Below are 57671 nucleotides of genomic sequence, written 5' to 3' on the forward strand. Positions count from 1 at the left end.
GCCGCCGGGGAGGCCGTCAGCGCAGCAGGTCTCGGGCCGCCTCGACGATGTGCTTCGCCGAGATGCCGGCGGCGTCGAGCAGCTCCTCGGGCGTGCCGGAACCGGGCAGCGAGCGCACCGCGAGGTGCCGGACGGACAGCGGCAGCCCGCTGTCGTCCAGCGCCCCGAGCACGGCGCTGGCCAGGCCGCCCTCCGGGTAGTGGTCCTCAGCGACGACGATGCGCCCGCCGGTGGCCCGGGCGGCGTCGAGCAGGGTCGCGGCGTCGACCGGCTTGACCGAGTACAGGTCGATCACCCGGGCGGCGACTCCCTCCGCGGCGAGCGTGTCGGCGGCGGCCAGGGCCTCGTGCAGGGTGACACCGGCACCGATGAGCGTGACGGTGTCGCCGTCCGAACGGCGCAGCACCTTGGAGCCCCCGGGGGCGAACGGCTCGTCCGGGCCGTAGAGCACCGGGTAGGCGCCCCGGGTGGTACGCAGGTAGCTCACCCCGGACAGGTCGGCCATCGCCGCGACGAGCTTGGCGGCGGACGTCGCGTCGCTCGGGTAGAGCACCGTCGACCCGCCGACGGCCCGCATCATCGCCAGGTCCTCCAGCGCCATCTGCGACGGACCGTCCGCGCCGATCTCCACCCCGGCGTGGCTGCCGGACAGCCGGATGTCGGCCTGGGAGATCGCCGCCATCCGGATGAAGTCGTAGGCGCGGGAGAAGAAGGCGGCGAAGGTGGAGGCGAACGGCACGTAGCCGCGCACCGACAGGCCGACCGCCGCCGCGACGAGCTGCTGCTCGGCGATGAAGATCTCGAAGAACCGGTCCGGGTACGCCTTGGCGAAGTCCTCGGAGTAGGTCGAGTTGCTCACCTCGGCGTCGAGGGCGACGACGTCGGTACGCGCCCCGAGAGCGGCCAGCGCCTGCCCGTAGGCCCGACGGGTCGCGACCTTGGCCCCGAGCTCGTAGCTGGGCAGGGTGATCGCCGGCCGGCTGATCGGCTCCGGGCGCGGGAAGTCCGGCCCCGGCACCGGGCCGCGGATGCGCAGGTTGCGCTCGCCGCCGAGCTCGGCGATGGCGCGCTCGGCCATGTCCGCCGGGAAGGGCTTGCCGTGCCAGCCTTCCTTGTCCGACGTCTCCGAGAAGCCGGCGCCCTTGTGGGTGCGGGCGAGGATGACGGTCGGCCGGGTCGCGTCCTCGGCCCCGGCGAGCGCCTCGTCGATCGCGGCGATGTCGTGGCCGTCGACGACGACCGCCCGCGCGCCGAACGACTCGACCCGCCTGGCGTAGGTGTCGAGATCCCAGCCGAGCTCGGTGGGGCCACGCTGGCCGAGCCGGTTGACGTCGACGATCGCGATCAGGTTCGACAGGTTGTAGTAGGAGGCCTTGTCCAGCGCCTCCCAGACCGACCCCTCCGCCATCTCGCTGTCACCGCAGATCACCCAGACGCGGTAGGGCACCTTGTCCAGGTACTTCCCGGCGAGCGCCACCCCCACGCCGTCGGGCAGGCCCTGCCCGAGCGAACCGGTGGCGACGTCGACCCAGGGCAGGATCGGGGTGGGGTGGCCCTGCAGCCGCTCGCCGAAGCGGCGGTAGCCGTTGATGAGCTCCTCGTCGCTGACGACCCCGACCGCCTTGAAGATCGAGTAGATCAGCGGGGAGGCGTGGCCCTTGGAGAAGATGAGGTGGTCGTTCGCCGGGTCCTCGGGGTTGTCCCAGTCATAGCGCAGGTGCCGGGCCACGAGGGCGGCCAGCACGTCCGCGGCGGACATGGAAGAGGTGGGGTGCCCGGAGCCGGCCGAGGTGCTGCTGCGCACCGAGTCGACCCGCAGCTGCTGCGCGAGTTCCCGGACTGTCTCCAGATCGGCCGTCCCGACCGCACTCTCGGATACGGGAGTTGCCACACCAGTCTCCTTAGGAAGTCGTTACACTCGCGGAAGGTGATTTCCGGGGTGTTGTCGCACGCGTCGGGTGGCCGCCTCCGCCGCCTTGCGTCACTGCCGCTTGTCGCACTACCCTCTCACCCGGCGATCCGAACCGTACCAGCGCGGGTGACCACCGAAGAGGGTCGAACGCGCTGCGGGTAGGTCACATCGGTGAATCGTCCGATTTGGCCCGGCCAGCTGCCGCGCGCCCCTGGCCGTCCCGCCGCTGCCCACCGCCGCCCGCCCGCGCGAGGCCACCGCGCCGGCGGCCGCCCACGCGCCGGAAGGTGCCGAGCCGGTCGGTGCCGGAGGCGGGCCTGTCCGCGCCCGAATCGACAACTCTCGCGACGGCCGCGCGGGAGCGGTCTCGGGGAGCACCCTGCCGCCCCGGCCGCCCCTGCGGCCCCTGCGCACCCCGGCTGCCGCTGCGCACCCCGGCCGCCCCTGCGCACCCCGGCCGCCCCTGCCCACCGCGGCGGCGGGCCGTCGCGGCCCGGGCTCAGACCGCCCGCGTGGTCGCCGAGGGCGGCGAGGCCCGGTGGAAGAGCTGATACCAGCGGTAGCCGATGCCCTCGCGAATGATGTAGCGGGCCTTGGTGTCGAAGCCGTGGACGGCCGGGCCGCGGGTCACCGGCGACGTGGTCGCGTCCAGCCCGAGGTCGCGCGCCATCGTCCGGGACCGCAGGCTGTGCGGGGGATCGGTGACCAGGACCGTCGACCGCCAGTGCCGGGTGTTCATGACCCCCGCGACCGCGGTCAGCGAGCCGAGGGTGTCCGAGCCCTCCGGGACGACGATCACCCGATCGGCCGGAACTCCCCGGCGGCGCAGGTACGCGGCGCCGGCCTCGGCCTCGGTGTAGCGATCGCCGGGCTGCTTGCCACCGATCGTGATCACGTTGGGTGCGACGCCCTGCCGGTAGAGCTCCAGCGCGTGGTCGAGGCGGGCGGCGAAGACCGCCGAGGGACGCCCGTCGTACTGCGAGGCTCCGAGGACGACCAGGGTGTCGGAGGCGGGCCGGTGATCCTCCCGGCCCACCCACCACACCTGAACGAACGTGACCACGGTGAGGATCACGACGGCGGCGACGACCGCGGCCACAGCCCGGATCGCCCACCGCCACCAGGGCACCTGGTACCAGGTCGCGCGGAACGGATGGACGGCGAGGCTAGGACGGGACAGACCCACGCGATGGAACAGTAGCCCCCCGTGGCGGGCTATCCGACACAGCGCGGCCTATGCGCCCGTTTGTCCTGGTTCTTTCGCGGGTGACCGGACGGCGGCCGGACCGTGCCCGCCGGACCGGCCGGTCACCCGGCCCGAGCAGCGCCGGTCCGGTCCTCGGCGCCGAGGTCAGTGCCCGGCGGGCAGCGAGCCGAGCGCCTCCCAGTCCAGGGTTCCCGCGGTGAGATCCCGGATCCGGGCGAGCAGTCCGAGCCGAGCCGCCCGGACCGCCGGATCGGGGTCCATCACCATCAGCGCGTCGAAGAACCCGTCGATCGCGGCCGGCAGCTCCCCCGCCGCAGCGACGAGCTCGCCGAGCGGGACGAACGCCGGGTACGCCGACGCCCTCGAGCCGGCCGGAACGTTTGCCACGACCGGACCGTCGGCCACGGCCGGAGCGGGCGAACCTGCTCGCGCGCCGAGGCGCTCCGTCAGTGCGGTGACCACGGTCAGAAGCCGGGCGGCGGCCGGCTCGGTGAGCCGCTCGCCGTCGAGGACGGCGGGGGCGTCAGCCGGAACGATGCGGCGCACCCGCTGCAGCGCAGCCGCCAGGGCGGCGAACACGGCCGGATCGGCCGTCGTCGCAGGCGTCGTCGTCGCAGGCGTCGTCGTGGCGGTGGCCGGTTCGCCGGCATTGGCCAGCGCCGCCCCGATGGGCACCGCGATCAGCCCGCGCAGCGTCGCCAGGGTGGTCGCCGCGCGCGCCGGGGTGCCGGTGAGCGGGGCGACCGCGCCGACCAGGCGGTGGTCGACCCCGCTGTCGAGGAGCTGCTGGGTGTAGCGGCCGCGGAGGAACGCCTCGGCCGCGGCGAGCGCCTGCCCGGACACCGGCACGGGGGTGAGCCGGGCGGCCCGGGCGAGGACGTCGGCGACGGCAAGGCCGGCGAGCTCGGGCCGGCTACCGAGGATCGCGGCGGCACCCAGCGCAGCCCGGCGCAGCCCGAACGGGTCGGAGCTGCCGGTCGGCGCGGCGTCCAGAGCGAACAGCCCGACGAGCAGGTCGAGCCGGTCGGCGAGGGCGAGCAGCGATCCGGAGACGGTGGCGGGCAGGTCGTCGCCCGCCCGGCGCGGCAGCTCCATCTCGTAGAGCGCGGTGGCGACGGCCTCGGGCTCACCGGCCCGACGGGCGTATTCCCGGGCCATCGTGCCGGCGAGGCTGGACAGCTCGACCACCATCTGGGTCGCCAGGTCGAACTTGGCGAGCGTGGCCGCCCGATCCAGGGTCGCCCGGTCGTCGGCGCCGAGGCCGATCTCGTCGCCGAGCGCGCGGGCCAGCGTCCCGATCCGGTCCGCCCGGTCGGCGACCGAACCGAGCCGCTGTTCGAAGGTGAGCTTCGCGAGCCCGGCGCGGAAGGTCTCCAACGGCACCTTGACGTCGGCGTCGTAGAAGAAGGCGGCGTCGGTGAACCGGGCCCGGATGACGTCCTCGTTGCCGGCGCGCACGAGCGCGTCGTCGATCTGCCCGTCGGCGACGGCGATGAAGGCCGGCAGCAGCCGCCCCGCGGCGTCACGCACGGGCAGGTACCGCTGGTGCTTGCGCATGACGGTGGTGAGGATCTCCGCGGGCAGCTCCAGGAACCGCGCCTCGAAGGCGCCCAGCAGCGGCCGCGGGAACTCGACGAGGTTCGTCACCTCGGCCAGGGTGTCGGCGTCGGCATCGGGATCGATGTGGCCGCCGGTGTCCGCGGTGAGCTTGGCGGCCTCCTCCACGACGAGGTCGCGACGCACCGCCGGGTCGAGCAGGATCGAGCGGGCGGCGAGCAGCTCCGGGTAGCCGTCGGCGCTGGCCACCTCGATCGGCGGCGATCCCGCCCGCCGGTGGCCCAGGGTGGTCCGCCCGGCGGCGAGGGTGGACACCGCGACCGGCACCACCGTCTCCCCGAACAGGGCGACCAGCCAGCGCACCGGGCGGCTGAAGGACAGCTCCGGGTCGTTCCAGCGCATGTTGCGCTCCGCGCGCAGCCCGGCGACGAGCTCGCCGAGGACGTCGGCCAGCACGTCGGTGGCGTCCCGGCCGGCCTCGGTGCGGACCAGGGCGACATGCTCGACGTCGCGGTGGGTGACGATCTGGAGATCCGCCGGGTCCGCGCCCTGCCCGCGGGCGAAACCGACCGCGGCCTTCGTCGGCGCACCGGCGCTGTCGTAGGCGGCCGCGACCCGCGGGCCGCGCACCACCCGCTCGACGTCCGGTTCGCGCGGGGCCACGTCCTCGACGATCGCGACGATCCGGCGGGGAGTGCCCTGCACGCGGATCTCGCCGTGGGTGAGCCGGGTGGCGGCCAGCCGGTCGAGCAGGCCGGCGCGCACCACCGCCACCGTGCGGGTCACCTCGGCCGCGGGCAGCTCCTCCGTGCCGATCTCGAACAGCAGGGTCGCCGGCTCGCGCACCGGGGTGGACACGGCGACCGGCACGGCCGCCGGGGGCGGGCTCGCCACGCCGAGCGGGTGGCCGAGCTCCTCGCGGCGGTCCCGCCACAGGGCGGCGACCTCGCGGGACAGCCCGCGCATCTGGGCGAAGGAGGTCGCCCGCTCGGTGGTCGACACGGCTCCGCGCGAGTCGAGGATGTTGAACGCGTGCGAGCACTTCAGGACGTAGGAGTGCGCCGGAACGGGCAGGCGGGCGTCGACGAGCCGCCGGGCCTCGGCGGCGTAGTCGGCGTAGAGGCGGCGCACGGTGTCGATGTCGGCGTCGTCGAGGTAGTACCGCGACATCTCGTACTCGGCCTGGCCGAACACCTCGCCGTAGGAGATGCCCGGCGCGTAGGCGAGCTCGCTGAAGTGGCGGACCCCCTGCAGCGCCATGAGGATGCGTTCCATGCCGTAGGTGATCTCGACGCTGATCGTGTCGAGCGTCTGGCCGCCGGCCTGCTGGAAATAGGTGAACTGGGTGATCTCCAGCCCGTCGAGCCATACCTCCCAGCCGAGCCCCCAGGCGCCGAGCGCGGGCGAGGCCCAGTTGTCCTCGACGAAGCGCACGTCGTGGGCGGCGGTGTCGACCCCGATCGCCGCCAGGCTGCCGAGGTAGAGCTCCTGGGCGTTGCCCGGATCGGGCTTGAGGATCACCTGGAACTGGGTGTGCGTCTGCAGCCGGTTGGGGTTCTGGCCGTAGCGGGAGTCGTCGGGACGGACCGACGGCTCCACGTAGGCCACCCGCCACGGCTCCGGACCGAGTACCCGCAGCACCGTCGCCGGGTTGAGCGTACCGGCGCCGACCTCGGTGTTGAACGGCTGCATGATCATGCAACCGCGGTCGGTCCAGTAGCGGGTCAGCGCCAGCAACGCGTCCTGCATGGTCAACATCGGGTGAGCCTCGGCTTTTCGCTGTCACGGTCACGAGCGGGGCGGGGCGCCCCATCCACGGTCCGGCCCCGGCCGCGCGCGGCGACCTACCGGACGAACCCTCCGACGATCGTGGATGGGAGTCCCGAAGATCTGGCCGGCCCGGTCGCCCTGGGTCCGATCTCCCCGAGATCCGACATCACGATGCGTCGGAACGCGGAGATCCATGGGTCGGTGATGCTGACTCGAGGCTACCGGTCGGCACCGACAATCCGCCGCCAGGCCAGACGCGGCCGGAGTCGCGCCGGCAGGCGGGCGCCACGGAACAGAACGGGCGCGGGCAGATCAGGACGGGCCGGGCGCGGCGGTGTCCGCGTCCGCGGCGCGGTCCGAGCAGTAGGTCCGGGCGAGGCGAGCGACGTCTCCGCCGGCCGCCTCGGCGGGATCGACGTCGAGCCGGTCGCCGCCGGCATCCCGCGCCACGGGTGGGTCCACGGCGGCGAGCACCTCGAAGGCTCCGGGCACGTCGACGGCATGGACGAGCAGCGGCGTGAGGGCATAGCGCACCTCGAACGCGGACAGGGCCCGGCGCCACGGGCCGGGGCCGTCCCACTCGCTGGTCAGCAGCCAGGACTCCGGCTCGTCGAGCGCTCGGGCAAGCCGGCCGGACCGGAAACCGGCAGCCCGGGCAAGCGCGTCGAGCGCGGCCCGCGCCGCCGTGGGAAAGCCGGCCGCGGCCGCCGCCGGCACCGCGAAGCGGATCTCGGCGACCACCGGCGCGCCGGAACCCGCCGCCGCCCAGCCCGCACCGGCGCCGGGCCACCCGGACTCGAGCCCGCCGCCCGCCGCCAAGCCGGACGGGGCCGCATCCGGGGGCCCGGGCGCTTCGGCTCCGGCTTCGGCTTCGGCTTCGGCTTCGGCTTCGGCTTCGGCCGGATGGTCAGGCACGATGCGCGACGATCCCGCCGTAGCGCCGGTCGCGGCGGGCGTACTCCTCACATGCCTGCCACAGGTCGCGGCGGTCGAAGTCGGGCCAGAGCGTTTCGACGAACGAGAACTCGGCGTACGCCGCCTGCCAGAGCAGGAAGTTGCTCAGCCGCTGCTCGCCGGACGTCCGGATGACCAGGTCGAGGTCGGGCATGTCGGGCTCGTCGAGGTAGCGGCTCACCGTGGCCTCGTCGATCCGGTCGGCCCGCAGCCGCCCATCGCGCACGTCCCGGGCGATCGCCGCAGCGGCGTCCGCGATCTCGGCCCGGCCGCCGTAGTTCACGCACATCACCAGCGTGAGCCGGTCGTTGTCGCGGGTTCGCTCCTCCGAGGACTCCAGACGCCGGATCACGTTCCCCCAGAGCCGGGGCCGTCGCCCCGCCCACCGCACCCGCACCCCGAGCGCATCCATGTCCGCGATCCGTCGGCCGAACACCCTGTCGGTGAAGCGCATCAGGAACGCCACCTCGTCCGGCGAACGCTTCCAGTTCTCCGTCGAGAAGGCGTACACCGACAGCCATCGCACGCCGAGCTCGATCGCCCCCTCGACGCAGTCGAACAGCGCGTCCTCCCCGGCCTCGTGCCCCTTCGTCCGGGCGAGCCCGCGCCGCTTGGCCCAGCGGCCGTTGCCGTCCATGACGATGCCCACGTGCCGCGGAACCAGGCTGCGCGGCAGCGCCGGGGGCCGGGCCCCCGAGGGATGGGGGTGCGGATCACGGAACCGCGTCCCCACGTCATTGCGCAAAGTCACTGCCTACCTCCCCAGAACCGGCCGGGGCAGCGCCGAGCCGTCATCCGTCGTACCGGTATCTGCCATCGCCGCACCGTCCCCCTGCCGACGCCGGATCGCGCCGGGAGCCCCCACCGCCGCTGTCCACCTCACCATGTCCGTCNTCATCCCCTCCCAGCGCGTCCCCGACCAGCGCGCTCCTCCCGACCAGCGCGCTCCTCCCGAGCAGCGCGCTCCTCCCGACCAACGCGTCCCGCGGCCCAAGGACCGATCGATGCGACGCCACCCCGGCGCGGTCGTCGAACAGCGGGTCCAGTGCCGGCCCGCTCACGGCCACTCATGCCCGTTCCAGGTGCGGCAGCGCGCGCAGCCCCCGTTCGAGATGCCACTGGAGATAGGCGGCGACGATGCCGCCGGCCTCCCGCCGGGCGCGGGCTTCGCTGGCCAGCGCGCCGTCCCAGTCGCCGCGCAACAGGTCGGTGAGGAGCCGTACCGCACCCGCCGAGACCGACGCCGCGCCGTGCGGACGACATTGCGGGCACACTACGCCGCCGCCGGCAACGGACAGCGACAGGTGCTGGCCCGGCTCTCCGCACCGGGCACAGTCGTCCAGGGCCATGCCGTATCCGGACACCGCCAGCGATCGGAGCAGAAACGCGTCCAGCACGAGCGGGGCCGGCCGCTTCCCCGCGGCGAGCGTGCGCAGACCGCCGACGAGCAGCAGAAACAACCGCAGCGCGGGCTGACGCTCCTCGCTGGTCAACCGCTCGGCGGTCTCGAGCATCACGGCCGCGGCGGTGTGCCGGGCGTAGTCGAGCGCGATCGTCGTCCCGTAGGGGGAGATGATGTCGGCCTGGGTGACGGTGTCCAACGACCGGCCGGAGTGCAGCATCAGGTCGACGTAGGTGCCCGGCTCCAGCCGGGAGCCGAACCGCGAGGACGTCTTGCGCACACCCTTGGCGACTGCCCGGACCCGACCGTTGCGCCGAGTGAGCACGGTGATGATGCGGTCAGCCTCGGCGAGAGGGGTCGTTCGCAGGACGACCCCTTCGTCGCGATACACCGGCACCCGCCCATGGTTGCACGACCCCGGGTCGGCGCGGTAAGGCGAGGTCATCCGGCAGATGGCCGCGACGAACCAGCCCCGTTTCGCAACCTCTCGTATACGAAAGAACACAAATGGACACTTTCGCCGGTGGAAGCCGGACTCCCCCTGCACGGGACGCCGCAGGTTGCGGATGATGGCTCGGTGCGGGTGGTACGGCGGACGGCGCGAGCGATCCTCATCGATGGCAACGGCCGACTGGTGCTCTTCCGGCGGACACTGCCGAAGCGCAAGCCCTACTGGTCCACCCCCGGCGGCGGGGTGGACCGCGAGGACGGCTCGGTGGAGGCGGCCCTGCACCGCGAACTCGCCGAGGAGCTCGGCGCCACGGTTGACCGCGTCCAACAGGTGTTCCTCACCAGCCCGCCGCGCGGCGACGGGATCGCGGTGTCGCACTTCTTCGTCTGCCGCCTGGTCTCCATGGACCTGAGCAAGCGCACCGGCGAGGAGTTCACGAACCCCGCCAAGGGCCGCTACGACGTCGAACGGATCGACCTGCGCGGCAAGAAGCTCAGTCGCTACGCCTTGCAACCCCCGGAGGCCAAGGCCTTCATCCTCGCCAACCGTCAGGCGCTGCTGATCGCCGCGCTCACCGACGACGCACCACCGCTGACCCTTGCCGACGACCCGGCCACTGCCACCGCCGTCCCGCCCGCGCGGTCCGAGGCGGCAACCGGCTCTGCTGCGGCACCGGCCGCCGACGAGACCTCGGCGACCGACCAGACCGCGGCGACCGACCAGACCGCGGCGACCGACCAGACCGCGGCATCCGGCGATGCCGGCGCAGCCAAGCCGGCCGTGTCATCCGGCCGGGCCTCGACATCCCCCGGGGACGGGACGTTCGGCGAGCCCCCGGCGTCCGCCGAGGCCGCCCGCCCCGACCAGAACACGACCATCGACCAGAACACGGCCATCGACCAGAACACCACGGCTACCGACCAGAACACCACGACCGACGAGACCGTGACCACCGAACAGGCCAGGATGTCCGAGCAGGCCACGGCCACCGACCAGCACGGTACGGCCAGCGACGCCACGGTGTCCCAGCGCGCCGGTTGCGGTGACGCCGGGACGCCGGCTGACGGATCCCCCGCCCCCGCGACCGTGGACTCCGGCAAGGCAGCGCAGCGGCGGCCGCGGCGGGCCATGCCACCGATCCTGGAGATCGTCGACGGTGCGGTCGTCAACGACGGATCCGACCCCCCGACCGTGGCGCTTCCACGCCCGCGTCGGTGGCCCCGATGGCCCCGGTGGCCCCGGTGACCGCTGCGCCGGTGGCCGCTGACCGGTCAGCGGTCACCGGTGGGACCCCGTCCCGGCCGCGGGGTCAGAAGCCCAGGCGGCGTAGCTGGCGGGGGTCTCGCTGCCAGTCCTTCGCGACTTTGACGTGCAGGTCCAGAAAGACCGGCGTCCCGAGCAGCGCCTCGATCTGCCCGCGGGCCCGGGTGCCGACCGCCTTGAGCCGGGAGCCGCCGGAGCCGATGACGATCGCCTTCTGGCTGGGCCGCTCGACGAAGACGTTGACCCGCACGTCCAGCAGCGGGTTCTGGGGCGATCGACCCTCCCGGGGGATCATCTCCTCGACGACCACCGCCAGCGAATGCGGCAGCTCGTCGCGGACCCCCTCCAGCGCCGCCTCCCGGACCAGCTCGGCGACCATGACCTGTTCGGGCTCGTCGGTCAGCTCGCCACCGGGGTAGAGCGCCGGGCCCGTCGGCAGCCGGGCGGCCAGCACGTCGGCGAGCACGTCCACCTGGTAGGAGCGGATCGCGCTGACCGGGACGATGTCGCTGAACTCGCCGAGGCCGGCCACGTCGAGCAGCCGCGCGCCGATCCGGTCGGCGTCGGCGACCTTGTCGGTCTTGGTCAGGATGGCCACCACCGGGGTCCGTTTGGGCAGGCGGGACAGCTCCTCGGCGATGAAGCGGTCGCCCCGTCCCACGGGTTCGTCGGCGGGCATGCAGAACCCGACGACGTCGACCTCGGACAGGGTGGCGCGCACGACGTCGTTGAGGCGCTGCCCGAGCAGCGTGCGCGGCCGGTGCAGCCCGGGCGTGTCGACGAGGACGAGCTGGGCGTCGGNGCGGTGCACGATGCCCCGGATGGCGTGCCGGGTCGTCTGCGGCCGACCGCTGGTGATGGCGACCTTGGTACCGACGAGGGCGTTCGTCAGCGTCGACTTGCCGGCGTTGGGCCGGCCGACGAGGCAGGCGAACCCGGACCGGAACTCCAGCGGGGTCGTGCCGCCGGGGGCGGGACTCGGAGTCGGCACGCTAGCTGGTCGTCCTGCTGCGAGCCACGCCGTCGGTGCCGCCGAGGAAGACGGGGACGCCGGCGCCGAACTCGGCGAGAGCGGCAAGATCATCCCTCGTAATCACATCACCCTCCGTGACGACGGCCGCAGCCTCGAAGCGGCGCGCCCCGCTGGAGACCGCCGCGGCCACGGCCGCCCGCAGCGCCGAGATCGCCAGCTCCGGCCGGCTCAGCCCGACGGTGGCGGCGGCGTAGGTGCGGCCGTCGGTGTCGCGCAGGGCCGCGCCCTCGGCGGCCCGGCCGTCGGGCACGTAGGCGCGCAGCCGCGCCGAGCGGGCCAGGACGAGCAGCTTCGCGTCCTCCGCGGCCAGGTCGAGGGCCGCCGCGGCGGACTCCGTCGCCTGCGGGGTCGGGTCAGCGGTCACGAGATCACCTTTCCGTGCTGGGGTGAGCGCCCGGCCGGCTCACCGCCGTCTGCGCCGCCCGGGGCCGGGTCGTCGGCGTCGGCCGGCGGGCGCGGCGGGCGGCTGACGACGATCGTGCCGATCTGGTTGCGCCGGCCGGCTGCCCGCTCCGCGGACAGCCGCAGGCCGCCGACCGTCACGGTGGCGCCCGGGATGGGCACCCGGCCCAGGGCCGTGGCCAGCAGGCCGCCGACGGTCACCGAGTCGTCCGCGCCGGGCAGCGCCTCGACGTCGAAGTCGAAGAGTTTGGCGAGGTCGTCCACGTCGAGCCGAGCGGTGACCCGAGCCGTGTCGGGATCGAGCCACTCCACCGGTGCCACCTCGCTGTCATACTCGTCGGTGATCTCGCCGACGATCTCCTCGAGAATGTCCTCGATGGTCACGAGCCCGGCGGTCCCACCGTACTCGTCGATGACGATCGCCATGTGGGTCCGCGAGGCCTGCATCTCCCGCAGCAGGTCGTCGGCGGGCTTGCTCTCCGGCACGAGCACGGGCGCGCGCATGATCTCGGCGACGGGGCCGTCCTCGTCGCCCTCGCGCTCGCGGCGGACCATGTCCTTGAGGAAGGCGATCCCCACGACGTCGTCGACGCTCTCGCCGATCACCGGGATCCGGGAGAAGCCGCTGCGCAGGGCGAGCGCGAGAGCCTGGCGGACGGTCTTCGTCGACTCGATGAACACCATGTCCGGCCGCGGCACCATCACCTCCCGGACGAGGGTGTCCCCCAGCTCGAACACCGACGCGATCATGTCGCGTTCCTCGCGCTCGATGACCTCGGTCTCCTCGGCGAGATCGACCAGATCACGCAGCTCCGCCTCGGAGGCGAAGGGCCCGTCCCGGAACCCGGGTCCCGGGGTGACGGCGTTGCCCAGCGCGATGAGCAACCGAGGCAGCGGCCCGAAGATCCGGGCGAGGCGGACGGTGAGCCCCGCGGTGGCGAGCGCGACCGCCGGCGCGTGCTGGCGGCCGAGCGTCCGGAACATCACCCCGACGAGGATGTAGGCGATCAGGGTGGCCACCAGGGTGCCCAGCCCGATCGCGGCGAAGCCCGTCCCGTAGGCGTGCGCGAACAGGATCGTCAGGCAGGCGGCGGCGAGCATCTCGCCGACCACCCGCAGGAGCAGCAGCAACGCGAGGTAGCGACCGGGGTCGGCGACGACGGTCGCGAGGTTCGCCGCGCCCGCGCGTCCCTGGCGCGCGAAGTTCTCGACCGACACCCGCGACACCCGGGTCAGGGCCGCGTCCACGCAGCCGAGACCCGCGGCGGCGAGGGACGCGACCACCGTGATGAAGACAAGCAGAAGATCGCCGGAGCTCATGGGCTCCCCCCGGCCGGGGTCAGCGCGCGGCGGTGGGGCCGGGCTCTCCAGCTCCGTCCGCACCGTCCGCACCGCCGGCGGGACGCTTCCCGCCGGCGGTCTTCACCGCGACGTCCCAGGACGCCAGCAGCTTGTTCTGGATCTTCCACATCTCGCGTTCCTCGTCCGGCTCGGCGTGGTCGTACCCGAGCAGGTGCAGGATGCCGTGGGTGCACAGCAGGTGCAGTTCGCGCTCGTAGGAGTGCCCCGCCTGCTCCGCCTGGCGGCGCGCGACGTCGGGGCAGAGCACGACATCGCCGAGCAGCGTTGTGGGGTCGTCGTCGACCGACTCCGACCAGGAGGCGTCAAACGCGTCGTCCTGCGCGAAGGAGAGCACGTCGGTCGGGCCCTCCTCGCCCATGTACCGCACGTGCAGGTCGGCCATGGCCTTCTCCTCGACCAGCATCACCGACAGCTCCGCGAGCGGGTTCACCTTCATCGCGTCGAGCACGAAGCGGGCGAGCGCCGTGAGCCGGACCTCGTCCACGTCGTTCGCGCCCGACTCGTTGGCGACGAACACGGCCATCAGCAGTCCTCTCCGAGCTCCGGCACGGTCACCGGCGCTCGCGGCGGCCCGGCCGGGCGGGTGCCGCGGCCGCGGCACCCGCATGGTCCCCGGCGGCGTCCCAGCGGGCGTACGCGTCGACGATCTCGCTCACCAGCCGGTGGCGAACGACGTCGGAGCTGGTCAGGGACGCGAAGTGCACGTCCTCGACGCCGTCGAGGATCTCCCGAACGACCCGCAGCCCGCTGCGGGTGCCGCTGGGCAGGTCGACCTGGGTGACGTCACCCGTCACCACGATCTTGGCTCCGAAGCCGAGCCGGGTGAGGAACATCTTCATCTGCTCGGGCGAGGTGTTCTGCGCCTCGTCGAGGATGATGAAGGCGTCGTTCAGGGTTCGGCCGCGCATGTAGGCCAGTGGGGCGACCTCGATCGTCCCGGCCTGCATCAGCCGCGGGATCGAGTCCGGGTCGATCATGTCGTGCAGCGCGTCGTAGAGCGGACGCAGGTACGGATCGATCTTCTCGTACAGAGTGCCCGGCAGGAAGCCGAGCCGCTCCCCCGCCTCGACCGCCGGCCGGGTCAGGATGATCCGGTTGACCTTCTTGGCCTGCAGGGCCTGAACCGCCTTCGCCATCGCCAGGTACGTCTTGCCGGTACCGGCGGGCCCGATCCCGAACACGATCGTGTGCTGGTCGATCGCGTCCACGTAACGCTTCTGGTTGAGCGTCTTGGGTCGGATCGTCCGGCCTCGGTTCGACAGGATGTTGAGGGTGAGGACCTCGGCGGGCCGCTCCTCCGAACCGGAGCGCAGCATCGCCAGCGAATGGTCGACGTGCTGCGGGCTGAGCTCGGTACCCGCGTCGAGCAGGGCGATGAGCTCCGCGAACAGCTTCGCGGCCAACTCGTTCTCCGCCGGCGGGCCGGTGATGGTGATCTCGTTGCCGCGCACGTGGATGTCCGAGGAGAAGGCCCGCTCGACGGTGCGCAGCAACTCGTCCTGGTGGCCCAGCAGGCTCACCATGCTGTGCGGGCCGGGGACGACGATGCGCGTCGTGGCCGGGGCGGTTGACGCGACAGGTGGCGTGACGGATTCGGGCATAGAGAGCGACCAGCTACGGCCGCGGCACCTCTCAGGATCGATGACCGTGGTGGGTGGTGCGGCGCGTGGAGGACGGGCATTCGGGTCAGCGCCCTGCCGGGGCAGGAGCCGCCCACCGAACGTCAGCCGCAGGCGCTACCCCGCCAGTCTATCCATCATCACGCCGAGCGTCCCAGCGGCCGAGATCCGCAAGGACGACCGAGGACGCGACCACGCCGGCGGTGGAGGTGCGCAGCACGGTCGGACCCAGGCGTGCGACCGCGGCGCCGGCCTGACGCAGCGCGTCCACCTCGGCGTCGGCGATGCCCCCCTCGGGCCCGACGACCAGCAGGATCTCCGCCGCCCCGTCGAGGGTCGCGGCGCGGCGGCGGGCCAGGCCCACCAGCGGGTCGCCGGCCTGCTCGTGCAGCACCACGGCGAGGGCGGCCGACGCCACCCGCCGGGTCAGCTCCGCCGTCCCGACGAGGTCGCCGACCACCGGCCAGTGCAGGCGGTGGGACTGCTTCGACGCCTCCGCCGCGGCCCGGACCCAGCGTTCCCGGGCCCGCCCGCCGCGCTCGCCCTCCCAGCGGACCACCGAACGCGCCGCCGACCACGGCACGATCTCGTCGACGCCGACCTCGGTCAGCATCTCCACCGCCCGCTCGCCGCGGTCGCCCTTGGCCAGCGCCTGCACGACGACGAGACGCGGATGCGGCGCCGTCGCGCCGACCCGCCGGCGCACCGCGCAGTCGATCTCGTCGCGCCGGACGGCGACGACGGCGCATTCCAACACCGCCCCGCGACCGTCGGTGACGTCCACTGGCTCGCCGGGGCGCAGCCGGCGCACCGTCGCCGCATGGTGCCCCTCCGGGCCGGACAGAGTGAACACGTCCGCGGTGGGTAGCGGGGACAGCCGAAACAACGCGCTGGTCAGTGGGGANCCTCTCGGCGGAGAACGAGCCGGACGGACCGGGGACCGGCCGTGCCGACGGGCTAGCGCCCGCGCCGCGACCCGCGACGGCGGAACAGCCCGCTCGCGCCGCCGCCGGTGGAACCGCCCACGACCGCGGGCGCCTCCTCGTCGCGGATCTTCGCCAGCTCCCGCAGCAACCGCTCCTGCTCCGCGTCCAGCTTCGTCGGCGTCTCCACGTTGATGTGGATGTGCAGGTGCCCCCGCCCGGCGGCCCGCAGGTGCGGGACGCCGCGGCCGGCGAGCTTGATGACCTCGCCCGGCTGGGTGCCCGGCTTCACCGCGATGGTCTCGGTGCCGTCGAGGGTCTCCAGGGTGGCGGAGGTGCCCAGCGCCGCCGAGGTCATCGGCAGCGGCAACTCACAGTGCAGGTCGTCGCCCTCACGGGTGAACACCGGATGCTGGCGTTCGGAGACCTCGACGTAGAGATCGCCGGGCGGCCCGCCGCCGGGACCGACCTCGCCCTCCCCGGACAGCCGGATGCGCATCCCGTCCTCGACTCCGGAAGGGATTTTCACCGTCAGGGTGCGACGCTTGCGGACCCGGCCGTCCCCGCCGCAGTCGCGGCAGGGGTGCTCGATCACCGTGCCGGTACCCGAGCAGCGCGGGCAGGGGCGAGAGGTGACCATCTGACCGAGGAAGGAGCGGGTGACCTGCTGGACCTCTCCCCGACCGCCGCAGGTGCCGCAGGTCGAGGGATGGGTGCCGGGAGCCGCCCCGGCGCCGGTGCAGGTCGAGCAGACGGCCGCCGTGTCCACGGTGATCTCGCGGGTGGCACCGAAGGCGGTCTCGGCCAGCTCCAGCTCGATCCGCAGCAGCGCGTCGTTGCCGCGCCGGACCCGGGAGCGGGGCCCACGGGTCGTCCCGCCGCCAAAGAAGGCGTCCATGATGTCGCCGAGGCCACCGAAGCCGGCGCCGAACGGCGAGCCGGCGCCCCCGCCGCCAGGCGCGAGCGGGTCGCCGCCCAGGTCGACGATCTGGCGCTTCTCCGGGTCGGAGAGCACCTCGTAGGCCGCGGTCACCCCGCGGAAGCGCTGCTGCGCCTCCGGGTCGGGGTTGACGTCAGGGTGCAGTTCCCGGGCGAGCTTGCGGTAGGCCCGTTTGATCTCGTCGTTCGACGCGTCTCGGCGTACGCCAAGAACTGCGTAGTAGTCCACGGCCATCAGTCGGCACCCAAGAGTTCACCCACGTATTTGGCGACGGCCCGGACGGCCGCCATCGTCCACGGATAGTCCATGCGCATCGGGCCGACCACTCCCATTCCGCCCAGGGCGAAAGGACCGCGGCCATAGCCGGTGGCCACCACTGCGGTCGTCCGCAGGGCGTCCACGTCCGTCTCTCGACCGATGCGTACCGTTACAGTACCGGTCTCGCGGGCCGAGCCGATGAGCTTCATCAGCACGACCTGCTCCTCGAGCGCCTCCAGTATCGACCGCAGCGAGTCGGCGAAGTCGACCGAGGCCCTGGTGAGGTTCGCCGTGCCGGCCATGGCGAGACGCTCCTCCGGGCGCTCCACCAGGGACTCCAGCACCGCCCCGGTCATCGTCGCCAGACACGGCCGCAGCTCGGGGCGGGCCTGGTCGGGCAGGGTGGCGACGACCTCGGGGGCGTCGGCCAGCCGCTGGCCGGCCAGCGCGCAGTTGAGGGTCGCCCGCAGCTCGCCCGCGATCTCGTCGTCCACCGGCGTCAGGCTGTCGATGATCCGCTGCTCCACCCGACCGGTATCGGTGATCATCACCATGAGCATGCGGCGCGGACCGAGGGTCACCACCTCGATGTGCCGGACGCTGCTGCTCGACAGCGACGGGTACTGCACCACCGCCACCTGGCGGGTGAGCTGAGCGAGCAGGCGGACCGAGCGGCGGACGACGTCGTCGAGGTCGACCGCGCCCTCCAGAAAGCTCTGGATGGCCCGACGCTCGGCCCGGGACAGCGGNTTGACCCCGGACAACCGATCGACGAACAACCGGTAGCCCTTGTCCGTCGGAATCCGCCCGGCGCTGGTGTGGGGCTGCGTGATGTAGCCCTCTTCCTCCAGCGCGGACATGTCGTTGCGGACAGTAGCCGGCGAGACACCGAGATTATGACGCTCTGCCAGCGCCTTGGAGCCCACCGGCTCGTTGCTCAGGACGAAGTCCTCCACGATCGCCCGAAGGACTTCGAGCCGCCGATCCTCTAGCACGCGGTCGCACCCCCTTCACCAAGCGGGACGTGGCCGGGCCACGGTGCGTGCACCTGCACCGACGGACACCAGGCCTGGCACTCGGCCGCAGTGAGTGCCAAGTGTAGCCGTCGGCCAGGCATGAAGCACACAACATGAGCCGCCCCACGAATGGCTGGTGAGGAGTCGGCGACATCCTTCCAACAGAACGGCCACCGGGGCACCCGGGTTCCGCGCCGCGGCGGCCCGCCCGATCGAGTAGGGCCGGTCGGCCGGGCAGAGCCGGTTGGGCAGGGGTCAGTCGGGCAGCAGAGCCCGGACCACCGTGTCGGTGAGCAGGCGACCGCGGCGAGTCAATCGCACCCGGCCGGACTCGAGCGCGCCCGGTTCGACCAGGCCAGAGCGAGCAAGATCCGCGCACGCCGCCAGCCCGGCCTCGTCGAGTTCGGCGACCCCGAGCCCCTCCGCGAGTCGCACGCCCAGCATCACCCGCTCGACCCGGCGGGTGGATGCGTCGAGCTCCTCGCGCGCCGCGGCCGGACTGCGCTGCGCGGCAAGGCGGGCGGCGTACTCCGCCGGGTGGCGCACGTTCCACCACCGCACGCCGCCGACGTGGCTGTGGGCGCCCGGGCCGAAGCCCCACCAGTGGTCGCCCCGCCAGTAGCCCAGATTGTGCCGGCAGCGGGTGGCCGAACCGCGTGACCAGTTGCTGACCTCGTAGTTGGTCAGCCCGGCGGCGGTGAGGATCTCGTCGGCGAGCAGGTACCGGTCGGCGAGCAGGTCGTCATCGGGCTCGAGCAGCTCTCCGCGGCGCACCCGGCGCGACAGCTTGGTGCCCTCCTCGACGGTCAGCGCGTAGGCGCTGACGTGGTCCGGCCCCAACTGCACCGCGGCCCGCAGGCTCGCCGCCCAGTCGGACTCGGACTCGCCCGGCGCCCCGTAGATCAGATCGAGGCTCACCTGCTCGAACCCGGCCTTGCGCGCCCAGCGCATCACCTCGGAGACCCGTCCGGGGGTGTGCCGCCGGTCCAGCGCCGCCAGCACGTGCGGCCGGTCGCTCTGCATGCCGAACGAGACCCGGGTGAAACCGGCTGCCCGCAACTGCTCGAGCTGGGCCGGGTCGACCGATTCCGGGTTCGCCTCGGTGGTGACCTCCGCGTCGGTGGCGAGTCCGAACTCGGTGTCCAGGGCGCGCAGCAGTCGGGCGAGGTCGTCCGCGGAGAGCAGGGTCGGCGTACCGCCGCCGACGAACACGGTGGAGATCGGCAGGTCGGTGTCGCCCAGCACCGCCCGGGCCAACCGGATCTCCTTCGTCGCGATGTCGACGAAGGTCGTCAGGCCCACCGAGGAGATCAGGGCGCCGCCCAGATCCGCCGCCGTGTAGGTGTTGAAGTCACAGTAGCCGCAGCGTGCCGCGCAGTAGGGCACGTGCACGTACGCCCCGAACGCGCGCTCGGTCAGCTCGGCCAGAGCGGCCGGCGGGAGAGCGCCGTCGTCGGGCGGAGGTGACCCGTCGGGAGGCTTTTGTGGCATGCCCCCAGTGTGCCCCCAACGGATGGGGTTACAGCAACGCCACGTTTGTCAAGCGCACGAGCGGGCCGAAGATGGCCACACCGGGACCACGCCGGGATAAGCACCGGAAACGGGGGTCCCCGTCGGCGCCGACGAGAGGTCGAGCACGTTTTGCCCCCGTTGTTGACGGAAGATCAGATATGGGCGGAGCATCGTCGACCGGTCGAGCCCGGTGCGAAAAGATCCGGCCATGGACGATGACGTCAGGGCCGTTCTCGAGGAGATCTCCGAACTGCTCCCGCCCCGAACCACCGTGTATCGTTCCAACGCCGCCGCGCCCGCCGGGGACCTCTCGCTCGCCGAACCGGCGACCGAACCGATCCGCCTGCCGGCGAGTCCGCTACCGACGAGCTGACGACGCGGGACCCCCCGGGGGGTGGCCGTGATCGGCGGTCTCCCCCCGGGTCAACCCGCCCGGTCTTCCCCGGCCGGGGGTGGGTCACTTGCTCGTCGCGGGCTTCCCGGTGTCGGTGGACAGCGCGGCGATGAACGCCTCCTGCGGGACCTCGACGCGTCCGATGGTCTTCATCCGCTTCTTGCCCTCCTTCTGCTTCTCCAGCAGCTTGCGCTTGCGGGTGATGTCACCGCCGTAGCACTTGGCCAGCACGTCCTTGCGGATCGCCCGGATGTTCTCCCGGGCGATGATCCGGCTGCCGATCGCCGCCTGGATCGGCACCTCGAACTGCTGGCGCGGGATCAGCTCGCGCAGCTTGGCCGTCATCGCCACGCCGTAGGAGTAGGCCTTCTCCTTGTGCACGATCGCCGAGAAGGCGTCGACCGTCTCGCCCTGCAGGAGGATGTCGACCTTGACCAGGTCGGCGAGCTGCTCGCCGGCCGGCTCGTAGTCGAGACTCGCGTACCCCCGGGTCCGGGACTTCAGCGCGTCGAAGAAGTCGAAGATGATCTCACCGAGTGGCAGGGTGTACTTGAGCTCGACCCGGTCGGTGGACAGGTAGTCCATCCCCTTGAGCACGCCGCGGCGCCCCTGGCAGAGCTCCATGACCGCGCCGACGAAGTCGGTGGGCAGCAGCAGCATCGCGTCGACGATCGGTTCGTACACCTCGGCGATCTTGCCGCCGGGCCAGTCGCTGGGGTTGGTCACGGTGACCTCGGAGGCGTCCTCCATCACCACCCGGTAGACGACGTTCGGCGCGGTGGAGATGAGGGTCAGGTTGAACTCGCGTTCCAGGCGCTCCCGAACGATCTCCAGGTGCAGCAGGCCGAGGAAGCCGCAGCGGAAGCCGAAGCCGAGCGCCGCCGATGTCTCCGGCTCGTAGGTCAGCGCGGCATCGTTGAGCTGGAGCTTGTCGAGCGCCTCGCGCAGCGCCGGGTACTCGCTGCCGTCGATCGGGTACAGCCCCGAATACACCATCGGCAGCGGGTCGCGGTAGCCGCCGAGCATCTCCGTGGCCGGATTGCGGGCGGTGGTNACGGTGTCACCCACGCGGGCCTGGCGGACGTCCTTGACCCCGGGGATGACGTAGCCGACCTCGCCGACCGACAGCGAGCCCGTCGGATGCGGATCCGGCGAGATCACCCCGACCTCGAGCGTCTCGTGGCTGGCACCCGTCGACATCATCAGGCAGCGGTCCCTGGTGGTCAGGGTGCCGTCGACGACCCGGACGTAGGTGATGACGCCGCGGTAGATGTCGTAGACACTGTCGAAGATCATTGCCCGGGCGGGTCCGGCGGGGTTGCCGACTGGCGCGGGCACCTGCCGGACGATCTCGTTGAGCAGCTCCGGCACGCCCTGGCCGGTCTTGCCCGACACGCGCAGTACGTCACCCGGGTCGCAGCCGATGATCGCCGCGATCTCCTCGGCGTACTTCTCCGGCTGGGCGGCCGGAAGGTCGATCTTGTTCAGGACGGGGACGATGGTCAGGTCGTTCTCGATCGCGAGGTAGAGGTTCGCCAGCGTCTGCGCCTCGATCCCCTGCGCGGCGTCGACCAGCAGGACCGCGCCCTCGCACGCGGCCAGCGACCGGCTCACCTCGTAGCTGAAGTCGACGTGGCCGGGCGTGTCGATGAGATGCAGGATGTAGTCCTGCCCGTCCTGCGCCCGCCAGGGCAGCCGCACGTTCTGGGCCTTGATGGTGATCCCACGCTCGCGCTCGATGTCCATCCGGTCGAGGTACTGAGCGCGCATGTTGCGCGCCTCCACGACTCCGGTCACACCGAGCATCCGGTCGGCAAGGGTCGACTTGCCGTGGTCGATGTGGGCGATGATGCAGAAGTTGCGAATCATCGCGGGGTCGGCGCCGGGCGCCAGGTGCGGGGCTGCGGACACGCGGAGAGTTCTCGTTTCGCTCGCGGTGGTCACGGGAGCCGTCCCGTGCCGGGATCTGGGTCGACCTCCCTTCATCGTGCCAGGAGCCGGCACGGAGGTTGCGCCGGTGCACCGGCCGGCAGCGGTTTGATATTCTGGGCGCCGCCTTGGTGGGCCGCGTCGCCAACCCGAGCGGTCCGGCCGCCTCCGACCCCGCGTGACACCGGGTTCGGCGCAGGTGGCCGGCCTCCGAGGCGCCGGTACTCCGAGCCCGCCGCGCGCGGCCGGCGTCCGTATGATGACGTGTCCGCACCATCCCGACTCGACAACCAGAGGTTCCTCCGCGTGGCCAACATCAAGTCGCAGATCAAGCGCAACCTCACCAACGAGAAGCGGCGGCTGCGCAACAAGGCTGTCAAGTCCGAGCTCAAGACGCACGTGCGCCGGTTCCGCGACGCGGTCGAGGCGGGCGACGCCGAGCGCGCCAGCGAGACCCTGCGGGTCGCCTCCCGCAAGCTGGACAAGGCTGTCAGCAAGGGCGTCATCCACCCGAACCAGGCCGCCAACAAGAAGTCGGCGCTGGCTCGCGCGCACGCGAGCCTGACGGCTGGCTGAAACCGCGCGGCGGAGCCGGGGCGCCAGGGGTGCTCCGGCTTTTCTGCGTGTCCACGTTGCCCGCGGGCCCGCTCGATTCCCTGCCCGTCTGCCTACCGCCCGTCGCGGGTGCGGTGCGGGTGCGGTGCGGGTGCGACCGAAGCGGTCCCCAGCGGATCGGAGCGGTCCTAGCGGGTAGCCGGGTCGCCCGGCGGCTTCTGCGCACCCGCCGGATCGGTGTGCGCCGGCTGGATCAGCCGTTCGAGCACCTCGTGGTACGCGACCATCGCGGCGACGGTCACCGGCAGGACGCCGACCACCCAGGCGCTTGCCAGGTCTCCCAGCGCGACGACCACCGTGACCAGCCCTGTGACGGTCGTGAGCAGCCCGCGCATCCAGCCGGCGGGCAGAACCTGCAGCCCGAACCAGCCTCCCGGCGGCGGCGCATCGGTTTCGTCGGGATCCACGGCGTCGTGCCCCCTGGCCGGCTCTGGCCGGCCACCTGCCCCGCCCGCCGGGGACGACCCCTCCGGCCGCTGCGTCCCGCTCATCGAAGCCCGCCGCGGTGGGCGCGATCCCGGGGGAAGGACCGCGCCACGGCCACCTCACGCAGGAGCTTCTCCAGCGCATAGCCCGCGTCCACGGACGCCCCCTTCACACCGGCATCCGCCGTCGCCGACGCGCGCAGCGCGAGCGCCAGGCCCGGATCGGACCAGGCGCGCGCGGAACGCTGCGCCTTCTCGACCTTCCAGTCGGGCATGCCGAGTGCGCGGGCGAGGTCCCACTTCGTCCCCGGGCCGGCCGAGGACACCCGCGCGAGATCCCGCAGGCCGCCGGCGACGGCGCTGGAGATCAGCACGGCCGCGGTCCCCCCTTCGATGGCCTGGCGCAGCAGCGTCAGCGCCTGCGGCAGGTCACCCCCGATGATCGCGTCGGCGACGGCGAACCCGGTGGCCTCGGCGCGCCCCCGATGGAACCGGGCCACCGCGGCCTCGTCCAGCATGCCGCCCTCGGTGTCGGCGACGAGCTGGTCACACACCGCGGCGAGCTCACGCAGATCGCCACCGACGGCATCGAGCAGGGCCCGCACGGCACCGTCGCTGATCCGCCCACCGAGGCGACGGACCTCGGCGACCACGAAGTCGTGCCGTTCCCGGGGCTTGGTGATCTTCGCGGCGGGCACGACACGGGCGCCCGCCGCCTTCATGGCGTCGGCCAGCTTGCGGTTCTTCACCGCACCGCTGTGCACGAGCACGAGCACGACGTCGTCGAGGGGATGGCTGATGTAGGCCAGCAGCGCGTCGCGCAGCTCCTCCCCGAGGTCCTGGACCCCCCGGACGACGACCGCCCGGCCACCGCCGAACATCGACGTGGCACCGAGGTCCACCATGTCCGCCTCGCTGAACTCGGCGGCTGCCCGGTCCACGATCTCCACTTCGGGATCTCGGGCGCGGGCCGCGTCGAGGACCTCGCGGACGGCTCGCCCCACGAGCAGGTCCTCGTCGCCGGAGACGAGAACGAGCGGGGGTGCTGGAGAAGCTGGCACGCGGGTGAGCATGTCACGATCCCTCCCCCGACCGGCGGCGCACCACCGAGACCGGGTTGCGGGCCGGCGCGCCGGGCCGGTCCGGCCGATCCGTCCCAGGCTCGGGGCAACGCTGACCGGGCTGACCGGCCCCGGGCGGCGCCGCGGGTGCGACCACCGCCAGCGCCCCGTCGCGATCGGTCCGGGCGACGGCCATCCCGGCCCGGTTCAGCGCGCGCAGCGTCGATGCCGCCGGATGACCGTAGTCGTTGCCCGTCCCGACGCTGATCAGCGCGAAGCGGGCCCCGCTCGCCGCGAGGAATCCAGGGTCCTGGTTGGCGGACCCGTGGTGCGGAACCTTGAGGACGTCCGCCCGTAGCCCGGCCCGGTCCTGCGGACGGCCGAGCGACAGCCGTTGGGCGGTTGCCTCCACATCCCCCGTGAGCAGGATGGTCGCGGCGCCGACCCGGGCGGAGAGCACCAGGCTGTCGTTGTTGGGATCGCTGTCCGTGCCGTGCAGGATGATCCGGGGCGCCAGCACCGTCCAGCAGACCGCGCCCGCCCGGCCCCAGGCACCCGCGCCGATGGTGCGCAGCGGCACGCGCGCCCGGTCCGCCCATCGACGGACCGAACGCCACTGACCCGCCGGTTCCCGCAACGGGCCGACCAGCACCTCCCCCACCGGCAGCCGGCCGAGCACGCCGGGGAGCCCGTCGACGTGATCCGCGTGCAGATGGCTCAGGACGATCACGGGCAGGCGGCGCACGCCGAGCTCGTTGAGGCAGCGGGCAAGCAGGTCCGGATCCGGTCCCGCGTCGACCAGCACCGCACTGCCGGGCCCGGCCGACAGCACCAGCGCGTCCCCCTGCCCGACGTCGCAGGCCACCAGCCGCCAGCCGGCGGGCGGCCAGGAGGCGAACCGCTCGACGACGGCGCAGCGCGCCAGGAGCAGGCCGACGACGGCTGCGGTGGCCACCCGGCGCCCCCACCGCCGGCGCAGCACCGCCACCGCGACGAGGGCGGCGAGCGCCGCCGCGCCGGCGCCCAGCACCCCTGCGGGCCAGCCAACCGTGGCCGCCGGAAGGTGGGCGCAGCGGCGCGCGACCGTCACCAACCACCAGCAGGGCAGGTCCGCAAGGTGCGCCAGCATCCGGGCCAGCGGGGGCGACACGGCGGCGACGACCAGGACCAGGACGCCCAGCATGGTCGCCGCGGGCACCGCTGCTACGGCGAGGACATTCGCGCCGATCGCGACCAGGCTCAGGCCCCCGCCGATCCACGCCAGCAGCGGCATGCAGGCAAGCTGAGCGGCCGCCGCCACCGCGAGCACCTCAGCGAGCCGGTCGGGCAGCCACCGCGCGAGGGCGGCGTGCCAGCCCGCCGCGAAAACGATCATTCCAGCGGTGGCCTGGACGGACAGGGCAAAGCCGACGGAGACCGCGAGGGTGGGCTGCGCGAGGACGAGCACGGTGACGCTCGCGGCCAGGGCCGGCAGGACCGCGCGAGGTCGGCCGGCAGCGAGTGCTGCCAGCCCGATGAGCCCCATCACGGCGGCGCGCAGGACGCTGGCGGAGGGTCGGGCGAGGACGACAAACCCGACCAGTGCGGCCGCGCCGCCCGCCGCCCGCCCGCGCAGACCACGCCGCGCCCGCGCCGCCACGACCAGGGCGGACGCGGTCACGACGGCGACATTGCCGCCGGAGACGGCGGTCAGGTGCGACATCCCGGCGCTGCGGAAGTCGGCGCGCAGGTCCTCGTCGAGTCCGGAGACGTCCCCGACGACGAGCGCCGGCAGCAGGCCGCGCCGCGGTTCGGGCAGGCCGGCGGAGGCATCGCGCAGGCCGGCCCGCAGTCGCCCGGCGAAGCGCTGCAACGCGTCGGGATCGCCCCTCAGACGCGGCGCTCCGGTGGCCAGCACGACCGCGGCGACGGTGTCGCCCGCTCGGGGAACGGCGAACCGGCCCACGACCTCCAGATGTTGGCTGGGCAGCAGATCACCCCAGCCGGCGCCCCGCCCGAGCAGGATGGCCGAGGCACGCAGCCGCACCACGACGGGCCCGGCGATGACGCGCTCCAACCGGACGGCCACGACGAACGTGGTGGGGGTAGCCGTCGGCGGACCGACTCCGGGCGCGGCCGGGGCGGCCGGCCGCGGATCGTCCGTGACCACGGCCTGGGCGGTCATCGGTACCCCCTGCCGCACCAGGTCGGCGAGCGGGCCTCGGTCACCGGGACGCGTCGCCAACCCGCCTGCGAGGACTCCGGCGGCGAGGAACACCACGGCTGTCAGAACCACCCTGGCAGCCGTGGGCAGGATGCCATCCTGATCGCCGTCGCCGTCGCCGTCGGCATCGGCATCGCCGTCGGCATCGCCGTCGGCATCGCCGTCGCCGATCGGCGTCGGCGCCGCGATGCGCCCGCTGCCGGTATGGCGCCGGCGGCGGGCCCGGGTCAGCAGGCCCGCCGGCACCGTCAGGACTGCCGCGGCGGCGAGGACGAGTGCGGCGTCCGGCAACGACCAGTGGACCGCGACCGCCGCGCCGCCCCAGGCCGCCAGCGCGGGCGTGACCAGCCGGGCATCGGCCGGCGCAGCCGCGGGCGACGGCCGCTGAGGCAGCGCGAGGCCGGTCTCCATGCCCACGGCGACCATCGCCGCGTCACACCTTCACCAGCGGCAGCAGGTCCGCCAGTCGCTTGTCGCCGAGGCCGGTGACCTCCCCAAGCTGTTCCGGGGAGCGGAAGGGCCCATGCTCGGTGCGCCACTGGACGATGCGCCCGGCAAGCACCGGACCGACCCCGGGCAGGCCGTCGAGCTGCTCGGAGCTGGCGCTGTTGAGATCGATCGGGCCGTTCTGTGTGCCACCGCCACCGCCACCGCCACCACCGCCACCGGCGGCGGGGGACGCGCCCGCGACGGACGCCGGCGCGGCCACGGCGGGCGGCGGCCCGGGGCGGCCATCGACGAGGATCTGCTCACCATCGACCAGCACCCGGGCCAGACCGATACCCGTCGTGTCGGTGCCGGCAAGCACTCCCCCGACCCGGTCGATCGCGTCGACCACCCGAGAACCGGCAGGCAGCCGGACAACACCGGGCCGCGTCACCCGGCCGGCAACGTCGACCACCACCTCACCGGCGGCGCCGGCGAGGGCCGGGGTGGCCGCCACACCCACGGCCGCACCCGCCGCTGGGGTCCGGCCGGCGTCCGTCCTGGCAGCGTCGACGAAACCGCCGTCCGCGGCTGCACTCGACGCGACGACCACCGCCGAGGGCCGGCCGACCGGCGCGGCGACCGACACCGGCCGGTGCTGCCAGGCGAACCAGGTCGCCAGGAGCGCGGCGACGAGCGCGACCAGGGCCAGGACCAGCGTCGCGCTCGCGGCCGGCGCCGTCACCACACCGCGAAGGCTGGCCGGGAACCGCCGCGCCAGTCGCTCTCGAACCGCCCGCCAGCCACCTTCCGGTAGCGCAGCGCTCCCCGTCCAACCGGCCGCGTCGTCCACGACCGGCGCCGCAGAAGGACGGGCGGCCGACCGGTCCGGGGCGCGCAACGAGCCGTCGTGTCCCGTCTCCGGACGGGCGTCCAGGTCCGTCTCGCCGGCGATGACGCCACCATCGGTGCCACCCGAGCTGGGTCTCCCGTCGGCATCGCCGTCGTGGCGGTCAACCCGGCCTGGGACGGCGGCGTCGGCGATGGCGTCGAGCCACTCCTCGTCATCGGCGAAGACGCCCTCGCGCACCCCACCGGGTGGATGCGGTTCGCCGGCGGACACCGGTGGGGGCGGATCGGGCGGGAAGGGCTCGGGGAACCGAGCCGCGAGAAGGGGGGATGGGGACGGGCACCCGGGACCGGGGGTGATTGTGACCATGACCGGACCGTAGATCGATCTGCGGTCCATGCGCCGGGCCAGATGGCGATCTGTGGACAACGGCGGGTTATCCACAGATCGGCCCGGGGCTCTGGGCGGACGACCGAGATCTCGTTACGGTCGTCACAGATCAGCAGGCAGCGCCCGGAATACGTCTCCCGCCGGGACGTTGACCCGAGCTGTAAGTTGCGCCTGCAACGACCTGGCGGCGGAACCTGCCGACCGGTCAAGCACGCCACACCACTCCGTCGCCGGGCAACCGACATGTCCGGCGGCTCCCTCTGGAGGACGCGATGACCACGACCACCGCCCTGACCGACCTGACCGGCACCTGGACGATCGACCCCGCCCACTCGCGGATCGGCTTCGCCGCGCGGCACGCCATGGTCACGACCGTGCGGGGGCAGTTCACCGCCATCGAGGGCACCCTGAACCTGGACGGTGCCGAGCCGACGGCGTCCACCGCCACCGTGACGATCCAGACCGGCTCCTTTGACACCGGCGTGCCGGACCGCGACGGCCATGTGAAGTCGGCCGACCTGCTCGACATCGCGACCTACCCGACGATCACCTTCGTCAGCACCGGCGCGGTCGCCGGCAAGGGCGACGACGAGTACGTGCTCACCGGCGATCTGACGATCCGCGGCGTCACCCACCCGGTCGACCTCGACATCGCCTTCGAGGGCAGCTCCAAGGACCCGTTCGGCAACGTCCGGGCCGGCTTCACCGGCACCACGACCCTCAACCGCAAGGACTTCGGCCTGACCTTCAACGCGGTGTTGGAGACCGGCGGCGTCCTCATCAGCGACAAGGTCAAGGTCGAGCTGGACATCTCCGCGATCAAGGCGTCCTGACGGCCCACCTGGGAGCGGCGCATTGCCACTGTGGCCTGCGGAGGTGACACTTCTGTTCCTCCACCGGGCCCAGCGGTAGGGTCCACGCGACGCCGACATTCTGGGAGCATCACGGGAGGTGCGCCGATGCACGTGACCGTCAACTTCGACCGTTGCGCCAGCAGCGGCACGTGTGTCCAGCTCGTTCCGGACGTCTTCGAGATTCGGGACGACGGCTACCTCTATCTGCTGATCGAGGAGCCGGACGACGCGCGGTGGGACGACCTTCAGGAGGCAGCCGACTCCTGCCCGACGGAGGCGATCAGCATCAGCGACGGCTGACGGGCCCGACGGACCGCGGGGCGGTCGAGGGGCCGCCGAGCGGTGCGGTCGGGCCAACACCGGGTAGGAACTCGGTACGGATCCGCACGGGTGGTGCGGGTCGGTACAGGAGGTGCCTCGATGGCGACGATCTACCGGCACCAGCGACACCGGCAGACGCCCAGCGCCGTATGGCCGGCGCTACTCGTCGTCGGTCTGGCTGTCACGGTGCTGGGACTTCTGCTGATCCTCAATCCGTTCGCGACGGCCGGCACCCTGGCCGTGCTTGCCGGGGTGTCTCTGGTCCTGTCCGGGATCGGCGAGACGCTGGCCGCCGCCAGGGCCGAGAACTCCGCGGGCACCGCCTTCTTCGGGATCCTGCTCACCCTCGGCGGCGTCGTCGTCCTCCTGTGGCCGGGAGTGACGTTGCGGGTGCTGGCGTTGCTCGTCGGCGCCATCCTGATCATCACCGGCGTCGCGCGGGCGCTGGTGACCCGGGCGTTGCAGTCGCCCGAGGCCGGTGCCCGCAGCACGGTGCCCAGCTACGCGGTGGCGGCTGTCAGCGTGGTGCTGGGTGTGCTCGCCCTCGCCTGGCCGGACGCGACGATCGTGGCGCTTGCGGTGATCTTCGGGATTCAGCTCGTCGTCACCGGAGTCACCGAGATCGCGCTGGGGCTGGCGTTGCGGCCGCGCACGCCGGCCTGACGTGGGTCTGGCGGGTTGCTACCGACGGTCCGGCCGGCGCCGGCCGGACCGTCGGTAGACGGGCCACCACTCGCGGGTTGCCGGCCCGCTCAGGCGTTGCCGGGCCCGCTCAGGCGAGGAGGCGGTCGCGCCAGCGGCGGATCGACTCCTCGCCGGCGCCGTGAGCCCGGACCCAGCCGGCCACCCCGCCGGGATGAGCGTCGGTCGTGGCGATGACCGCCTCCGCGGCGGCGAGCGACGTCTTGACCAGCTCGCGGCCCCGCTTCGGGTCGCTCACGCCGGGCAGCAGGGCGTGCCCCTTGAGCCGCCTGACCACGCCGCGCATGTTCTGCTCGGTGGCCGCGTAGTCGGCGAGGACGTTCTCCTCGACGACGCCGGCGAGGCGCAACAGCACGGCGATCGTGACACCGGTGCGGTCCTTCCCGGCGGCGCAGTGCACGAGCACCGGGCCCGGCGCCTCCCCCACGACATCGACGATCGCGGCGAGTTGGGGCGCGGCGTGCTCGACCATCGCCACGTAGAGCGCCTGCAGGCCGCCCTCCATCGCCCCCGAGGTGGCGGTGTGGCGGCCGGGCGCCGCCTCGTCGCCGAGCAGCGGGAACACCCTGATCTCGGCGCCGAGAGCGGCGAGCGGGTGCGGATCGGGCCCGCGCTCGACGGCCGAACGCAGGTCGATCACCGTGCGCGGCGGCCAGGTCATCGACTCCGGCGGCGGGCGATCCCCGACCTTGGGCATCTCGCTGCGGTAGAGCACGCCAGGGCGGGTGCGACGGCCGTCTGCGGTCGTCATGCCTCCGACGTCGCGGAGGTTGACCAGCCCGGCGACGTCCGCCGGCGCCGGCGCCTCGAGCGGCGGGGCGGAACCGGCGCCCGCCGCGTCGGTCGGATCGGTGAGGGACGTCATCGGGTTCTCCTCCGGCCGTGCGTGCCTGGTCATGGTCATGGCCGGTCGGCGCCGGTCGGGCTGGACCGCCGCCGGCCCGAGTCGCATCGGACCCAGACGGCGGGCCCGTCCGCCCGTGACGCCGCCGCCGGCGGCATCCCCCATCCTCGCGGATTTCCGCCGGATGAACCTGCAATCACATGATGCGTCCGTCCACTCACCGTTCGCCGCGGGCGGTGACGTCGCCGGTCACCGCGTCGGCCGGATCGAGTTCGAACAGCGACAGGTCCACGGCGGCCCCCGCCGGGCGCGCCTCGGCCGATCCCGCTCGGCTGCTCGCGGCACCGCTGCCGGTGGCCAGGTCCACAGCCGCCACCGTGGGACCGCCCGCCAGCTCCACTGCCTCCGCCACCGCCGGATCGAGGTCGACCGGGTCGGTCAGCCGGGGATCCTTGTTGCGGACGTTGCCCACCGCCGCGCCCACCGGATGGGCGGCGAGCACCCCGACCGGCGCCGGACGCAGCAACGGGGCGAGCGCGGCAGGGTCGGCCGCCGGATCGATCCACCGGTCCCAGGCCGCCGCGGGCAGGATCACCGGCGAGCGGTCATGCAGGAACGCCAGGNCCTCGGCCGCCCCGGTGGTCAGGATCGTGAAGGTCACCAGCGGCGTCTCCCCCTTGCGCCACACCTCGTAGAGGCCGGCGAAGGCGAAGATCCCCCCACTCTCCGGATGACCCGCCGGGTAGATGTAGAACGGCTGCCCGCGCCGGGATCCGCCGCCCGGATGGAACCACTCGTAGAAGCCGGTGGCGGGCACGAGGCAGCGCCGGGCCGCGAAGGCCGCGCGGAACGCCGGCTTGGTCGCCACCGTCTCCGCCCTGGCATTGATCATCTTGGTGCCGATCGCGCGGTCCTTGGCCCAGGACGGCACCAACCCCCAGGTGGCCAGCCGCAGGACCCGGCCGGCCGGCGCCCGTCCCGACCGATCGTCACCCGACGGGGCCCCCGAGTCGCCGCCGGCCGCGCCACCCGGTCCGCCGCCGGCCGCGGGCGGCTCCGCAACGACGATCGGCATCGTCGACGTGGGGGCAACGTTGTAGCTCTCCCTGACCCCACCGCCGGTCTCGTCGCGGGCAGACATGGCGGCGACCAGATCGTCGGCCTTCAACTTCTGCGTGTAACGACCGCACATGCCGACCAGTGTGGCAGCCGGGTCCGACATTTCCTGGCAGCGCCCAGCACCCCATGATCCCCAGTGCCCCTGATCCCCAGCGCCCCTGATCCCCAGCGCCGGTGACGCCGACGCCCGCCGACGCCGTCACGCCCGGCGGGGTCCTGGCGCTCAGCCGAACAGCAGACCGCCCCCGCCGGCGAGACACGCGAGCCCCGTCAGGCCGAACAGGCCCACCCAGAAGCCCGGTGGAAGCCCGGTCAGCCGGGCGAGCTGATCCGGATCCGAATCCCTCCCCCGGCGACGCCGCCGTTGCCGCTGCACCTCGACCACCGGCCGCAGCGCCCCGAACAGCAGGAAGCAGGCGACGTAGGCGGCGAACCCGGCGCGCGCGGTGGGCGGCGCGAACCAGGAGACCGCCAGGATCGCCGCGGTGCTGACCAGCAGCGACATCACCCCGAAGCCGTTTCGGATCACGACGAGCATCGCGAGCAGCATCGCCACGCAGAGCTGGAGCACCAGGCTCGTGCGGCCGGTGGCCAGCAGGGCGGCGGCGCCGAGTCCGATCAGCGAGGGCGTGGGATAGCCGGCGGCGACCGTGGCGATCACGCCGGGGCCCGTCGGTCGCCCGGAGGAGACGGTGACCCCGGAGGTGTCCGAGTGCAGGCGGACGCCTGCCAGGCGACGGCCACTCGCGACCGCGGCCAGGGCGTGCCCGCCCTCGTGCGCAATCGTGATGACGTGTCGGGCGACGGGCCACAGCCGATCGCTGAGTACCGTCACGGCCGCGAGGACCGCGGCGACGACGAACACCCACTGCGGCGGCGCCGCCTGCGCCTCGATGCTGCGCCGCAGGATCTCCATCCGGCCGCTCCCTCCCAGATACGTGCGCGTCGCCCGATGCGTCGCCACCTCTTCCGATACGTGGCCGTTGGCCCCACACCGGCCGACGGCGCCCGTTCGGACATCATCGATCCTCGGGCCGGGGGAGCGCGAAGGTGCCGGCGGGGGTCCTCGAAAGGGCGAGCGCTCCCCTGTCAGGCGCCCCCGTGGTCGGGGGGCGGCGGTAGGGTCGGGAACGCGTTTGGGTGCCTGGGGGAGACCGCGAGGACAAGCTGAGGAGTGGCCCGTCGTGGCGGAATACGTCTACCGGCCGGTTATCACTGTGGCGAGGGGGCTGTTCGGCGCGCTGCGCCTGCGGCTCGACATGCGGGGTGCGGAGAACATTCCCGCCTCCGGTGGCGGCATAGTCCTGATCAATCACGTCTCCTATCTCGACTTCGCGCTCGCCGGCCTACCGTTCTGGACCGCCCGGCGGCGGCTCGTCCGTTTCATGGCCAAGAAGGAGGTCTTCGACCACCGGATCTCCGGTCCGCTGATGCGCGGGATGCACCACATCCCGGTCGACCGGCAGGCCGGGGCCGCGTCGCTGCGGGACGCGCTGAAGGCGCTGCGCGCCGGCGAGTTCGTCGGGGTCTTCCCCGAGGCGACGATCAGCCCGAGTTTCTGCCTGGCCTCGTTCAAGTCCGGTGCGGCCCGGATGGCGGCGCACACGAACGTCCCGGTGATCCCGGTGATCCTCTGGGGCAGCCAGCGGGTCCTCACGAAGGGGCATCCGTTCACGCTGCGGGACGCGATCGGCACCCCGATCTCCATCACGGTGGGCCGCCCGGTCCCCCCGGCCGAGCTCACCGACCGCCGGACTGGGACGGACGTCCTGCACAAGGTGATGACGGAGCTGCTCGACGAGGCGCAGCGAAGCTATCCGCGCCCCGCGCCCGGCGAGCCCGACTGGTGGGTGCCCGCGCACCTTGGCGGGTCGGCCCCGTGGCCGCCCACCGAGCCGGACGACCCGGAGGCGTGAGCGGCCCACAGCCCCGGACCGGCGCCTGGCCCTGACCCGCGCAGGCATACCGACCCTGGGCAGGCATACCGACCCTGGGCAGGCATACCGACCCTGGGCAGGCTTGCCAACCCTGGGCAGGCGACACGGCCCTCAGCCTTGACCGGCCGCGGCCTGCGTCGCAGCGAATCATCCGGGGCCGGCAGCTCCTCGTCAGCTTTCTTGACCACCGGCACGTGCCTCCGGAAATCTCGAGCCGAGGAATTCGGGCTCCGCACCGCCGAGCGGGCGACGGCGGGGTGCGATGGCGATCGAGGTGTTCCAGACCGGCGATGACAAGATGTTCGTCGACGCGCCACCCAAGGTCGATCCGCACATCCGGCTGGAGCCCGCATCGACCTGCGAAGCCTCTCCCGCCGACCCCGGCCGCCCGCCCGGTAATCCGCATCGATCCCGCCATTCAGACCGGGCGGGATGGGAGCACCGGCGGCTGGTAACACCGGCTGAGGCGGTAACGCCGGCTGAGGTTCCTGCATCCGGTGACGGGGATATTCTTCCTTCCTTGCTCAGGGCGCGGCCCTGCTCCTGGCCGATCAGCGGGTGCGTTATGCCGACATCACCGTCGTCCCCCGGACCTACCTCCATCGGGGGTTTCAGCCCGCGACCCTGTTCGCCGCCCTCGACGGCGGCCGGCACGCGGGCGAGGACGAAACGGGCATCCAGCTCCGTCGGCTCGCCGGAGTGCCGGACGCCCCCGCCGGCGAGCCGCGCGTCGCGGCGGAGCGCACCATGGAACTCGCGCTGACTCTCGGCTACGAAACCGTCATCGGGATCGGGATCGGCGCCGGGCGTACCTGTCCGCCTGCAGGTGCTCGGCCTGATCGGGCGCACCTGGTCGCGCCGATCCGGTCGGCCGTCGACACGTCGTTCCCGCCGAAGCCGGGGCGGACGATCCTGCGCGCCGAACTCGCCGAACTCGCCCTGGCCTGGAATGCGGCGAGGCGGAACGAGGCGCGTCGCCACGCCCCCGACGGCACTATCGGGGCCCTGGTACGCCCGGTTCCGCTTTCCCCGCGTTTACCGTGAAGGCACCTGGGTACCCGACCGGGCGGATCATGATGCGGAAGAGGGACGTCAGGCGGAGGTTTTCCCGTGCTCACCGTAGGCTGGATTTTACTGGTGATCTGCGCCGTCGCCGTCCTCGCCAGCGTCATGCTCCTCGGGCAGCGTGACAGCCGACGGGCAGGGCTGCAGCGGCGATTCGGTCCCGAGTACGACCGCGTGCTCGCCGAGCACGCGGACCGGCGATCGGCGGAACGCCAGCTCCGGCAGATCGCCGACCGGCGCGACGCGCTCACCATCAACCCGCTGACCCAGACCGACCGGGCGACCTACACGGCCCGCTGGGAGACGCTGCAGACCCGTTTCGTGGACGATCCCGCCGAGGCAACCAGCCTGGCGGACGCTCTCGTCGGTGAGGTGATGCGGGCCCGGGGCTATCCGGCCGGCAGTTTCACCGAACGCGCCGAGCTGCTGTCCGCCGACCATCCGCGTGTCGTCGCCGGCTACCGGGAGGCGCATAAGCAGACCACGGCCAAGCCGGACGGGAAAGGTGCCGCGGGCCGGCGGGACACCGAGAGCCTGCGCGCGGCCTTCGTGCGCTACCGCGAGGTGTTCAACCAGCTTGTCGGCGTGACCGCCGGCGCCGGCAGCCACGCCGGCTCCACCGGCGACCGGACGAACCGGCAGGACCGGCAGGACCGGCAGGACCGGCCTGCCGCCGGCCTCGCCGCCACGCCCGGTCAGCAGGAAGCGTGAACCCCCGCGAACCCGGATTCGTCCACCAGAACCCGTCTCTCGGCCGGGTGACCTCCGCGGTCACCGCGCCGACGGCACCGACGCCGCCCTGTGGCCGGCCCCCCTCGTAGCACGACAGGAAGGACCGTCATGAGCCTCGACGGCATCAGGCACGACCGCCGCCCCGCGGCGAACTCCCGGCCCGGCCAGGGGCGCGACGCCGACCGGTGGCGGGAGATCCTGCTCGGCTTCGTCGACGATCCTCGGGCCGCGGTCGAGCAGGCCGACCGCCTGGTCGACGAGGCGGTGCGCGCCCTGCAGGATCGGATCGAGGCGCAGCGCGGCGACCTGCGCGAAGCCTGGCGCTCCCGCGGCGAGGCGTCGACGGAGGATCTGCGCATGGCGCTGCGTGGTTACCGCGATCTCTGCCAGGATCTGCTCGCCTACGACCGCGGGGAGTCCCGCAGCTTCGCCCCGGCGGGGTCGACGTCGGTGGTGGCGCGGGACGCGGGCCGGGCCGCCGCCGGGCCGAACGGCGCCGCCGATCCCGCCGCCGACGCCCGACCGTCGGCCGCCGCCCCGGCCCGGCCGGCCTCGGACGACGAACGGCCCCGGACGCCCATCCCGATGGAACCGTCCCGGTCGCGGATCGCGCCGGCGGGTGCGATGTGGGACGGGATCCGCTAAGCGCGGTAACGGGCCGCCAGAGCGCGCCGCCGCGGCGGATGTACGTTCGCCCGGCTCAGGTCGCCGCCGTAATGGGCGACGACGCGGTCGTCCATCAGCCGGAACCACACCGGGGGCAGGTACGCGGCGAGCAGCAGCGTGGCGTATCCCGCCGGCAGTTGCGGCGACTCCTCGAACGAACGCAGGACCTGGTAGCGCCGGGTGGGATGGGCGTGATGATCGCTGTGTCGTTGGAGCTGGTAGAGCGCCAGATTGCTGGTTACCGCGTCGCTGTTCCAGCTATGTCGCGGGGTGACGGGCTCGTGACGCCCGTCGGCGGTACGGACCCGGGCCAACCCGTAGTGCTCGATGTAGTTGACGCCTTCGAGCAGGGTGAACCCGAACACCGCCTGCGCGGCGAGGAAGACGAGCACCGACGGTCCGAAGGCGGCGGCCAGCGAGCCGAACAGGGCGGCGGTGAGCAGCCAGCCAAGCAGCACCTCGTTGCGCAACGAGACCACCCGCGCGCCGCGCAGCCGCAGCCGGCGGCTCTCCAACGACCAGGCCGACCGCAGGCTACCCACCACGGTGCGCGGCCAGAAGCGCCAGAAGCCCTCCCCGAGACGGGCGCTGGCCGGGTCGGCCGGCGTCGCGACCCGCACGTGATGACCCCGGTTGTGCTCGACGTAGAAGTGGCCGTAGCAGGTGGGCGCGAGCATCAGCCGCGCCAGCCACCGTTCGAGCCGAGCCCGCTTGTGGCCCAGTTCGTGGGCCGTCGTGATGCCCACCCCGGTCACCGTGCCGACCGAGACCACCACGCCGACGCGGGCGGCCGGCGACAGTTCGCCGCCCGCCCAGGCCGCGGCGCCGAGGACCAGACCGATGCCGGCCAGCGGCAGGTAGAGGTAGGTGCACCGGCGGTAGAAACGATCCGCTTCAAGAGCGGCCCGGATCTCTTCGGGAGGATTCACCGAATCCGCGGGCGTCGATATGTCCAGCAGCGGGACAAGGACGAAGACGAACAGCGGGGTGATCCACCAATGCACCCCGAGGCCCGTACGGTGCCACAACCCGTAGCTCACGATGGCGAGCAGTGGCACGATGATGGCGGTCAGCCACATATACCGTTTACCGTCACGCCAGGCAATCCCACCGGGCGCGGTGAGCACGGGAGCCGCCACCGGCACCTCCGATCCGCCGGGCCGACCGGCAGGTCACCGACCGGGCCAATGCAGGCACGAAACGGGCATCCGACGGTTCGGCAGAACTGATCCGTCAATCTGCCATCCGTCCTCCACAATGACAACAGGATGTCCGCCACAACGACCCGTGAGGAGTAACTCGGCAGTGGCGATGGACGGTGCGCGTTCCCGGCCGGCGGGCCGGCGGTCGCGGTCGATGAGCGACTCGCCGCCCTGGATCGGCGGGGTGATGGTGGGCACCCTGCTGCTGGCGGCCCTCGTCCTGATCACCTACACACTGCTGCCCCTACCCGGTCAGGAACGCCTGGGCGAGGGTAACTACCTGCTCGCCGCGGCGCTGTTCGCCGCGAACATCGCGTTCCCCCGGCTGCTGCGCCGGGTGCGTCGGGCGCNCCGACGCCGGGCGGAGCGCCGCTGACCGGCTGAGCTGCCCGCTGACCGGCCGAGCTGTCGCATACCGTGACGTGGGCTGGCCCACGTGCGGCCCTGCACGGCGGCGCCGACTGCCACGATGGCCGGATGTCCGCCCTGGTCGTCCTGCTTGTCGGCCTGGTTGCGGGCATCGTGGTCCGGCGCCGGCAGCGGCTGCCCGCCCAGGCCGCCGCGGTCGTGAACACCTGGCTGCTCGACATCGCGCTGCCGGCGCTCGTCCTGCGCGCCATGCATACCGTGACCTTCCCGGGCAACCTCGCGCTCGTGGTGGCCGCGCCCTACCTGCTGTTCGTCCTGTCCACGGCGCTGTACCTGCTCGCGGCGCGGCCGATGGGGCTGTCCCGCCCGACGGTGACGGCCCTGGTCNCCGCGACGGNGGTGGCCAACACCAGCTTCGTCGGCTTTCCGATGGTCACGGTCTTCTTCGGGGCGTCGTCGGTGCCCATCGCCGTGCTCGTCGACCAGCTTGGTTCGTTCCTGCTGCTCAACACCGTGGTGCTCGGCGCCGTCACGATCATCGCCGGGGCGTCCCTGCCGCGCGCGGAGCTGGCTCGCCGCGTCCTGACCGCGCCGGCGCTGTGCGCCCTGGTGGCCGCGTTGGCGCTGCGGCCGTTGGCCTTCCCCGACTGGCTGGACTCGGCGCTGGCCTCGCTCGGCGCGACCCTCACCCCGCTCGCCCTGTTCTCGATCGGCCTGCAACTGGAGGTGCGAGCCGTCCGGCAGTGGTGGCGCGAGCTGGCGCTCGGCCTCGGTGTGAAGCTGGTCGTCGCCCCCGCGCTGGTGGTGGGGGTCTACGCGCTGACCGGAACGCTCGGCGACCACGACGTGACGATCGCGCTGTTCGAGGCGGCGATGCCACCGATGGTCGCGGGNGCGCTCATCGCCGCCCGGCATGATCTCGCCACCCCGCTGCCCAGCCTGCTGGTGGGGGTCGGGGTGCCGCTGTCGTTTGCCACGCTGCCCATCTGGTCGTTGCTGTTGAAGTCCTGACCTGGGCCGACGTCCGATCTGATGAGCGGAACAGGCACACGGACTAGGCTGGACGTGGACACGGAAGCGGTGTCCGGAGCCGTCGCCCCCAGCCGCCCGACGCCTCGTGGAAGCGGGCCGAGATCCGTCGTGCGCCGCCTGCGGTTGACGTGCCGCGCCCGCGTGGCCGATCGTCGTGGCTGCCGCGGTTCCGGCACCGTCGATGTCCCCCAGCAGATTCGGGATCAGGCGAGCGCGAGGAGTGACTTCGGTGGATGCGGTGCAGACAGCGGACCCCGTCGCCCGGGCGGCTGCCGCCGAGGTGACTGCCGCCGAGGCCGACTCGGGTTCCACGTTCACCCGCCTGGGCGTGATCGGGTGCGGGCTGATGGGCTCCGGGATCGCCGAGGTCGCCGCCCGCGCGGGCCTGGACGTCGCCGTCCGCGAGATCGACGAGCCGGCCCTGAGCGCGGGTCGCACGCGGCTGACGTCCTCGCTGGACCGCGGGGTCCGCGGCGGCAAGCTGACCGAGGCGGACCGGGACGCGGTGCTCGCGCGGCTGACCTTCACCACCGATCTCGGCGACTTCGCCGACCGTGACGTCGTGATCGAGGCGGTCGCCGAGAACGAGCAGCTCAAGGCGGACATCTTCGGGGCACTCGACAAGGTCGTGACGCGGCCGGACGCGATCTTCGCCTCCAACACCTCGTCTATTCCGATCATGAAGCTGGGCATGGCGACGTCCCGGCCGGAGCAGGTCGTCGGCATCCACTTCTTCAACCCGGTGCCCGTCCAGAAGCTCGTCGAGATCGTCCCGTCCCTGCTGACGGCGCCGGCGACCGAGACCGCCGCCGAGGGCTTCGTCACCGGCCGGCTCGGCAAGGAGGTCATCCGCTCGAAGGACCGGGCCGGCTTCGTGGTGAACTCGCTGCTCGTTCCCTACCTGCTGGCCGCGGTACGGATGCTGGAGTCCGGCTTCGCCGTCGCGGAGGACATCGACCGCGGCATGGTGCTCGGCTGCGCCCATCCGATGGGCCCGCTGCGCCTGTGCGACCTCATCGGCCTCGACACCATCAAGGCGGTGGCCGAATCGATGTACGAGGAGTTCAAGGAGCCCCTGTACTCGCCGCCGCCGCTGCTCATGCGCATGGTCGACGCCGGGCTGCTCGGCAAGAAGACCGGCCGCGGCTTCCACAACTACGCGGCCTGACCGACGACGCGGACTGACCGACACGGTCTGAACAACGACGCGGACTGAATCCCGTGCGCGGCCTGACCCCTCGTGCCATCCGAGGACCCGACGACCAAGGCGGCCTGCTGTGAACCCGAGCTTCGACCTCTACCAGCTCGCCGAGGAGCACACCGCGCTGCGGGAGGCGGTGCGCACGCTCGCCGAGAAGGACATCGCGCCGTTCGCCGCCGACGTCGACGAGCACGAACGGTTCCCGGACCAGGCACGCGAGGCGCTCGACCGGGCCGGCTTCGCCGCGGTGCACGTCCCGGAGAGCTACGGCGGGCAGGGGGCGGACTCGGTGGCCACCTGCATCGTCATCGAGGAGGTCGCCCGCGTCTGCGCGTCGAGCTCGCTGATCCCCGCGGTGAACAAGCTCGGCAGCATGCCGATCATCCTCGCCGGCTCCGAGGAGCTCAAGCGCCTCGTGCTGCCCTCCCTGGCCAGCGGCGAGGCGATGATCTCCTACGCGCTCTCCGAGCGGGAGGCGGGCTCCGACACCGCCTCGATGCGCACCCGCGCCCGCCTCGACGGCGACCACTGGGTCCTCGACGGCACCAAGACCTGGATCACCAACGCCGGCGTGTCGACCTGGTACACCGTGATGGCCGTGACCGACCCGCACGCGACGAAGAAGGCCGACGGCATCTCCGCCTTCGTCGTGCACCGCGACGACCCCGGCTTCGAGGTCGGCTCGAAGGAACGCAAGCTCGGCATCAAGGGCTCCCCCACCCGGGAGATCCACTTCACCGGCTGCACGATCCCCGCCGACCGCATCATCGGCGAGCCGGGCACCGGCCTGCGCACGGCGCTCGCCACCCTTGACCACACCCGGCCGACGATCGGCGCGCAGGCCGTGGGCATCGCCCAGGGGGCGCTCGACGCCGCCATCGCCTACGTCAAGCAGCGCCGCCAGTTCGGCCGGGCGATCGCCGACAACCAGGCCGTCCAGTTCATGCTCGCCGACATGGGCATGAAGATCGAGGCGGCCCGCCACCTCGTCTACGTCTCCGCCGCCCGGGCCGAACGCGGCGAGCCCAACCTCGGCTTCGTCTCCGCCGCCGCCAAGTGCTTCGCCTCCGACGTGGCGATGGAGGTCACCACCGACGCGGTGCAGCTCTTCGGCGGCGCCGGCTACACCCGCGACTTCCCGGTCGAACGAATGATGCGCGACGCCAAGATCACGCAGATCTACGAGGGCACCAACCAGGTCCAGCGCGTCGTCATGTCCCGCGCGCTGCTCAAGGGCTAGATCAGCCGCCGTCTCCCCTGGCGGGCACGATCACTGGATGCAGGAAGCTGCGGCCGTGGTGGTCGGCACGGCCGTCGGGCTTGCCGTCGCGGTCGTGCCTCCCAGCTCGGCGGCCTTGGCGGTCGGGGCGGAGTCCGGCGTCGTGATCTGGGGGGTGATGGCAGCGCCCGGCAGAGACGGCCCGGCGACGATGAGGCTGGAGCCCGCCAGGCTGACCCGGCCGGAGGCGCGTGCGGCTCCGGCCGACGCCGGTGCCTCCGGGGAGACGGTCGCGGTCGGGGCGGTCCCGGCTGTGCCGGCGGCCGGGACGGTGACCGAGGGGCTCGGCCCGGGCTGCGGGGTGACGCCTGGCGAGGCCACGGGGTCGGTGCCCGATGACGCTGCGGGATCCGCGGTGGCCGACGCGCTGTCGCCGTCGCCCATCGTGCGGGCGAAGAAGGCGCGCACGGCGTCGGGATCGTAGAGGAAGTAGAACGCCGGGTGGGCGACCTGCCCGGTGACCGGGATCGTCGCGAAGGTCACCGTGCCGCTGTTCATGCCGTGCAGCCGGCTGGCGAGCCGGCGCAGGTCGGCGGGGTCGGTGGCGTCGTCGAGGACGGTGGACCGGGTGACGGCCCCGAGGAACGCGGCGAGCTTGGCGGGGCGCAGCAGCACGTCGCCGGAGGACACCTTGCGGAACACCGCCGCCAGGAACGCCTGCTGGCGGTGGATGCGGGACAGGTCGCCGTCGATGAAGCCGTGGCGCTGGCGGACGAAGGCGAGGGCCTGCGCGCCGACGAGGTGGTTGTTGCCCGGCTGCCCGACGAACCCGGAGCTGGGATCGTCGAGGTTGGTCGCGTGGACCCGCCGGCCGTTGTCGAGGGTGACCGTCTCGATGTACGGGGACGCCGTCAGGCAGACGTCGACCCCGCCGATGGCGGTCGTCATCTGCTGGAATCCGCCGAAGTCGATCTCGGCGTAGTGGTCGATGCGCACCCCGGTGAGCTGCTCCAAGGTCGCGACCAGCAGGGCCGGGCCGCCGCTGTTGAAGGCGCTGTTCACCCGGTCCCGGCGCGCGCGGTGGGTGCCGCCGTCGCCGTCGGTGTAGGCGGGGATCGGCAGGTAGAGGTCCCGCGGGATGGAGACGATCTGGGTCGTGCCGTCCGATGACAGGTGCGCGATCATCATCGTGTCCGAGCGGGCCCCGCCGACCTTCGCGGCGTCCGTGCCGGTCCGCACGTCGGAGCCGACGAGCAGCCAGTTCTCCGTTCCCGCCGGCACCGCCGGGGGCCGGGAGACGTCGACGTGCGGCAGGGCGATGCTCGCCCGCGCGATCTTGCGGTCGTAGACGGTGAGGACCACCCAGCCCGACACCGTCGCGGCGAGGACGGTGACGCTCAGCACGGCCGCGAGGACGAGCGTGATCCGGGAGCCCACGCCGCGGCGGCGGCCAGGACCCCGCGCGGCCGGCTCGGCCCCGGACCCGCCGCCCGGATCCCCCGAACCACCCACCGGATCGCCGGGTCCGCCGGCGACCGGCCCGCCCGGAACCGCGGACAACGGCGACGCGACGGGTCGGGTGGACGCGGCCGAGGGTCCGCGGTAGATCGGCGCCGTGGCGTCGTCGGTGCCGACCGCCGCACCGGTGGCTGGCGGTCTCGGCTCGGCGGCCACCGGAGGACCGTCCGCCCCCGCTGCGGCGGGCCCGGCCTTCCCGCGAGCAGCGGGCGGATGGGACCGGCCTTCCGCGGGCGGAACGTCAGGGGAAGCTGAGGCGGGCACCGGTCGCTTCACGTCGCCGCCCCTCCCCGCGATGATGCCGGCGAAATGACCGGATAGACCTACCACAATAAGCGGTATTTCCCGGTCATCGGCAACCTGGACCGCGCTATGTGACGACGGCCGCCCTTACCTGGGCAAATCCAGCACCGGCCGCATCATGCCGGCCACCCAGGCGGATCCGCCCGGCCCGCCGGTACGGGCAGCCGCGTTCATCTCCGTCCTCCCACTCCCTCTGTGTCCGTTTTGTCCCTACAGGCGGCGCGGCTTTCCTCCAGGGAAAAGGGAGGGGCCGGGCATGCGCGCCCGTAACGCACGGCCGCGGGTACGGGTCCGGCCCGCGGCTCTGGTACGACAGAAGGGTCAAAGCGGCGCGGTGCAGGGAGGCTTCTTGTCCAGATCGGTCCTCGTCCTCGTCCCGACCGACGGCGGTGTCACGGCGCTGTCGGCGGTCCCCGGGATCGAGCCGCTGCGGTACGACCCGGACGCGCCCCTGCCGGCGGCGGCCCGCGAGGCCGAGGTGCTGGTCGTGGCGGCGAGCACGGTGCAGCGCCAGCTCGACGCGATGCGGGAACTGCCGAAGCTGCGTCTGGTGCAGACCATCAGCGCCGGCACCGACCAGTGGCACGGCCGGCTGCCGGCGGGGGTGGCCCTGTCGAACGCCCGGGGCGCGCATGGCGGTTCCACCGCTGAATGGGCGGTGGGCGCGCTGCTCGCCCTCTACCGCGAGATCCCGCGCTTCCTCTCCGACGCCACAGCCGGCCGCTGGGAGCCACACCAGACCGGGACCCTCGCCGGCCGGCGGGTGCTCGTCCTCGGCGCCGGCGATCTCGGCACCGCGCTGCGCCGGCGGCTCGAACCGTTCGAGACCGAGGTCACCATGGTGGCCCGGCGACCGCGGCCCGACGTGCACACCCTCGACGAGGTGCCCGGCCTGCTGCCCGACCACGACGCCGTGGTGGTGATGCTGCCGCTCGCCGACGAGCTGCGCGGCCTGGTCGACGCCGCCTTCCTCGCCCGCATGCCCGACGGCGCGATCCTGGTCAACGCCGCCCGGGGGGCCCATGTCGTGACGTCGGCGCTGCTGGCGGAGCTGGAGTCCGGGCGGCTGCGGGCGGCGCTGGACGTCACCGATCCGGAGCCGCTGCCGCCCGACCATCCGCTGTGGCGGGCCCCGGGCCTGCTGCTCACCCCGCACGTGGGCGGACTGACCACCGGCGTGTCGCAGCGGATCTGGAGCGTGATCGCCCGTCAGCTCGACCAGTACGTCCGCGACGGCCGACCGGAGAACCTCGTCGGCTGACCAGAGAACCTCGTCGGCTGACCAGAGAATCTCGCCGACCGATCGGAGAATCTCGCCGACCGGCCGGAGGACCTCGTCGACCGGCCACGGGTGGGCGCGGGATCCGGTCAGGCGCGGTCGAGCTCCGCGAGGGTGCGACGCAGGCCCTCGGCCAGCGGAGTCGGTTCCCAGCCGAGCTCGGTCTGGGCCCGGGTGGCGTCCGGGATCGCGTTCCAACGCAGGTAGTGGAGCTGGCCGCGGGCGAGCGGCGGCGGGCGGCGGGTCAGCCGGGCCACCGCCTCGCCGCCCGCGGCGAGCGCCGAGGCCGCCGCGGCCGGGATGGTGACGGCCGGCGGGCGACCGCGTCCCCCGGCGACGACGACCGCCGCGGTCAGCTCCCGCAGGCCGACGTGCATGTCGGAGAGGATGTACCGCGCGCCGGGGCGGCCCGCGCGGGCAGCCGCGAGATGACCGCGAGCCAGTCCCTCGGTGAAGACCAGCCCGAACCCGCCGGGCGGGACGGCGGGCAGCAGCCCGCGCAGCGCCGGGCGGAACATCCGGCTTTCCATCGAGGTCGGCCCGTAGGGCGGGAAGCCGTAGACGGTCGCCGGGTTGACGATGACCACCTGCATGCCACCGGCGGCGGCGAGCACCGCCCGTTCCGCGCGCTGTTTGGAACGCTCGTACGGAGTTCCCTTCGGGGCGGCGGCGAGTGCGGTCTCGTCGAAGCGGCCGCCCGGTGGGGCGTCGAACACGTCGATGGTGCTGGTGTGCACCAGCCGGCGCACGCCGGCCTGCGCCGCCGCCCGTGCGACGTTGTCCGAACCGGCCACGTTGACCCGGTCGAACTCGTCGGCGTCGGGTAGCCACTGCTCGGGAACGCCCATCGCGTTGAACACGATCTCGATCCCGGCCACGGCGGCCGGCAGCGTCGCCGGGTCGGTGACGTCCCCCACGACGACGTCGACCGGCCGGGGCAGGCCGGACGCCCGGGCCGGGTCGCGGACCAGGGCCCGCACCTGGTGGCCGGCCTCGAGTGCGGCCCGCACGACCGCCCCGCCGACCTTGCCGGTCGCGCCGGTGACCAGGACCCTCACCGGCGCGAGCCTACGTCGGGTCGTCTCCCGGGCCGGGCCACGACCCGCCGCCCCGGCCGCCCCAGCCGCCCCAGCCGCCTCCCGAGCCGTCGGCCGGGTCCCGCCGGCCCCGGCCGACCAGCCGGGAGCGGCCGGCGGCGGTGCGCCTGGCCTCGACCATCCCGCGTGCCACGTACCAGCCGGCGCGGTACCAGCCGGCGCGGTACCAGGAGGTGGGGGACCAGCCGGTGCGCACCACGGCGGTGGCGTCGGGCCCCGGTCGGCCCTGTGCGGCGCGCGGTCGGGGCAGGCCGAGCAGCAGGTCCGCGCCCGCCGGCGGGGTGGTCGTGTGGGTGCTGGTAATCGCCGAATAGTCGCCGAAGAACTTCACCTCGAGGCGTTCCCGGCGGATCTTGCCCGACCCGTCCGGGATGAGGCGCAGGAAGTACAGCACGCTGGTCCCGCCCGCGGCGGCCCGGTCGTGCGGGTTGTAACCGCCGCCATCCCAGTGGAACTCCGCGCGGGTCCGCAGCACCCAGCGCAGCCCCTCGATGATGATCGGGTTCGGCTGGGGCAGCCGCATCGCGAAGTGACGTTCCAGCTCGAAGGCGCGCTCCTGTTCGACGAGGCCGGGCGGCAGCTCGGGGGTGCGCCGCACCATGAAGATCTCGACCGTGCGGCCGGCGCCGGCGTCGGAGCGCAGCGACGCATGGGTGAGGCGCACGTCGAGCAGGTCCGGCCGCACGCCGTAACGCTCGCCCAGCCGGGCCCGCACGATGACGCTCGGGACCAGCGCGCTGGGCTCAAGCCCGAGCGAGGCCAGCGCGGCCAGGGCAGCGTCGAAGTCGTCGACGGCGATCAGCAGAGCCGCGTGGTCGAGCACGCAGTACGCGGCGACGAGCGCGACCAGCTCGGCGGAGCCGTCGATTCCATCGAACAGGCCGGCGAGCAGCCCCTCGGTGTTCAGTGACCGCAACGGCACGCAGACGGCCTCGATGCGGCGGACGTCGACCTCGTCGATGGCCGTGGGGGCGCCTCGTCCGGTGACGGCGCCCCCCCGTGAGCCCCGTAGTGGCCCCCGCTGTAGTCCCCGCAGTGGCCCGGTTCCCGTCGGCGTGTCCGTCATTACGTGCCGCCTCTCGCCACGCGGCGCGGGCCCGATCGGGCGCGCCGGTCCGGTCCCGGACCGGTCCCGGACCGGGACCGGTGGGGCGGCCGCGGTCCTGGTCGTCAGGGCCGGGCCCCCGCACCGAGCCGGCTGGCTTGCTGCAGGCATCCGGGTGGGCGCCGAAACTTTTCCGGGAGCCTAGCGGCAGCGTGTGACGGCTTCGTTATCAGCTCCCTACCGAAGGCGGGAAGCGGGTAAAATCGCGCATGAGACCCGGGCGGCGTCAGGCCGGTGCGCGGCCGAGGCGGGCGACGCCCGTCGTCCGGTGGTCCCCGGCCCCGGCGGAATGCCGGCGGCGCCTGCCGCGCTTCTTTTCAGGTGACGGAAGCGACCGGTGGTGTAAGGAGGACCTCGATCGTGCTTGATCCGCAGGAGCTTTACAGTCTCACCGAGGACGCGTCCGACGACCCCATCGACGCACATCGCCCGATCATGCTGGAGGCGCTGACCGGCGTCGTCGACGCCGGCAACGCGGTCAGCCTCGCCGGCGAGCACCTGTTGACCGCGCTCGACCATCGCATCGTCGCGACGTTCGACGTCGATCAACTGCTGGACTACCGGTCCCGCCGGCCGACCATGATCTTCTCCGAGGACCACTGGGAGAGCTACACGGACCCGGTGCTCGCGCTCTACCAGCTTCGCGACGAGTCGGACACGCCGTTCCTCCTGCTCACCGGCCCCGAGCCGGACCTGCAGTGGAAGCGCTTCACGGCGGCCGTCCGCGGGCTGGTGGCCCGGCTCGGCGTCCGCCTCACCGTCGGGCTCAACGCCGTGCCGATGGCGGTTCCGCACACCCGCCCCGCGACGATCACGGCACACGGGAGCAGCAAGGAGCTGGTCGTCGGCTACGAGCCGTGGCTGCGCCGGCTCCAGGTCCCTGGCAGCGCCGGGCACCTGCTGGAGTACGAGCTGGGCCGCGACGGCCGGGACGCGATGGGCTTCGCCGTCCACGTCCCGCATTACCTGGCCCAGACGACCTACCCCGCAGCCACCGAGGTGCTGCTGACGTCCGTATCGAAGGCGACCGGCCTCATGCTTCCGCTGGACGGGCTGCGCTCCGCGGCGGTCGCCGTCCAGGACGAGGTCAACAGCCAGATCGCCCAGGGCGGGGAGGCCGCGGCGCTCGTCCACGCGTTGGAGGAGCAGTACGACGCCTACCAGCGGGGGCGGCGCGGCCCCAGCCTGCCCACGATCGACGCCGAGCAGAAGTTGCCGACCGCCGATGAGCTCGGGGAGGCGCTCGAACGCTTCCTCGCCGAACAGTCCGAGCCGGGCGGTCCGAACCCGCTGTCCTGAATCCGACACTCTGAACCGGCCGTTCGGAACCGGCCGCTCGGAACCAGCAGACCCGGCGTCGACCGGTTGTACCTCTTGTCGCACATCGTGCAGGAACTCTGCAAATCCCTGAGCGCGCACGACCTTCCGGTTTCTGCTGTTTCCTGGCGACATCCGCGAAATACCACTATTCCGTTTCGCCACCGGCGAGAGTCACCCTTTCGCCGGCACGCCGTCACCCCGGTTTGCATCGGTCTCCCGCCGCCACGACGGCGGGAGACCCGAACCCGATCCGGGCGGTCTCAGCGACGGTCGGGCACGCGGCCGATGCTCGCGTCCGACAGCGCCCGGACCGACAGCCCGTCGACGAACCGCTCGACGATCGCCCCCACCGGCCAGCGGTCGACCTCTGTGAGCAGGCGCGATGCCTCCGCGTCGGCGTGGCGGGCGTCCCACCCCTGCGCGTCCAGACTATTACGCAATGCCTCCAGGTAATCCGTTTCCGTAATTCCGGGAAGGTCTCGGACCATCGCCGTCGTCGTTCCGTAGAAAGAGCCCAGGCCGACGAAGACCCGGCCGCACTCACACCGGCCATGCGGCCGGTCCAGGTGCATGTCACAGAACGCACGCAGGGTTACGAGCTCACCTTCCACCGCCCAGTGGAAATCGTCGACACGCAGGCCCTGCGCGTACGCGGTGGCCGTGAGAAGTTTCATGACTCCCAAGCTCCTCGTGGTCGCCCGACCGCTTCCGGGTGGGAAGCGGATGCCCTCCGGATCTACGAGAAGACAACCATCCCCCACCGACAAAAGTCTCGGCTTAGCCATGATCGGGGTACTCTCGACGCACGTCCCGGACCGGCCGCGGGGACCGGCCCGAGACGATTCCGGTGGGAAGATCCAGTGGGAGGACGGCAGCCGGTGACTGCGCCTGTCGCCGCCACGGCCGACCCCGCCCCGGCCCCCGAAGGTGCCGGATCCGCCGAGGCCGCCGCGCCCCGCCAACAACGGCTCGCCGCGGGCGCCGCGACCTGGCGGGGTGTTCTGTTCCTGCTGCTGAACCTCCCTTTGGGCATTATCGGCTTCGTCTGCGTGACGACGGCGCTGGCCCTCGGTGCGGGCCTGGTGGTCACGGTGATCGGGATACCCGTGCTCGCGTTCGGCCTGCAGTTGTGCCGCGTGTTGGGCACCATCGAGCGGGTCCGGGCGCGGTGGCTGCTCGGCCTGCGGATCGGCGCGCCGTCGCGGCGGCCGCGCCGCCGGGCCGGCGGGCTCGGCTCGATGTTCGCCGCGCTGGCCGATCCAGTGTCCTGGCGTACCGCGTTGTACCTGTTCATCCGCCTGCCCTGGAGCATCATCAGCTTTGTGGCGGCGGTGCTGCTGCTCACCGTGGGCTGGGTGGTGCTGCCCTCGGCCACGCGCGGGCTCGTCGCGGTCGATCGGGCGATGATCCGCGGACTGCTCTCCCCGTCGGAGGGGGTGGAGCGACGGATCCGGGAGCTGGAGGCGGACCGGGGCGCGCTCGCCGACTCCGCCGCCGCCGACCTGCGGCGGATCGAACGCGACCTGCACGACGGCGCGCAGGCCCGGCTCGTCGCGCTGGCCATGGGCCTGGGGCTGGCGAAGGAGAAGCTCGCCGACGATCCTGACGCCGCCGCCCAAATGGTCGCCGAGGCGCACGGCGAGGCGAAACTCGCCCTGCAGGAGCTGCGCGACCTCGCCCGCGGCATCCATCCCGCGATCCTCACCGATCGCGGCCTGCCCGCGGCCCTGACCTCGCTTGCCGCCCGGTGCACCGTGCCCACCCGGGCCGCCGTCGAGCTGAGCAGCCGGCCGGCCCCCGCCCTGGAGGGCATCGTCTACTTCACCGCGTCGGAGCTGCTCACCAACATCAGCAAGCACAGCCAGGCCAGCGCCGCCACGATCGAGCTGCGCCGCCCCGACAGAGCCAGCCTGCTGCTGCGGGTCAGCGACGACGGCGTCGGCGGCGCGGATCCCCGCTGCGGTACGGGTCTCGCCGGTCTGACCGGGCGCCTGGACGCCATCGACGGCACCCTGGTCGTCGACAGCCCGCCCGGCGGCCCGACGCTGGTCAGCGTCGCGCTGCCCTGGCGGGATGCCACCGACGACCCCGGCTCCGGGCACTGATCTTCGGTGCCGTCCGCCGCCAGGGCACCGCTCGGGCGAAACCGTCAGACTGGCCGCGCCACCGGGCCCGTCTCGCCAGGTACGAGACCCGGCGTGCCCGGGTCAGGTCCGACAGCCGACTCCGCCGCAGCCGATCCGTCCCGTGGTGCCGCAGGCCGCGGACTGCCGGCCGCCCGACCCGGCAACAGCAGGGCCATCGGAACGGCGAGTACGGAGAACCCCAGCGTCCACCAGAACGCCACCGCGTAGGCGTGCGCCTGCGCGCCGAGGTCTACCGCGGCGCCACCCGACGTCGTCCCCCGTAGCTGATGGGCCAGAACCACCGCGAGCACGGCGGTGCCGAGAGAGCCGCCGATCTGCTGGAAGATGCGCACCGCCGAGGTGGCGCGGGGAATGTCGGTGGGACGTAGTCCATGGTAGGCCGCCGACATGACGGGGATCGACGCGGCCGCGAGGCCCATTCCCCGCAGCACCAGGGAGCCCCCGAGGAGGACCTCGCTCGTGTCCGCGCCGACCTGGGTGTAGGCCACCGAGCCCAGCACGCTGAGCACGATCCCGATCAGGACGAGCAGCCGCGGGCTGGTCCGATCGACCAGCCGGCCGACCAGAATCATCGCAAGCATCATGCCGAGCCCCTGTGGCGCGAGCAGTAGCCCGGCCTCGATGGCGCTGCGCCCCCGCACCTGCTGCTCGTAGAGCGGAAGCAACAACATCGCGCCGTAGAGCGAGAGCCCGAACAGGAACATCATCCCCGCGGAGCCGCAGAACGACGCGAAGCGGAACAGGCGCAGATCGATCAACGGAACGATTTTGGTCCGCAACGCGTGCCAGGCAAACACGGCGATCATCGCCAATCCGGTGAGCAGAGGCACCAGCGCCCTCGGGTCGGTGAAGTCGCCGCGCCGACCCGCCTCGGACAAGCCGTAGATCGCGACGGCGAGCCCCGGCGAGAGCAGGGCAAACCCGACCCCGTCGAACGGGTGGCGCTGCGCTACCCGCATCTCGGGCATCAGGCGCCAGGCCAGCGCGATGGCGACGACACAGACCGGCACGTTGACGAAGAAGATCCACCGCCAGCCGAGATCGTCGATGAGCACACCGCCGACGACGGGGCCGAGCACGGGGGTGAGCAGGGCCGGGACGGCCACCGTCGCCATGAGCCGGCCCAACCGCGCGGGACCGGCCGCCTGGGCGAGGATCGTCTGCATCAGCGGCAGCAGCAGCCCGCCCCCCGCGCCCTGGACGATCCGGAAGGCGATCAGGCTGCTCGCGGACCAGGCGATCCCGCAGAGCACGGAGCCCACCAGGAACAGCGTCAGCGACGCCAGCCACATCCGCTTACCCCCGAAGCGTTCGACCGACCAGCCGGTGAGTGGGATCACCACCGCGAGGGCCAGCAGGTAGCCGGTGCTGACCCACTGGATTGTCGACACGCCGACGTCGAAGGACCGCGCGAGGGTGTCGAGCGCGACCGACACGATCGTCGCGTCGAGCTGCACCACGACCGCTCCGACGAGAACGACCAGCGCCAGCCGGACGAGCTCGGGATCCAACCGGTCGCCACCGCCCGCGCCGGCGCCATCCGCCGTCGACACCTCGGCCTGCACAGCCATGGGCCCACACCTCCGGAACGGTTCAGGGGATCACGTCACGGCGCCACCAGCGCGGCGGATAACCGGCACTCGCCAACCCACGCCTGAACGATACACCGTCTCGCTTTCGCTACGGCGCATCGTGACTCGTACACCGTAACGATGTCGTCGGACCACGTAACCTCGAGGTATGGGTGACCACACCCGCGCGGAGAGACTCCCGGCGGTACCGACGGCCTTCGTCCCCCCGGCCCCCGCACACCGCCCGGCAGCACCCGCAGGCCCGACGCCCACGAACCTGACCCCCACGAGCCCGACCCCCACGAGCCCGACCCCCGCAAGCCCGACGCTCGCCGGGGTGACGGGCGCGGCAGACCGCCCGGCGCCGGCGGGGGGGTCGTCCGGGATCGTCTGGGCCCGGCCGGCCGAACGCCGCCGGCCGCGGCTGACCCGGGAGGCGATCGTGGACGCGGCTGTCGCGATGGCCGACGCCGAGGGGCTCGAGGCGGTCTCGATCCGCCGGGTCGCGGCGGCGCTCGACGCCCGGCCGATGAGCCTGTACTCCCATTTCGACCGCAAGGACGACCTGCTCGCGCTGATGAACGACCAGGTGGCGGCCGAGGTGATCGTGCCCGAGCCGCTGCCGGCGGACTGGCGGGACGCCCTGCGCGCCATCGCCCACCGCACCCGGGACAGCAGCCTGCGCCATCCCTGGGTCCTGCAGACGCTCGCCTGCCATCCTCGCCTCGGCCCGAACGGGCTGCGCCACGCCGAGCAGTCCGCGGCGGCGGTGTCCGCCCTGCCGCTACCGCCCCGCCGGCGAGGCGCGCTGCTGCGCGCCGTCGACACCTACACCCTCGGGCACGTCACCGCCGAACTGCGGGAGCGCCAGGGCTATCTCGGCGGCGCCGACCGGGCGGGGGTGCAGCGCTATCTGACCGGCGTGCTCGAGAGCGGCCAGTACCCGCACCTGGCCCAGTTCCACAGCCAGGACCTCGTCCTGGTCGGTGAGGATGCCCGAGAGAGCTTCGCCGAGGGCCTGGAATGGCTGCTGGCCGGGATCGCGGCCGCCATCGGCGCGACACCGTCCTGACCAGCACCGCCCTGACCAGCACCGTCCCGATGTGCCCACCCGCGCCCACCGCGATCAGACGCTGCCCAGCACCCGGGTGATCCGCACCTCCAGGACGACCCGCAGCGGGTTGGCCCGCGGCTCGCGGTAACGCTGCGCGTAGCGCCGCTCCGCCTCCGCGATGCTCGCCGGATCGTCACGTACCACGGCCAGCCCCTCCAGCGTCGACCAGCGGCGCCCGTCGATCTGGCAGACCGCGACCGCGGTTCCCGCGGCGGGCCCCGCGGCGATCAGCCGCGCCTTGCGGGACCGGCCGGAGGTGATCACGCGGGCGAGCCCGGCCGCCGGGTCGAGGGTCGCGCCGACGGCGACCACGTGCGCGCTGCCGTCGGCGCGCACCGTGGTCAGGCTGCACAGGTGCCGCTCCCGCCAGAAGTCGAGGAACTCCCCGCCACGACCGGTCAGGTCGGGCGGCCGGGCGGACTGGTTCGACATGCCGCCAGCCTGCCACGGACAGGCGGGGCCGTCCGGCAGCCACGCAACCGGAGAGCACTGCCACGATACGCACCCAAAACAGCACCTTTACCAACCCGATACCCACACGACACGAGCCGGAAAGCACCGCTGCCGACCCTCGTCGCACGACGCATCTTCGCTGGTCCGACGCTCGCCCACGGACCACGGGGACACGCACAACGGCGGCGCAGGGACTAGGAGCGACATGCCGTTCGACTTCGGGACGATCGACACAGGGGACACGGCCTGGGTGCTGGCCAGCGCCGCCCTCGTCCTGCTCATGACGCCGGGCCTGGCGTTCTTCTACGGGGGGATGGTCCGGGTCGAGAACGTCCTGAGCATGATCATGCAGAACTTCTTCTGCATGGGCATCGTCAGCGTGCTGTGGGTCCTGGTCACCTACAGCCTGGCCTTCGGCGGGGCGAACGGGTTCGTCGGCGGGTTCGACCACGTCGGGCTCGCCCATATGAACGTCCAGGTCGCCGGTTACACGGGCGCGGCGGGGCAGACCATCCCGCCGGTCGTGTTCGTCTGCTTCCAGCTCATGTTCGCCGTCATCACGCCGGCGCTCATCACGGGGGCGAGCGCGGACCGGTTCCGGTTCAGCGCCTTCGCGCTGTTCATCGCGCTGTGGTCGGTGCTGGTCTACGGCCCGGTCGCACACTGGGTCTTCTCCCCCACCGGCTGGCTCTACGAGCACGGCGCCGAGGACTTCGCCGGGGGGACCGTCGTCCACGCCAACGCCGGCGCCGCCGCACTCGCGGTGGCTATCGTGCTGGGTCCCCGCCGTGGCTGGCCCAGCGGCGACTTCCGCCCGCACAACGTCCCGTTCGTTCTGCTCGGCGCGGGCCTGCTGTGGTTCGGCTGGTTCGGCTTCAACGCCGGCTCCGCGCTGCACGCCAACGAGCTGGCGGGCAGCGCGTTCGTGAACACCAACACCGCGGCCGCCTGCGCCATGCTGGGCTGGATTCTCGTGGAGCGCCTGCGCGACGGGATGGCCTCCACACTCGGCGCCGCCTCCGGCGCCGTCGCCGGCCTGGTGGCGATCACCCCCGCGGCCGGGTACGTCACCCCGGTCGGCTCGATCGTCATCGGTCTGCTCGCCGGCGGCGTCTGCGCCCTGGCCACCGCCGTCAAGGGCAAGGTCGGCATCGACGACGCCCTGGACGTCGGCGCCGTGCACCTCGTCGGCGGCGCGCTGGGCGCCCTGCTCATCGGACTGCTGGGTAGCAGCGACATCGGCGGCAGGGACGGGCTGTTCTACGGCGGCGGCAGCCGCCTGCTACGCGAGCAGATCGTCGCCGTCGCGGCGGTGGTGGCCTACTCGTTCGTCGTCTCACTGATCATCGCTGGGGCGGTGCGGCTGGTCCACCGGCTGCGGGTGACCGCGGACGAGGAGGCCGAGGGTCTCGACACCACCCAGCACGGCGAGGTCGCCTACCGGCTCTGGTGACCTCCAGCCGCTGGCGACCTCGATCCTGACCCCGACCCCGACCCTGACCCCGACCCCGACCCTGACCCTGACCCTGAGCCCGACCATGACCCTGACCCTAAGCCTCCCATCCCCGGTGACCCCGGCCGCGGGAGCCGAGGGTCGCGAACTGGCCGCAGGTCGGGCGTCAGGGCCGCACGCCGTCCGCGTCCGGGACGATGGTGACGCCGAGCCGGCGGTGGGTGAGCACCGGGAACTCGGCGCGGACGGCGGCCGGGAGGGCCGGGTCGAGCTCGGCGCGGACCCGGGCGGGGCCCTGGCCACCCTCGGCCAGCACCACCCCCCACGGGTCTACGACGACGCTCGCCCCCGCCATGTCGCGGCCCGCGTGCCGGCCCGCGAGGTTACAGGCGACGAGGTGGACCTGGTTCTCGATCGCGCGGGCCCGGGTGAGCACGCGCCAGTGCTCCAGCCGGGCCGCGGGCCACGCCGACACGACCGCGACGAGATCGGCACCGGCGTCGCCGAGCAGCCGGAACAGCTCGGGGAAACGAAGGTCATAGCAGGTGGCCAGGCCGATGCAGCCGAGCTCGGTGCGCACGGCGTCGGCGGTCGTTCCCGGCGTGAGCAGCCTGGCCTCGTCGGATTCGTAGCCGAACAGGTGAATCTTCCGATACGTGTGCAGCATGTCGCCACCGGGACCGATCAGGGCGGTCGTGTTGTACAGCCGGCCGTCGTCGGCCCGCTCCACCAGGCTGCCGGCGACCAGGTGGAATCGGCGTTCCCGGGCCACCTCCCGCAGCGCGGTCAGCGTCGGGCCGGTCAGCGGCTCCGCCTGCGCCCGGTAAGCGTCGAAATGGAAGTAGCCGGTGGCCCACAGCTCGGGGAGCACGACGAGGTCGGCGTCGGTCCGGCGCAGTTCGGCCAGCACCCGGCGCACCCGGTCCGCGGCGCTCTCGCCGTCCGGGCAGTCGGTCTGCAGGCACACGGTGCGGATGCGGCCGGCCGCCGGAGCGGTCGCCGACGCCGGTGCCGGTGCCGGTGCTGGTGCTGGTGCCGAAAGCGGTGCCGGTGTCGTCGGGTTCATGGCGGGTCTCCAGCATGTCGCGATCAGCTCAGGCCGAGCATCGACTTCCACTGCTGGGCGCTCGTCGGCCGGAAGACGTGGTTCATCCGCTTGACGACCGACAGGTCCTCGGAGGACTGCGGCGAGTACTGGTGGCCCGGAAAGACGGTGGTGGTGTCCGGCAGGGTGGCCAGCCGGCGCAGGCTGTCGTACATCAGCCCGGCATCGCCGCCGGGCAGGTCCATCCGGCCGCAGCCCTCCAGGAACAGGGTGTCGCCCGCGACAAGCCGGTTGTCGACGACGAAGCACTGGCTGCCGGGGGTGTGACCCGGGGTGTGCAGGAGCTGGATCGGGATCTCCCCGACCGTGACCACGTCGGCGTCGTCGTGCTCGACGAGGTCGGTGGCGGAGACCTCGGTGGCCCGGCGCACCCACTCGGCCTCGGCCCGGTTGACGTGGATGGGCACGGGCACGCGGGTGAGCAGCTCGCGGATGCCCTCGATCTCGAAACCGAACGCGGAGCCGCCCACGTGATCGGCGTGGTAGTGGCTGACGAGCGCGCCGGTGAGCCGCATGCCGTCGGCGGCGACCAGGGCGAGCAGGTCGTCCACCTTGTAGGCGGGGTCGACGACCACCGCCTCGCCGGTCTCCCGGTCCCCGACGAGGTAGACGAAGTTGACCATCTGGGTGCCGACCGGGTCGCCGACGGCGAAGTCGCGGCCGGACAGAAGCTGGCGGAAGTACAGACGCTCGGTCATCCGTTCAGCTTATGAAGGTCCGCCCCGAGGTGGGACGAGCCGGCGACGTGGGGCTACATTCGGCGACATGACGGGGGATGAACCCACGTCGCGGACGCCGGCAACCGGCCCCCCGCAGCCGCCCGACGCCCGGGTCACTCCCCGCCAGGTGGCGCGCTGGCGTCGCTCCGGGCTGGTCCGCGACGGCGGCCGTGACCTGGCCCAGCTCCGGATGATCGGGACGCTGTGGCGGGCCGGGATCAGCCTGGGCCGCATCCGCGCTGCCTTCGACCGCGCGGCCACCCGTGCCGACCCCACAACGCACGACTCCGGATACGACTTCCGGCGTTACGCCGTGTATGCGGACGAACTGTACGTCCAGCACGCCGACGGAAGCTGGGAAGGCGACCGCCGCCCGGGCCAGCTCGTCCTCGACGAGGTGCTGCCCCTGCACCCGGTCGACGTCGCGCTTGTGTCCGGACCATCCGCTCGCCCGGCGCGCGCGGTCGTCACCCGCCCGGCGCCCCCCATCCGTTCGCCGGGCCCGATCGTTCCGGCCGATGTCGAGGCGATCCGGCGCTTCCTCGCCCGCCAGGACCGCCCAGGACCCCCACAGGACCGCCCAGAACCCCCGCAGGACCCGGAACCCCCGCAGGACCGGGAATCCGTCGCGTCATCCGGCGACCGGCCGGGGTGCCCGGTGGGCGGTGAAGAAATCGAGGATGGCGCCGGTGGCGTCGAAGGTGCGCCCGGCGGGTGAGTCGTGTGGGTCGCGGCGGGCCTCGGGACTCGCCGGCCACAGGTGGGTGCCGCCGAGGACCGTGTCGAACAGGACCTCGCCGCCGCCCGCGCAGCCGACGTAGCGGCGGGTGACGATCTCGGCGGCGGGCCGGGTGGTCAGCGGGGTCGGGTCGCAGCCGTAGCGATCGGCGTAGGCGCGGACCACCTCCGGCGCCGCGGGCACCCGGGTCGAGGAGCCCGCCACCACGCCGCCACCGTAGGGCACCGACGGATCGGCGGTGCCGTGCACGGCCATCGTCGCCGGCGCGCGCCCGGCGGGGCAACGGGCCTCGAAGGTCGAGGAGACCATGGCCACGGCGGCGAACCGGGCGGACCGGCAGACCAGCGCGGCGGCGAACTCGGCGCCGTTGGAATGCCCGGTGGCGTACACCCGCCGGCCGTCGAGGCAGAACCGGGAGGCGAGGTCGGTCAGCAGGGCACCGACGAAGCCGACGTCGTCGGCCCTGCCCGGCTCGCTCAGGGTGTTCCACCGGCGCGGCGTGCCGAGCGCGTCGGGAGTCACCACGACGAAGCCGCGCCCGGCGCCGGCCGCACCCAGGCGAGACCGCTGATCCTCCAGCGCCGCGTCCGCCTTGAAACCGTGGAAGTCGA

The 57671-nt window shown here is 72.9% G+C and carries 50 protein-coding genes and 9 pseudogenes (1 of these 59 only partly in view); 22 read left to right on the forward strand and 37 right to left on the reverse strand.

Annotated elements, in window-relative coordinates; translation table 11 throughout:
- Window positions 1-16: 16 nt before the first annotated feature.
- The 6 genes from UK82_RS21115 to recO form a co-directional block, all read right to left on the reverse strand.
- Window positions 17-1891, reverse strand: a complete 1875-nt coding sequence (locus UK82_RS21115) for a transketolase (RefSeq protein ID WP_044883008.1) — start codon at window positions 1889-1891, stop codon at window positions 17-19.
- Between the two features lie 520 nt (window positions 1892-2411).
- A complete protein-coding gene (locus UK82_RS21120) occupies window positions 2412-3098 on the reverse strand; it encodes a YdcF family protein (RefSeq protein ID WP_044883007.1) in 687 nt (228 codons plus the stop codon).
- Window positions 3099-3263: 165 nt separating this feature from the next.
- On the reverse strand, window positions 3264-6434 hold the full coding sequence (locus UK82_RS21125) for a glycine--tRNA ligase (protein WP_044883006.1): 3171 nt from the start codon (window positions 6432-6434) through the stop codon (window positions 3264-3266).
- Window positions 6435-6758: 324 nt separating this feature from the next.
- Window positions 6759-7361 (reverse strand): antibiotic biosynthesis monooxygenase, encoded by a 603-nt coding sequence (locus UK82_RS21130; protein ID WP_052680876.1) that lies wholly within the window; start codon window positions 7359-7361, stop codon window positions 6759-6761.
- On the reverse strand, window positions 7354-8151 hold the full coding sequence (locus UK82_RS21135) for an isoprenyl transferase (RefSeq protein ID WP_044883005.1): 798 nt from the start codon (window positions 8149-8151) through the stop codon (window positions 7354-7356). Before UK82_RS21135 ends, UK82_RS21130 begins: the two co-directional genes overlap by 8 nt.
- Before the next feature lie 316 nt (window positions 8152-8467).
- Window positions 8468-9199, reverse strand: a complete 732-nt coding sequence (recO, locus tag UK82_RS21140) for a DNA repair protein RecO (protein ID WP_199865295.1) — start codon at window positions 9197-9199, stop codon at window positions 8468-8470.
- Between the two features lie 180 nt (window positions 9200-9379).
- Between recO and UK82_RS21145 the strand changes: the two genes are divergently transcribed.
- Window positions 9380-10498 carry an NUDIX domain-containing protein gene (locus tag UK82_RS21145; RefSeq protein WP_055408891.1) on the forward strand — a complete coding sequence of 373 codons (1119 nt, stop codon included), beginning with the start codon at window positions 9380-9382 and terminating at the stop codon, window positions 10496-10498.
- Window positions 10499-10562: 64 nt separating this feature from the next.
- Here the strand turns inward: UK82_RS21145 and era are convergent.
- The 11 genes and pseudogenes from era to hemW form a co-directional block, all read right to left on the reverse strand.
- Window positions 10563-11317, reverse strand: a 755-nt coding sequence (gene era, locus UK82_RS21150) for a GTPase Era (protein WP_236706241.1), incomplete at its 5' end; no start/stop codon positions are given.
- 1 nt (window position 11318) lies between these two features.
- Window positions 11319-11507, reverse strand: a pseudogene (locus UK82_RS39160) (GTPase); the annotation flags it as partial.
- A gap of 1 nt (window position 11508) precedes the next feature.
- The gene (locus tag UK82_RS21155) at window positions 11509-11913 is read right to left on the reverse strand and encodes a hypothetical protein (protein ID WP_044883002.1); all 405 of its coding nucleotides are present in this window, start codon (window positions 11911-11913) and stop codon (window positions 11509-11511) included.
- Window positions 11910-13271 (reverse strand): hemolysin family protein, encoded by a 1362-nt coding sequence (locus tag UK82_RS21160; protein ID WP_044883066.1) that lies wholly within the window; start codon window positions 13269-13271, stop codon window positions 11910-11912. The genes UK82_RS21155 and UK82_RS21160 overlap by 4 nt, the downstream gene beginning before the upstream one ends.
- Before the next feature lie 19 nt (window positions 13272-13290).
- Window positions 13291-13836, reverse strand: a complete 546-nt coding sequence (gene ybeY / locus UK82_RS21165) for an rRNA maturation RNase YbeY (RefSeq protein WP_044883065.1) — start codon at window positions 13834-13836, stop codon at window positions 13291-13293.
- Between the two features lie 28 nt (window positions 13837-13864).
- Window positions 13865-14914, reverse strand: coding sequence for a PhoH family protein (locus UK82_RS21170; protein WP_055408893.1), 1050 nt, complete (start codon window positions 14912-14914; stop codon window positions 13865-13867).
- 148 nt (window positions 14915-15062) lie between these two features.
- Window positions 15063-15785 (reverse strand): 16S rRNA (uracil(1498)-N(3))-methyltransferase, encoded by a 723-nt coding sequence (locus UK82_RS21175; RefSeq protein WP_044883064.1) that lies wholly within the window; start codon window positions 15783-15785, stop codon window positions 15063-15065.
- Window positions 15786-15889: 104 nt separating this feature from the next.
- Window positions 15890-17029 carry a molecular chaperone DnaJ gene (gene dnaJ / locus UK82_RS21180; protein WP_044883000.1) on the reverse strand — a complete coding sequence of 380 codons (1140 nt, stop codon included), beginning with the start codon at window positions 17027-17029 and terminating at the stop codon, window positions 15890-15892.
- Window positions 17029-17802, reverse strand: a 774-nt coding sequence (locus tag UK82_RS21185; protein ID WP_236706242.1) for a heat-inducible transcriptional repressor HrcA, incomplete at its 5' end; no start/stop codon positions are given. The genes dnaJ and UK82_RS21185, both read right to left, overlap by 1 nt.
- A gap of 1 nt (window position 17803) precedes the next feature.
- Window positions 17804-18048 (reverse strand): annotated as a pseudogene (locus UK82_RS39165) (DeoR family transcriptional regulator); the annotation flags it as partial.
- A 276-nt stretch (window positions 18049-18324) separates the two neighbouring features.
- Entirely contained in the window at window positions 18325-19560 is a 1236-nt protein-coding gene (gene hemW, locus UK82_RS21190) for a radical SAM family heme chaperone HemW (protein ID WP_044882998.1), read from the reverse strand.
- Between the two features lie 118 nt (window positions 19561-19678).
- Between hemW and UK82_RS43035 the strand changes: the two are divergent.
- Together UK82_RS43035 and UK82_RS21195 are read left to right on the forward strand one after the other, a co-directional pair.
- Window positions 19679-19726: pseudogene (locus UK82_RS43035) on the forward strand (zinc finger domain-containing protein); the annotation flags it as partial.
- 63 nt (window positions 19727-19789) lie between these two features.
- Window positions 19790-19954 (forward strand): hypothetical protein, encoded by a 165-nt coding sequence (locus UK82_RS21195; protein WP_173667334.1) that lies wholly within the window; start codon window positions 19790-19792, stop codon window positions 19952-19954.
- An 84-nt stretch (window positions 19955-20038) separates the two neighbouring features.
- Here the strand turns inward: UK82_RS21195 and UK82_RS39170 are convergent.
- Together UK82_RS39170 and UK82_RS39175 are read right to left on the reverse strand one after the other, a co-directional pair.
- Window positions 20039-21028 (reverse strand): annotated as a pseudogene (locus tag UK82_RS39170) (elongation factor 4); the annotation flags it as partial.
- Window position 21029: 1 nt separating this feature from the next.
- A pseudogene (locus UK82_RS39175) lies at window positions 21030-21886 on the reverse strand (GTP-binding protein); the annotation flags it as partial.
- A 324-nt stretch (window positions 21887-22210) separates the two neighbouring features.
- On the opposite strand from UK82_RS39175, the gene rpsT reads away from it, so the two are divergent.
- Window positions 22211-22480, forward strand: a complete 270-nt coding sequence (rpsT, locus tag UK82_RS21205) for a 30S ribosomal protein S20 (RefSeq protein WP_044882995.1) — start codon at window positions 22211-22213, stop codon at window positions 22478-22480.
- Window positions 22481-22647: 167 nt separating this feature from the next.
- Here the strand turns inward: rpsT and UK82_RS21210 are convergent, their stop codons facing one another.
- The 4 genes from UK82_RS21210 to UK82_RS21225 form a co-directional block, all read right to left on the reverse strand.
- Entirely contained in the window at window positions 22648-22926 is a 279-nt protein-coding gene (locus UK82_RS21210; RefSeq protein WP_236706243.1) for a hypothetical protein, read from the reverse strand.
- Window positions 22927-23006: 80 nt separating this feature from the next.
- Complete coding sequence (holA, locus tag UK82_RS21215; RefSeq protein WP_044882993.1) at window positions 23007-24017, reverse strand: DNA polymerase III subunit delta; 1011 nt, start codon at window positions 24015-24017, stop codon at window positions 23007-23009.
- A 1-nt stretch (window position 24018) separates the two neighbouring features.
- Window positions 24019-26634: a ComEC/Rec2 family competence protein gene (locus UK82_RS21220; RefSeq protein ID WP_055408897.1), complete on the reverse strand. Its 2616-nt coding sequence runs from the start codon at window positions 26632-26634 to the stop codon at window positions 24019-24021.
- Window positions 26635-26641: 7 nt separating this feature from the next.
- Complete coding sequence (locus tag UK82_RS21225) at window positions 26642-27853, reverse strand: ComEA family DNA-binding protein (RefSeq protein ID WP_236706244.1); 1212 nt, start codon at window positions 27851-27853, stop codon at window positions 26642-26644.
- Window positions 27854-28146: 293 nt separating this feature from the next.
- Here UK82_RS21225 and UK82_RS21230 point away from each other — a divergent pair, with 293 nt between their 5' ends.
- From UK82_RS21230 to UK82_RS21240, 3 genes are all read left to right on the forward strand, one after another.
- On the forward strand, window positions 28147-28707 hold the full coding sequence (locus UK82_RS21230; RefSeq protein ID WP_044882991.1) for a YceI family protein: 561 nt from the start codon (window positions 28147-28149) through the stop codon (window positions 28705-28707).
- Window positions 28708-28833: 126 nt separating this feature from the next.
- Window positions 28834-29028: a ferredoxin gene (locus tag UK82_RS21235; RefSeq protein ID WP_044882990.1), complete on the forward strand. Its 195-nt coding sequence runs from the start codon at window positions 28834-28836 to the stop codon at window positions 29026-29028.
- 120 nt (window positions 29029-29148) lie between these two features.
- Entirely contained in the window at window positions 29149-29712 is a 564-nt protein-coding gene (locus UK82_RS21240; RefSeq protein WP_044882989.1) for an HdeD family acid-resistance protein, read from the forward strand.
- 109 nt (window positions 29713-29821) lie between these two features.
- Here the strand turns inward: UK82_RS21240 and UK82_RS21245 are convergent, their stop codons facing one another.
- The 4 genes and pseudogenes from UK82_RS21245 to UK82_RS21255 form a co-directional block, all read right to left on the reverse strand.
- The gene (locus UK82_RS21245) at window positions 29822-30616 is read right to left on the reverse strand and encodes a tyrosine-protein phosphatase (protein ID WP_044883062.1); all 795 of its coding nucleotides are present in this window, start codon (window positions 30614-30616) and stop codon (window positions 29822-29824) included.
- Window positions 30617-30812: 196 nt separating this feature from the next.
- A partial coding sequence (locus UK82_RS39180) for an SOS response-associated peptidase family protein (RefSeq protein WP_236706245.1) occupies window positions 30813-31218 on the reverse strand: 406 nt, incomplete at its 5' end.
- Window position 31219: 1 nt separating this feature from the next.
- Window positions 31220-31787 (reverse strand): annotated as a pseudogene (locus UK82_RS39185) (SOS response-associated peptidase); the annotation flags it as partial.
- A 150-nt stretch (window positions 31788-31937) separates the two neighbouring features.
- Window positions 31938-32630, reverse strand: a complete 693-nt coding sequence (locus UK82_RS21255) for a M50 family metallopeptidase (RefSeq protein ID WP_095212088.1) — start codon at window positions 32628-32630, stop codon at window positions 31938-31940.
- Between the two features lie 268 nt (window positions 32631-32898).
- Here UK82_RS21255 and UK82_RS21260 point away from each other — a divergent pair, with 268 nt between their 5' ends.
- The 4 genes from UK82_RS21260 (at window position 32899) to UK82_RS21275 (ending at window position 36093) form a co-directional block, all read left to right on the forward strand.
- Window positions 32899-33630, forward strand: coding sequence for a 1-acyl-sn-glycerol-3-phosphate acyltransferase (locus tag UK82_RS21260; RefSeq protein WP_044882987.1), 732 nt, complete (start codon window positions 32899-32901; stop codon window positions 33628-33630).
- 564 nt (window positions 33631-34194) lie between these two features.
- The gene (locus UK82_RS21265) at window positions 34195-34695 is read left to right on the forward strand and encodes a hypothetical protein (protein ID WP_255354334.1); all 501 of its coding nucleotides are present in this window, start codon (window positions 34195-34197) and stop codon (window positions 34693-34695) included.
- 66 nt (window positions 34696-34761) lie between these two features.
- On the forward strand, window positions 34762-35427 hold the full coding sequence (locus UK82_RS21270; RefSeq protein WP_055408904.1) for a hypothetical protein: 666 nt from the start codon (window positions 34762-34764) through the stop codon (window positions 35425-35427).
- 129 nt (window positions 35428-35556) lie between these two features.
- The gene (locus tag UK82_RS21275) at window positions 35557-36093 is read left to right on the forward strand and encodes a hypothetical protein (RefSeq protein ID WP_052680873.1); all 537 of its coding nucleotides are present in this window, start codon (window positions 35557-35559) and stop codon (window positions 36091-36093) included.
- On the opposite strand, the gene UK82_RS21280 is transcribed toward UK82_RS21275, so the two are convergent.
- Entirely contained in the window at window positions 36090-37253 is a 1164-nt protein-coding gene (locus UK82_RS21280) for an alkane 1-monooxygenase (protein ID WP_044883059.1), read from the reverse strand. The two genes, UK82_RS21275 and UK82_RS21280, sit on opposite strands and share 4 nt — an antisense overlap.
- 540 nt (window positions 37254-37793) lie before the next feature.
- Between UK82_RS21280 and UK82_RS39190 the strand changes: the two are divergent.
- The 5 genes and pseudogenes from UK82_RS39190 to UK82_RS21300 all read left to right on the forward strand — a co-directional run.
- Window positions 37794-38072: pseudogene (locus UK82_RS39190) on the forward strand (transporter); the annotation flags it as partial.
- A gap of 11 nt (window positions 38073-38083) precedes the next feature.
- Window positions 38084-38578: pseudogene (locus UK82_RS39195) on the forward strand (AEC family transporter); the annotation flags it as partial.
- 1 nt (window position 38579) lies between these two features.
- Window positions 38580-38696 (forward strand): annotated as a pseudogene (locus UK82_RS39200) (transporter); the annotation flags it as partial.
- Window positions 38697-38997: 301 nt separating this feature from the next.
- Window positions 38998-39885 (forward strand): 3-hydroxybutyryl-CoA dehydrogenase, encoded by an 888-nt coding sequence (locus tag UK82_RS21295; RefSeq protein ID WP_044883056.1) that lies wholly within the window; start codon window positions 38998-39000, stop codon window positions 39883-39885.
- A 109-nt stretch (window positions 39886-39994) separates the two neighbouring features.
- On the forward strand, window positions 39995-41158 hold the full coding sequence (locus tag UK82_RS21300) for an acyl-CoA dehydrogenase family protein (RefSeq protein WP_055408908.1): 1164 nt from the start codon (window positions 39995-39997) through the stop codon (window positions 41156-41158).
- Between the two features lie 30 nt (window positions 41159-41188).
- Here UK82_RS21300 and UK82_RS21305 read toward each other — a convergent pair whose 3' ends face one another.
- Window positions 41189-42811 carry an LCP family protein gene (locus UK82_RS21305; RefSeq protein ID WP_236706246.1) on the reverse strand — a complete coding sequence of 541 codons (1623 nt, stop codon included), beginning with the start codon at window positions 42809-42811 and terminating at the stop codon, window positions 41189-41191.
- A 496-nt stretch (window positions 42812-43307) separates the two neighbouring features.
- Between UK82_RS21305 and UK82_RS21310 the strand changes: the two genes are divergently transcribed.
- Window positions 43308-44219 (forward strand): 2-hydroxyacid dehydrogenase, encoded by a 912-nt coding sequence (locus tag UK82_RS21310; protein ID WP_044883052.1) that lies wholly within the window; start codon window positions 43308-43310, stop codon window positions 44217-44219.
- Window positions 44220-44326: 107 nt separating this feature from the next.
- Here UK82_RS21310 and UK82_RS21315 read toward each other — a convergent pair whose 3' ends face one another.
- Both UK82_RS21315 and UK82_RS21320 read right to left on the reverse strand, forming a co-directional pair.
- Window positions 44327-45295 (reverse strand): NAD-dependent epimerase/dehydratase family protein, encoded by a 969-nt coding sequence (locus tag UK82_RS21315; RefSeq protein WP_044882959.1) that lies wholly within the window; start codon window positions 45293-45295, stop codon window positions 44327-44329.
- A gap of 10 nt (window positions 45296-45305) precedes the next feature.
- Window positions 45306-46400 carry a hypothetical protein gene (locus UK82_RS21320; RefSeq protein WP_055408913.1) on the reverse strand — a complete coding sequence of 365 codons (1095 nt, stop codon included), beginning with the start codon at window positions 46398-46400 and terminating at the stop codon, window positions 45306-45308.
- Between the two features lie 399 nt (window positions 46401-46799).
- Here UK82_RS21320 and UK82_RS21325 point away from each other — a divergent pair, with 399 nt between their 5' ends.
- Complete coding sequence (locus tag UK82_RS21325) at window positions 46800-47738, forward strand: PAC2 family protein (protein WP_011603149.1); 939 nt, start codon at window positions 46800-46802, stop codon at window positions 47736-47738.
- Window positions 47739-48019: 281 nt separating this feature from the next.
- Here the strand turns inward: UK82_RS21325 and UK82_RS21330 are convergent, their stop codons facing one another.
- Complete coding sequence (locus UK82_RS21330) at window positions 48020-48433, reverse strand: hypothetical protein (protein ID WP_044882957.1); 414 nt, start codon at window positions 48431-48433, stop codon at window positions 48020-48022.
- Between the two features lie 204 nt (window positions 48434-48637).
- Between UK82_RS21330 and UK82_RS21335 the strand changes: the two genes are divergently transcribed.
- Window positions 48638-49864, forward strand: coding sequence for a sensor histidine kinase (locus UK82_RS21335; RefSeq protein WP_055408915.1), 1227 nt, complete (start codon window positions 48638-48640; stop codon window positions 49862-49864).
- A 44-nt stretch (window positions 49865-49908) separates the two neighbouring features.
- Here the strand turns inward: UK82_RS21335 and UK82_RS21340 are convergent, their stop codons facing one another.
- Window positions 49909-51477, reverse strand: coding sequence for a DHA2 family efflux MFS transporter permease subunit (locus tag UK82_RS21340; RefSeq protein WP_055408917.1), 1569 nt, complete (start codon window positions 51475-51477; stop codon window positions 49909-49911).
- A 337-nt stretch (window positions 51478-51814) separates the two neighbouring features.
- Here UK82_RS21340 and UK82_RS21345 point away from each other — a divergent pair, with 337 nt between their 5' ends.
- A complete protein-coding gene (locus UK82_RS21345; protein WP_044882954.1) occupies window positions 51815-52549 on the forward strand; it encodes a TetR/AcrR family transcriptional regulator in 735 nt (244 codons plus the stop codon).
- 54 nt (window positions 52550-52603) lie between these two features.
- Here UK82_RS21345 and UK82_RS21350 read toward each other — a convergent pair whose 3' ends face one another.
- On the reverse strand, window positions 52604-53023 hold the full coding sequence (locus tag UK82_RS21350) for a pyridoxamine 5'-phosphate oxidase family protein (RefSeq protein ID WP_044882953.1): 420 nt from the start codon (window positions 53021-53023) through the stop codon (window positions 52604-52606).
- A 226-nt stretch (window positions 53024-53249) separates the two neighbouring features.
- Here UK82_RS21350 and UK82_RS21355 point away from each other — a divergent pair, with 226 nt between their 5' ends.
- A complete protein-coding gene (locus tag UK82_RS21355) occupies window positions 53250-54497 on the forward strand; it encodes an ammonium transporter (RefSeq protein WP_055408921.1) in 1248 nt (415 codons plus the stop codon).
- Window positions 54498-54663: 166 nt separating this feature from the next.
- Here the strand turns inward: UK82_RS21355 and UK82_RS21360 are convergent, their stop codons facing one another.
- Window positions 54664-55464, reverse strand: a complete 801-nt coding sequence (locus UK82_RS21360; protein WP_083507293.1) for a carbon-nitrogen family hydrolase — start codon at window positions 55462-55464, stop codon at window positions 54664-54666.
- A gap of 122 nt (window positions 55465-55586) precedes the next feature.
- Window positions 55587-56300, reverse strand: coding sequence for an MBL fold metallo-hydrolase (locus UK82_RS21365; RefSeq protein WP_044882952.1), 714 nt, complete (start codon window positions 56298-56300; stop codon window positions 55587-55589).
- A 67-nt stretch (window positions 56301-56367) separates the two neighbouring features.
- Here UK82_RS21365 and UK82_RS21370 point away from each other — a divergent pair, with 67 nt between their 5' ends.
- Entirely contained in the window at window positions 56368-57039 is a 672-nt protein-coding gene (locus tag UK82_RS21370; RefSeq protein ID WP_161849148.1) for a hypothetical protein, read from the forward strand.
- Here the strand turns inward: UK82_RS21370 and UK82_RS21375 are convergent.
- Window positions 56953-57671, reverse strand: the 3' portion of a protein-coding gene (locus UK82_RS21375; protein ID WP_236706247.1) for a PHB depolymerase family esterase. The gene runs 298 nt beyond the window's last position; 719 of the gene's 1017 nt are visible here — the last part of the coding sequence; its start codon lies off the right edge, out of view; its stop codon occupies window positions 56953-56955. The two genes, UK82_RS21370 and UK82_RS21375, sit on opposite strands and share 87 nt — an antisense overlap.

Source organism: Frankia sp. ACN1ag, from assembly GCF_001414035.1.
Classification (GTDB): Bacteria; Actinomycetota; Actinomycetes; order Frankiales; family Frankiaceae; genus Frankia; species Frankia torreyi.

Excerpts from the sequence above, each read along its gene's own strand:
- UK82_RS21125 (WP_044883006.1), bottom strand. The coding sequence starts at position 6,434 with ATGTTGACCATGCAGGACGCGTTGCTGGCGCTGACCCGCTACTGGACC.
- UK82_RS21160 (WP_044883066.1), bottom strand. The coding sequence starts at position 13,271 with ATGAGCTCCGGCGATCTTCTGCTTGTCTTCATCACGGTGGTCGCGTCC.
- ybeY (WP_044883065.1), bottom strand. The coding sequence starts at position 13,836 with ATGGCCGTGTTCGTCGCCAACGAGTCGGGCGCGAACGACGTGGACGAG.
- UK82_RS21170 (WP_055408893.1), bottom strand. The coding sequence starts at position 14,914 with ATGCCCGAATCCGTCACGCCACCTGTCGCGTCAACCGCCCCGGCCACG.
- dnaJ (WP_044883000.1), bottom strand. The coding sequence starts at position 17,029 with ATGGCCGTGGACTACTACGCAGTTCTTGGCGTACGCCGAGACGCGTCG.
- hemW (WP_044882998.1), bottom strand. The coding sequence starts at position 19,560 with ATGCCACAAAAGCCTCCCGACGGGTCACCTCCGCCCGACGACGGCGCT.
- UK82_RS21195 (WP_173667334.1), top strand. The coding sequence starts at position 19,790 with ATGGACGATGACGTCAGGGCCGTTCTCGAGGAGATCTCCGAACTGCTC.
- holA (WP_044882993.1), bottom strand. The coding sequence starts at position 24,017 with ATGCTCACCCGCGTGCCAGCTTCTCCAGCACCCCCGCTCGTTCTCGTC.
- UK82_RS21220 (WP_055408897.1), bottom strand. The coding sequence starts at position 26,634 with ATGGTCGCCGTGGGCATGGAGACCGGCCTCGCGCTGCCTCAGCGGCCG.
- UK82_RS21225 (WP_236706244.1), bottom strand. The coding sequence starts at position 27,853 with ATGGTCACAATCACCCCCGGTCCCGGGTGCCCGTCCCCATCCCCCCTT.
- UK82_RS21230 (WP_044882991.1), top strand. The coding sequence starts at position 28,147 with ATGACCACGACCACCGCCCTGACCGACCTGACCGGCACCTGGACGATC.
- UK82_RS21235 (WP_044882990.1), top strand. The coding sequence starts at position 28,834 with ATGCACGTGACCGTCAACTTCGACCGTTGCGCCAGCAGCGGCACGTGT.
- UK82_RS21240 (WP_044882989.1), top strand. The coding sequence starts at position 29,149 with ATGGCGACGATCTACCGGCACCAGCGACACCGGCAGACGCCCAGCGCC.
- UK82_RS21245 (WP_044883062.1), bottom strand. The coding sequence starts at position 30,616 with ATGACGTCCCTCACCGATCCGACCGACGCGGCGGGCGCCGGTTCCGCC.
- UK82_RS21255 (WP_095212088.1), bottom strand. The coding sequence starts at position 32,630 with ATGGAGATCCTGCGGCGCAGCATCGAGGCGCAGGCGGCGCCGCCGCAG.
- UK82_RS21275 (WP_052680873.1), top strand. The coding sequence starts at position 35,557 with ATGAGCCTCGACGGCATCAGGCACGACCGCCGCCCCGCGGCGAACTCC.
- UK82_RS21320 (WP_055408913.1), bottom strand. The coding sequence starts at position 46,400 with ATGACGGACACGCCGACGGGAACCGGGCCACTGCGGGGACTACAGCGG.
- UK82_RS21330 (WP_044882957.1), bottom strand. The coding sequence starts at position 48,433 with ATGAAACTTCTCACGGCCACCGCGTACGCGCAGGGCCTGCGTGTCGAC.
- UK82_RS21340 (WP_055408917.1), bottom strand. The coding sequence starts at position 51,477 with ATGGCTGTGCAGGCCGAGGTGTCGACGGCGGATGGCGCCGGCGCGGGC.
- UK82_RS21350 (WP_044882953.1), bottom strand. The coding sequence starts at position 53,023 with ATGTCGAACCAGTCCGCCCGGCCGCCCGACCTGACCGGTCGTGGCGGG.
- UK82_RS21355 (WP_055408921.1), top strand. The coding sequence starts at position 53,250 with ATGCCGTTCGACTTCGGGACGATCGACACAGGGGACACGGCCTGGGTG.
- UK82_RS21365 (WP_044882952.1), bottom strand. The coding sequence starts at position 56,300 with ATGACCGAGCGTCTGTACTTCCGCCAGCTTCTGTCCGGCCGCGACTTC.
- UK82_RS21370 (WP_161849148.1), top strand. The coding sequence starts at position 56,368 with ATGACGGGGGATGAACCCACGTCGCGGACGCCGGCAACCGGCCCCCCG.